This is a genomic window from Streptomyces sp. NPDC088707 (genome assembly GCF_044752725.1).
Taxonomy (GTDB): domain Bacteria; phylum Actinomycetota; class Actinomycetes; order Streptomycetales; family Streptomycetaceae; genus Streptomyces.
The window spans coordinates 224622-282292 of the sequence record NZ_JBIVLV010000010.1 but is presented as its reverse complement, the minus strand read 5'-3'; the positions used below and the strand labels follow the sequence as shown (position 1 = coordinate 282292).

Annotated in this window: 42 protein-coding genes and 1 tRNA gene (2 of these 43 cut by a window edge); 19 read left to right on the top strand and 24 right to left on the bottom strand. The window is 71.7% G+C overall.

The window, feature by feature from the left end; all coding sequences use genetic code 11:
- The 5 genes from ACIP84_RS28700 to ACIP84_RS28680 form a co-directional block, all read right to left on the bottom strand.
- Nucleotides 1-8392 carry the 5' portion of a LamG-like jellyroll fold domain-containing protein gene (locus ACIP84_RS28700; protein ID WP_401801556.1) on the bottom strand. 2237 nt of this gene lie to the left of the window's left edge, so only the first 8392 of its 10629 coding nucleotides appear in the window; the start codon lies at nucleotides 8390-8392; its stop codon lies beyond the left edge, outside the window.
- A 271-nt stretch (nucleotides 8393-8663) separates the two neighbouring features.
- On the bottom strand, nucleotides 8664-9287 hold the full coding sequence (locus tag ACIP84_RS28695) for a BMP family ABC transporter substrate-binding protein (RefSeq protein WP_401801553.1): 624 nt from the start codon (nucleotides 9285-9287) through the stop codon (nucleotides 8664-8666).
- On the bottom strand, nucleotides 9284-9622 hold the full coding sequence (locus tag ACIP84_RS28690) for a hypothetical protein (protein ID WP_401801552.1): 339 nt from the start codon (nucleotides 9620-9622) through the stop codon (nucleotides 9284-9286). Before ACIP84_RS28690 ends, ACIP84_RS28695 begins: the two co-directional genes overlap by 4 nt.
- 135 nt (nucleotides 9623-9757) lie before the next feature.
- Nucleotides 9758-10504 (bottom strand): N-acetyltransferase, encoded by a 747-nt coding sequence (locus ACIP84_RS28685; RefSeq protein ID WP_355967241.1) that lies wholly within the window; start codon nucleotides 10502-10504, stop codon nucleotides 9758-9760.
- A 60-nt stretch (nucleotides 10505-10564) separates the two neighbouring features.
- Complete coding sequence (locus ACIP84_RS28680) at nucleotides 10565-11281, bottom strand: HNH endonuclease family protein (RefSeq protein ID WP_401801548.1); 717 nt, start codon at nucleotides 11279-11281, stop codon at nucleotides 10565-10567.
- A 118-nt stretch (nucleotides 11282-11399) separates the two neighbouring features.
- Between ACIP84_RS28680 and ACIP84_RS28675 the strand changes: the two genes are divergently transcribed.
- Nucleotides 11400-13268, top strand: a complete 1869-nt coding sequence (locus tag ACIP84_RS28675; protein ID WP_401801546.1) for an endonuclease/exonuclease/phosphatase family protein — start codon at nucleotides 11400-11402, stop codon at nucleotides 13266-13268.
- 70 nt (nucleotides 13269-13338) lie between these two features.
- Here the strand turns inward: ACIP84_RS28675 and ACIP84_RS28670 are convergent, their stop codons facing one another.
- Nucleotides 13339-14193 carry a hypothetical protein gene (locus ACIP84_RS28670; protein WP_401801705.1) on the bottom strand — a complete coding sequence of 285 codons (855 nt, stop codon included), beginning with the start codon at nucleotides 14191-14193 and terminating at the stop codon, nucleotides 13339-13341.
- A gap of 123 nt (nucleotides 14194-14316) precedes the next feature.
- On the opposite strand from ACIP84_RS28670, the gene ACIP84_RS28665 reads away from it, so the two are divergent.
- Nucleotides 14317-14910 carry a TetR/AcrR family transcriptional regulator gene (locus tag ACIP84_RS28665; protein WP_355967248.1) on the top strand — a complete coding sequence of 198 codons (594 nt, stop codon included), beginning with the start codon at nucleotides 14317-14319 and terminating at the stop codon, nucleotides 14908-14910.
- A gap of 29 nt (nucleotides 14911-14939) precedes the next feature.
- Nucleotides 14940-16205, top strand: coding sequence for an SGNH/GDSL hydrolase family protein (locus ACIP84_RS28660; protein WP_401801543.1), 1266 nt, complete (start codon nucleotides 14940-14942; stop codon nucleotides 16203-16205).
- A 53-nt stretch (nucleotides 16206-16258) separates the two neighbouring features.
- Here the strand turns inward: ACIP84_RS28660 and mfd are convergent, their stop codons facing one another.
- The 3 genes from mfd to ACIP84_RS28645 form a co-directional block, all read right to left on the bottom strand.
- Nucleotides 16259-19798 (bottom strand): transcription-repair coupling factor, encoded by a 3540-nt coding sequence (gene mfd, locus ACIP84_RS28655; RefSeq protein WP_401801541.1) that lies wholly within the window; start codon nucleotides 19796-19798, stop codon nucleotides 16259-16261.
- Nucleotides 19799-20100: 302 nt separating this feature from the next.
- Complete coding sequence (locus ACIP84_RS28650) at nucleotides 20101-22671, bottom strand: ABC transporter permease (RefSeq protein ID WP_401801538.1); 2571 nt, start codon at nucleotides 22669-22671, stop codon at nucleotides 20101-20103.
- Nucleotides 22668-23456, bottom strand: coding sequence for an ABC transporter ATP-binding protein (locus tag ACIP84_RS28645; protein ID WP_401801535.1), 789 nt, complete (start codon nucleotides 23454-23456; stop codon nucleotides 22668-22670). The genes ACIP84_RS28650 and ACIP84_RS28645 overlap by 4 nt, the downstream gene beginning before the upstream one ends.
- A gap of 191 nt (nucleotides 23457-23647) precedes the next feature.
- Here ACIP84_RS28645 and ACIP84_RS28640 point away from each other — a divergent pair, with 191 nt between their 5' ends.
- Nucleotides 23648-25183, top strand: a complete 1536-nt coding sequence (locus ACIP84_RS28640; protein ID WP_401801532.1) for an MFS transporter — start codon at nucleotides 23648-23650, stop codon at nucleotides 25181-25183.
- Nucleotides 25184-25204: 21 nt separating this feature from the next.
- Here ACIP84_RS28640 and ACIP84_RS28635 read toward each other — a convergent pair whose 3' ends face one another.
- Nucleotides 25205-25393: a DUF397 domain-containing protein gene (locus ACIP84_RS28635; protein WP_401801529.1), complete on the bottom strand. Its 189-nt coding sequence runs from the start codon at nucleotides 25391-25393 to the stop codon at nucleotides 25205-25207.
- On the bottom strand, nucleotides 25390-26250 hold the full coding sequence (locus tag ACIP84_RS28630; RefSeq protein WP_401801527.1) for a helix-turn-helix domain-containing protein: 861 nt from the start codon (nucleotides 26248-26250) through the stop codon (nucleotides 25390-25392). Before ACIP84_RS28630 ends, ACIP84_RS28635 begins: the two co-directional genes overlap by 4 nt.
- A gap of 103 nt (nucleotides 26251-26353) precedes the next feature.
- On the opposite strand from ACIP84_RS28630, the gene ACIP84_RS28625 reads away from it, so the two are divergent.
- On the top strand, nucleotides 26354-26842 hold the full coding sequence (locus tag ACIP84_RS28625) for an ATP-binding protein (protein WP_401801524.1): 489 nt from the start codon (nucleotides 26354-26356) through the stop codon (nucleotides 26840-26842).
- A gap of 52 nt (nucleotides 26843-26894) precedes the next feature.
- On the opposite strand, the gene ACIP84_RS28620 is transcribed toward ACIP84_RS28625, so the two are convergent.
- The 5 genes from ACIP84_RS28620 to ACIP84_RS28600 all read right to left on the bottom strand — a co-directional run bounded on the left by ACIP84_RS28620 (nucleotide 26895) and on the right by ACIP84_RS28600 (nucleotide 34510).
- Complete coding sequence (locus ACIP84_RS28620) at nucleotides 26895-29195, bottom strand: FG-GAP repeat domain-containing protein (RefSeq protein WP_401801521.1); 2301 nt, start codon at nucleotides 29193-29195, stop codon at nucleotides 26895-26897.
- 71 nt (nucleotides 29196-29266) lie between these two features.
- Nucleotides 29267-29647 carry a VOC family protein gene (locus ACIP84_RS28615; RefSeq protein WP_355967275.1) on the bottom strand — a complete coding sequence of 127 codons (381 nt, stop codon included), beginning with the start codon at nucleotides 29645-29647 and terminating at the stop codon, nucleotides 29267-29269.
- 99 nt (nucleotides 29648-29746) lie between these two features.
- Nucleotides 29747-30625, bottom strand: coding sequence for a cellulose-binding protein (locus ACIP84_RS28610; RefSeq protein WP_401801519.1), 879 nt, complete (start codon nucleotides 30623-30625; stop codon nucleotides 29747-29749).
- 170 nt (nucleotides 30626-30795) lie between these two features.
- Complete coding sequence (locus tag ACIP84_RS28605; RefSeq protein ID WP_401801516.1) at nucleotides 30796-33504, bottom strand: SUKH-4 family immunity protein; 2709 nt, start codon at nucleotides 33502-33504, stop codon at nucleotides 30796-30798.
- A gap of 7 nt (nucleotides 33505-33511) precedes the next feature.
- The gene (locus ACIP84_RS28600) at nucleotides 33512-34510 is read right to left on the bottom strand and encodes an SMI1/KNR4 family protein (RefSeq protein WP_355967286.1); all 999 of its coding nucleotides are present in this window, start codon (nucleotides 34508-34510) and stop codon (nucleotides 33512-33514) included.
- Between the two features lie 267 nt (nucleotides 34511-34777).
- On the opposite strand from ACIP84_RS28600, the gene ACIP84_RS28595 reads away from it, so the two are divergent.
- The gene (locus tag ACIP84_RS28595; protein ID WP_355967289.1) at nucleotides 34778-35293 is read left to right on the top strand and encodes a YwqJ-related putative deaminase; all 516 of its coding nucleotides are present in this window, start codon (nucleotides 34778-34780) and stop codon (nucleotides 35291-35293) included.
- Nucleotides 35294-35303: 10 nt separating this feature from the next.
- The gene (locus ACIP84_RS28590) at nucleotides 35304-35795 is read left to right on the top strand and encodes an SUKH-3 domain-containing protein (RefSeq protein WP_355967292.1); all 492 of its coding nucleotides are present in this window, start codon (nucleotides 35304-35306) and stop codon (nucleotides 35793-35795) included.
- Here ACIP84_RS28590 and ACIP84_RS28585 read toward each other — a convergent pair.
- Nucleotides 35758-37104 carry a sensor histidine kinase gene (locus ACIP84_RS28585; RefSeq protein ID WP_401801512.1) on the bottom strand — a complete coding sequence of 449 codons (1347 nt, stop codon included), beginning with the start codon at nucleotides 37102-37104 and terminating at the stop codon, nucleotides 35758-35760. The two genes, ACIP84_RS28590 and ACIP84_RS28585, sit on opposite strands and share 38 nt — an antisense overlap.
- A gap of 115 nt (nucleotides 37105-37219) precedes the next feature.
- Here ACIP84_RS28585 and ACIP84_RS28580 point away from each other — a divergent pair, with 115 nt between their 5' ends.
- From ACIP84_RS28580 to ACIP84_RS28550, 7 genes are all read left to right on the top strand, one after another.
- Nucleotides 37220-38092, top strand: a complete 873-nt coding sequence (locus ACIP84_RS28580; RefSeq protein ID WP_401801509.1) for a hypothetical protein — start codon at nucleotides 37220-37222, stop codon at nucleotides 38090-38092.
- A gap of 11 nt (nucleotides 38093-38103) precedes the next feature.
- Nucleotides 38104-38174 (top strand) — tRNA-Gln (locus ACIP84_RS28575).
- A gap of 162 nt (nucleotides 38175-38336) precedes the next feature.
- On the top strand, nucleotides 38337-39770 hold the full coding sequence (gene glmU / locus ACIP84_RS28570; protein ID WP_355967301.1) for a bifunctional UDP-N-acetylglucosamine diphosphorylase/glucosamine-1-phosphate N-acetyltransferase GlmU: 1434 nt from the start codon (nucleotides 38337-38339) through the stop codon (nucleotides 39768-39770).
- Nucleotides 39771-39891: 121 nt separating this feature from the next.
- Nucleotides 39892-40866, top strand: coding sequence for a ribose-phosphate diphosphokinase (locus ACIP84_RS28565; protein ID WP_030315367.1), 975 nt, complete (start codon nucleotides 39892-39894; stop codon nucleotides 40864-40866).
- A 266-nt stretch (nucleotides 40867-41132) separates the two neighbouring features.
- Nucleotides 41133-41720: a 50S ribosomal protein L25/general stress protein Ctc gene (locus tag ACIP84_RS28560; RefSeq protein WP_355967304.1), complete on the top strand. Its 588-nt coding sequence runs from the start codon at nucleotides 41133-41135 to the stop codon at nucleotides 41718-41720.
- Between the two features lie 99 nt (nucleotides 41721-41819).
- Nucleotides 41820-42416 (top strand): aminoacyl-tRNA hydrolase, encoded by a 597-nt coding sequence (gene pth, locus ACIP84_RS28555; RefSeq protein WP_355967306.1) that lies wholly within the window; start codon nucleotides 41820-41822, stop codon nucleotides 42414-42416.
- A 42-nt stretch (nucleotides 42417-42458) separates the two neighbouring features.
- Nucleotides 42459-42902, top strand: a complete 444-nt coding sequence (locus tag ACIP84_RS28550; RefSeq protein ID WP_401801504.1) for a hypothetical protein — start codon at nucleotides 42459-42461, stop codon at nucleotides 42900-42902.
- Between the two features lie 154 nt (nucleotides 42903-43056).
- On the opposite strand, the gene ppc is transcribed toward ACIP84_RS28550, so the two are convergent.
- On the bottom strand, nucleotides 43057-45786 hold the full coding sequence (ppc, locus tag ACIP84_RS28545) for a phosphoenolpyruvate carboxylase (RefSeq protein ID WP_401801501.1): 2730 nt from the start codon (nucleotides 45784-45786) through the stop codon (nucleotides 43057-43059).
- 249 nt (nucleotides 45787-46035) lie between these two features.
- Between ppc and ACIP84_RS28540 the strand changes: the two genes are divergently transcribed.
- The 4 genes from ACIP84_RS28540 to ACIP84_RS28525 all read left to right on the top strand — a co-directional run bounded on the left by ACIP84_RS28540 (nucleotide 46036) and on the right by ACIP84_RS28525 (nucleotide 51581).
- Nucleotides 46036-47007, top strand: a complete 972-nt coding sequence (locus tag ACIP84_RS28540) for a fatty acid desaturase (protein WP_355967314.1) — start codon at nucleotides 46036-46038, stop codon at nucleotides 47005-47007.
- Nucleotides 47007-47690 carry a TetR/AcrR family transcriptional regulator gene (locus ACIP84_RS28535; RefSeq protein ID WP_030315379.1) on the top strand — a complete coding sequence of 228 codons (684 nt, stop codon included), beginning with the start codon at nucleotides 47007-47009 and terminating at the stop codon, nucleotides 47688-47690. The genes ACIP84_RS28540 and ACIP84_RS28535 overlap by 1 nt, the downstream gene beginning before the upstream one ends.
- 222 nt (nucleotides 47691-47912) lie before the next feature.
- Nucleotides 47913-49640, top strand: coding sequence for an FG-GAP repeat domain-containing protein (locus tag ACIP84_RS28530; protein ID WP_401801498.1), 1728 nt, complete (start codon nucleotides 47913-47915; stop codon nucleotides 49638-49640).
- A gap of 213 nt (nucleotides 49641-49853) precedes the next feature.
- Nucleotides 49854-51581: an FG-GAP repeat domain-containing protein gene (locus ACIP84_RS28525; RefSeq protein WP_401801702.1), complete on the top strand. Its 1728-nt coding sequence runs from the start codon at nucleotides 49854-49856 to the stop codon at nucleotides 51579-51581.
- Nucleotides 51582-51656: 75 nt separating this feature from the next.
- Here the strand turns inward: ACIP84_RS28525 and ACIP84_RS28520 are convergent, their stop codons facing one another.
- Nucleotides 51657-52499: a trans-aconitate 2-methyltransferase gene (locus ACIP84_RS28520; RefSeq protein ID WP_355970229.1), complete on the bottom strand. Its 843-nt coding sequence runs from the start codon at nucleotides 52497-52499 to the stop codon at nucleotides 51657-51659.
- A 163-nt stretch (nucleotides 52500-52662) separates the two neighbouring features.
- Between ACIP84_RS28520 and ACIP84_RS28515 the strand changes: the two genes are divergently transcribed.
- A complete protein-coding gene (locus ACIP84_RS28515) occupies nucleotides 52663-53160 on the top strand; it encodes a MarR family winged helix-turn-helix transcriptional regulator (RefSeq protein WP_030315385.1) in 498 nt (165 codons plus the stop codon).
- Here ACIP84_RS28515 and ACIP84_RS28510 read toward each other — a convergent pair.
- The 5 genes from ACIP84_RS28510 to ACIP84_RS28490 form a co-directional block, all read right to left on the bottom strand.
- On the bottom strand, nucleotides 53119-53904 hold the full coding sequence (locus tag ACIP84_RS28510; protein WP_355970233.1) for a response regulator transcription factor: 786 nt from the start codon (nucleotides 53902-53904) through the stop codon (nucleotides 53119-53121). The two genes, ACIP84_RS28515 and ACIP84_RS28510, sit on opposite strands and share 42 nt — an antisense overlap.
- 301 nt (nucleotides 53905-54205) lie before the next feature.
- Complete coding sequence (gene galK, locus ACIP84_RS28505) at nucleotides 54206-55345, bottom strand: galactokinase (RefSeq protein WP_401801494.1); 1140 nt, start codon at nucleotides 55343-55345, stop codon at nucleotides 54206-54208.
- Nucleotides 55342-56313, bottom strand: coding sequence for a UDP-glucose 4-epimerase GalE (gene galE / locus ACIP84_RS28500; protein ID WP_401801699.1), 972 nt, complete (start codon nucleotides 56311-56313; stop codon nucleotides 55342-55344). The genes galK and galE overlap by 4 nt, the downstream gene beginning before the upstream one ends.
- An 8-nt stretch (nucleotides 56314-56321) precedes the next feature.
- Nucleotides 56322-57365, bottom strand: coding sequence for a galactose-1-phosphate uridylyltransferase (gene galT / locus ACIP84_RS28495; RefSeq protein WP_401801492.1), 1044 nt, complete (start codon nucleotides 57363-57365; stop codon nucleotides 56322-56324).
- A 117-nt stretch (nucleotides 57366-57482) separates the two neighbouring features.
- A protein-coding gene (locus ACIP84_RS28490) for a response regulator transcription factor (RefSeq protein WP_355970244.1) crosses the window boundary here: on the bottom strand, nucleotides 57483-57671 show its final stretch. 498 nt of this gene lie beyond the right edge of the window; only the last 189 of its 687 coding nucleotides appear in the window; its start codon lies beyond the right edge, outside the window; it ends in the stop codon at nucleotides 57483-57485.

Below are 57671 nucleotides of genomic sequence, written 5' to 3'. Positions count from 1 at the left end.
CGTACGTGTAGGTGCGGTTTCCTTCCTGGATGACGCGGTTGAAGGCGTCCACCTTCATGGTCGTCACCCGGCTGGCCTCGTCCGTCACCGAGCTGAGCGTGCCGCGCGCGGTGTAGGTGTAGGCGGTGTGACCGTCCGACGTGAGCCGGTTCCGGGCGTCGTAGGTGTAGGTGTCGCCACCCACCCGGGTCCGGTTGCCGGACGCGTCGTAGCCGTAGACCTCGTTCGTCGTCCCGTTGTTCCAGGACATGACGCGGTCGGCCCAGTCGTACGTGTACGTGTTGGCCGACGAACCGGCGAGCCCCGTCGTCGTCTTCGACGTCAGGTTGTCGTTCGCGTCCCACCCGTAGGTGAAGGACGCGAGCGTCTTGCCGGTGGGCGAGGTCAGCGAGTCGCTGGTCAGACGCTCCAGCTTGTCGTAGCCGAAGCTGCGCTTCGCCTTGCCCGTGCCGTAGTCGACCGACGTCACGTTGCTGTTGACGTCGTAGCCGTACGTCGCCGTCGAGCCCGTCAGACCGTCGTTCGCGGTCTTCACGCGGCCGGCGGTGTCGTAGCCGAAGGTCGACGTGCCCGAGGCGTCCGTGCGGGAGGTCATCCCGCCGTCGCCGTCGTACGCGAAGGACGAGGAGCCCGAGGGCCCGTTCGCGGTCAGGAGCAGACCCCGGTCGTCGTACGAGAAGGTGTTCTTCTCCGTACCGAGGCCGGCGACGGCCGTGATCCGGTCGTCGGCGTCGTAGTCGTACGTGTGGTCGGCCGTGACGGCCTCCGCACCCGTACCCGACTGGCGGATCAGTCGGCTCTTCACGTCGTACTCGAAGGAGATGTTCACCCCACCGGGAGAACGGGACTCCTTGATCCGGCCGCCGCCGTCGTAGACCGCCGTGAACGTCCGGTCCGCGAGGTTCGGATGGGTCGGCGTGGACGGCTCGATCTGCGACTCCGGCAGACCCCACGTGTTGTACGTCGTCAGGAACGGGTTGCCCCGCCCGTCGGTGAAGCGGGTCTGGTTGCCGGCCGCGTCGTACCCGTAGGTCGTGGTGATCGACTCGGTCGCGGAGACGGGCTCCACGACCTTCGTGATCAGACCCGAGGAGTCGTACGTGAAGGTCTTCGTGTGACCGCGGTGATCGGTCGCCGAGACCATGTTGCCGGCCCGGTCGTAACCGGTGCTCGCCGTACGCAGCACGGCACCCGTCTCGTCCAGGTCGTCCGTCCTCACCAGCTGGCCGAAGCCGTCGTACGTGTTGCGGGTGCTGGTGCCGTCGGGCTCGGTGGCCGTGAGCGGCTGACCGTCCATGTCGTACGTGAAGCGCGAGACCTTGCCCGCGCCGTCGGTCACCTCGGTGACCTCACCCTCGGCGTTGTACTTGTACGACTCCGTGACGCCCTGCGGCGACACGATCCGGGACAGCTCGCCGCCCGGTGCGTTGTACTCGTTGATCGCCGTGTACGCCCGCTGCGTCGGCTGGCGCACGATGTCCGTGCTGGTCAGCTCGCGGCCCAGGTAGTCGTACGTCATCTCCTGGCGGGCGCCGTTCGGCCGGGTGGCCGACAGCTGGTCGCCGTTGGTGGAGTAGGTGTACTTCGTCGTACCGCCGCCCGGTTCGGTGACCGAGGCCAGGTCGCCCAGCTGCGTGTAGGTGTACGTGGTGCGGCCGCCGAGCGGGTCGACCTCCGCCGTCACCTGGCCGAGCTTGTTGTACTCGTTGTACGAGGTCGCGCGGATCGGGGCGGACGCACCCGGCGCGAGGTAGTCGGGAGACGTCGTCGACAGCTCCTGGCCCTCCGCGTCGTACGCCGTCGTCACCACGTTGCCGAGCGGGTCCGAGGACTCCGTCGCCTCGCCGAACGTGTTGTACCCGGTCATCGTGACGGGCCGGACGGAGACCGGGGTCCCGCCGTTCTGCTCCGCCATGACGGCCGGCTCGGTGACCGAGGTCTGCTGGCCGAGCTCGTCGTAGCCGTAGTCCGTGACGTTGCCCGCGGTGTCCGTCTGGGACACCGGCAGACCGCGCTGGTCCAGCTTCCACGTGGTGGTGCGGACCGTGGAGCCCGCGGCCGGCAGGGTGCCGCCCTTGAGCGCCGTGATCTGCGTGGAGGTCAGCGCCTCGGAGTAGACCTGGACGTCGTCGATGCCGCCCTTGAACTCGTAGTCGTAGTTCCCGGCGCCCATCTTGTGGCGGCCGATCTGGAACGGGCCGGTCGCCTCCCAGTTGCCGGCGACCGGGACTTCCTGCGCGAGCGTGCCGTTGACGTACAGGCGCAGCTTGGACGCCTGGGCGTCGTACTGGCCGACCAGGTGGGTCCAGGCTCCGGCGACCGCCGCGGACGGGGCGGAGACCGCCCGGTCGTAGGCGAGGGGCAGCGCGTCCGCCCGGGGGCGGGCGAACGCCCAGCCGGTGTTGGCCGCGTAGTACAGCACGAAGCCGTACACCGTGCCCGCGTCCTGCGAGAGGACCGTGCGACCCGTCGTCAGGTCGGACAGCTTGGCCCACGCGGAGACCGTGAAGCTGCCGGCCGTGTTCACGGCCGGGCCCGAGGCCTGCGCCCACGAGTTGACGTCACCGTCGAAGGCGGCGCTGCCGCCCCGGTCGGTGTTCCAGTGCATGCCGGTGCCGTGGGTACCGGTGTTGTTGGCGCCGGAGGAGTCGGCCAGGCCGAAGCCCGTCGTCTCGTCCAGCTTGTAGCGGGCCACCGGAGCCGTGGTGCCGTCGTGGCTGGTGGTTCCGGTGATGTTGCCCAGCGAGTCGTACCGGGTGTCCGTGGTGGACACGTCGCCCGTCGCCGGGTCCCGGTCCGTCTCCGACACCACGTTGTCGTCCGGGTCGTAGCTGGTCTGCGTGGTCCTGGCGAGCCCGTTGGGGTCGAGGATCTCGGAGACCGTACGGTCGGCCGCGTCCACCGTGAAGGTGGTGCGGGTCTGCCCGTCGTTGGTGACCTGCTCGATCAGGTTGCCGGCGGCGTCGTAGGTGTTCGCCTGCTCCGTGAAGGACTTGCCGGTCTGCGGGTCCCTGCGGACCACGGAGGCCGACAGGCCGTCGTCGGTGTAGGTGTACGCCGTCTGCCAGCCCAGCGAGTCGGTGATCGACGCGAGGCGGCCGGCCGGGTCGTACGCCCGGGACTCCTGGACGAGCGTCGTCGGAGCCGTCGGGTTGTACGGGTCGCCCGTGTAGCCGAGCAGGCTGGTGGTGAGCGGACGCTGCTCGCCGTCGAAGGTGTAGGTGTTGACGGTCCCCGCGGGGTCCGTCTCCTTCACCTTGTTGCCGTAGACGTCGTACTCGAACGACGTGGTGTCGCCGCCCGGGTCCGTCCTGGTCGCCAGCTGGTTGGTGGCGTCGTACGTCATCGACGTGACGCGCGCCGTGTCACCGCCGGTGAGGTCCTGGACCGTCTGGGACAGGATGTTGCCGTCGGGGTCGTAGCCCGTGGTCGTCTTCGCCTGGTGCTTGGCGCCGGTGACCCGGTTGGTGACGGACGGGGTCGTCTCGGTGACGACCTGGTCGTTCTTGTCGTACGTCTGCGACGTGACCAGGCCGCCCGGGTTCGCGTCCGAGACCTCCTTCTTGGAGATCTCGCGGCCCAGCTTGTCGTACGTGTACTCCACCGTGGCGCCGTTGGCGTCGGTGATCTTCGCCAGGTCGCCGTTGGCGAAGTAGGTGTACGTCGTCTTCCGGCCACCCGGTGTGGTGACCTGCGACACGAGACCCGCCGGGGTGACCGCCGTGCCGCCCTCCGCCGCCGGGGTGGTGGCGGTGGTGTACGTGGTCGAGGCGGTCCGGCCGTTCGGATGACCGGCCACGGGGGGCGTGGTCACCGACAGCAGGTTGCCGCCCGCGTCGTAGGAGTAGCTCGTGAGGTAGGCGTTGTCCGTCGGACCGGACGAGCGCCCGTCCCGCTCCGTGAGGATCAGGTCGTTGCGCAGGTCCATCGGCGGGAAGGCCGTGGTCGAGTCCGGGTAGAAGGTGTAGTACTCCGTCGAGCACTTGTTCGCGGCCGTGTTCTGGCAGGTGGTCTGGGAGACCGTGTTGCCGCGCACGTCGTGACCGGTGATCGAGCGGTTGCCGTTGGCGTCCGTGATGGTGTGCAGGAAGCCGCCGGTGTCGTACCCGTAGGTGGTGCGGTCGCCCTCGGTGTCGATCGCGGCGAGCAGGCGGTTGCCCATCTCGGCGTCGTACACGTAGGTGAGGGTCTTGTCCTTCGGGTCGGTCAGCTTGACCGTCTTGACGGGGGCGATGCCGGAGGACGCCTTGTAGGCCGACCAGTGCGTCGCCACGTCCGCGTCGGTCAGGCCCTTGGCGTGGACCGCGACCTCGGCGATGGAACCGGTGAAGTAGCTGACGTCACCCGGCGAGCTGATCCAGCCCTTGCCGAAACCGGCGCCGATGAAGGTGCGGGTCGTCGACTGGTCGTTGGCCGCGCCGGTGTAGTCCTTCTGCTTCACACCGTCCAGGTAGAGCGTCTGCGTCGTGCCCTTCGCCGACAGCACCGCGTGGTGCCACTTGTCGTCGGTGACCGTACCGGTGGTGCCGAAGTCGGTCGTCCCGCTGCCGGTGGCGCTCCACCAGTGACCGCGCAGCTTGCCGTCCGCGCCGACGTACAGCAACGGCGAGTAGGCGGCGCCCGCACCGAGCGGATCGTTCGGGGCACGGGCCTGGTCGCTCATGAGGACGCCGGGTTCGGCCGTCTTGAACCAGAGCTCGACCGAGCGGTCGGCCTTGGCGTGCAGCGGGCCGTACGGGATCTCCACGAAGGAGGTCGAGCCGTCGAACGTCGCCGCGCTCGCGTCACCCGGACCGAAGGGGCCTTCGGCGCCCTGGATGACGTTGTTGTACGTGCCGAAGCCGGTGTTCACCTGGTTCGCGGCCTGCGCCGCGCCCTGGGTGTCGTCCATGCGCCAGTAGCCGGCCGGGGCTGAGCCCATGACGGCGGAGCGGTAGACCTGGGACGAGCCGGTGATGGTCGGCGGGTTGAGCTTCCAGGTGCCGCCGTTGCCGTCGGTGGCCTGGAGGACGCGGTCGTCGGTGGTGTCGTAGACGACGGACGCCTGGGTCTTGCCGCCCGGAGTGGTGATCTTCTGGAGGAGACCGGCCGACCGGGTGGCGGAGTCGTACTGGGTCTTGATCACGTCGGCCGACAGCGGCTCGGAGAAGATCGCGACCTCGGCCAGCTGGCCGTTGAAGTGACCGAGCTTGTCGCCCGCGTTCATCGCCGGCCAGCCCATGGTGTTCACACCGGCGCCGAGGGAGATGTACGGCTGCACCCAGTCGTTGATGGTGCCGCTGAGCGAGCCGACCGCCGCACCGTCGAGGTACAGGGTCTGGCTGTTGGCGACACCGGTCAGGACGGCGCTGTGCCACTTGCCGTCGGTGACGACGGGGGTGGACGTGATCGTCGTCATGCAGCCGGGCGACATCGCCAGGCAGCCGCGCAGCTTGCCGTCGGTGCCCACGTACACCGCGGGGGTGTTCTTCGTGGTGTTGGCCACCGGGTCGGGGTCGCTGAGGGGCTTGTCGCCGTAGTAGAAGAGCACGCCTCCGGCGGTGCTCGTCTTGAACCACAGCGAGACGGACGTGTACGAGGGCGTGGCGCCCGGCGCGGCCGGCATCTCGACGTACGAGGTGGTGCCGTTGAAGGTGGCCGCCTTCTGGGTGGAGCCCGCGAGGGGGCCCGTCCCGCCCAGCGTCACGTTCTTGTACGTGCCGTTGTACTGGCCCTGGTTCGCGTCGAGGGCGTCCTTGGCGACCGTGCCCGAGGTCTCGCCGAGCCGCCAGTAGGCGAACGGGTCGGCGTCGAGGACCGTGGTGCGGTAGTGGTTGCCGGTGGCGTAGGTGTACGTCGTGCACTTGGACCAGTCGGCCGGCGGGCACACCTTGGTGAGCTGGTCACCGGTGTAGGTGTACTGCCAGGTCTGGACCGAGTTCGCGTCGCCGGCCGTGGCCTGGTCGGTGTAGACGGTCTGGACGTGCCAGGCGGTGGCCGAGGCCGGCTGGTACCAGGTCAGGCCCAGGTTCCGCTTGGAGACCTCGTTCGTGATCTTCGTGAGGCGCTTATTGGCGTCGTACGCGAAGGTCTCGGTGCGGCCCGCGTAGTCCTTGATGGTCTTCAGCGCGTAGGTGCCGGCCTTCGCGGTCGCCTGGGTGAAGGCGTACTCCGTGAAGTCCTTGTCCGTGAGCGCGTAGCCGCCGCCGGTGACGGCCGCGAGGCGCGCGTAGCGGCCCAGCGGGGGCACGAAGGTGCCGTCCGAGTTCCTGCCGAAGGCGACCTGCTCACCACCCGGGTAGGTGATGATCACGCTGGTGAGCGCGCCGGCGCCGTCCTTGACCTCGACGGCCTTCATGTCGACGATCGTCGACCAGCCGGCGCCGAAGGCGGAGTCCACCCGGGGGTCGAGGCTGTTGTAGGAGCGCTCGATCTCCAGCGACGGGCCGATCACCGACACCTGGGCGTCGGTGTCCTCGGTCGTGTAGTTGCCGTCCGAGGGGTCGAAGTCGTGGCCGTCGGTGTTCATCGACAGGCCCGAGGTGACCGGCGGCTGCGGCACGGCCGTGGTGAAACGGCTGCCCTCCACGACGGCCGAGGTGCCGTCGCTGGCCTCCACGTACCAGTCGTAGTTCTCCGACCACTTCAGCTTGCCCGCGGGAACCTTCCAGCTGCCCTTGGTGACAGCGCCGGAGGTGGCGATCAGCGTGGGGGTGCCGGTGGCGTCGCCCTCGTAGACCTCGAAGGTGTACGTCAGCGGGTTCGGACCCTTGTCGGCGTCGCTCGCGTAGACGAGCAGCTCCGGCTGGAGGGTGTTGGCCTGGAAGTTGGCCGGCGGGTACTGGGCGTTGATCTGCGGCGCGGTGTTCGCCGTGTACGTCAGATCAAGGGCCGGGCGGAAGCCGGCGGTGGCCGAGTTGTCCGAGTGGAACTTCTTCCAGTGGAGCATGTCGTTGGTCGGCGCGGTGAGCGCCAGACCGTAGTTCGCGGCTCCGCCGGCGACGTTGTTGAACCACGTCGTGTTGAGGGAGACCGGCATCTTCACGCCGACCGAGGCCGAGTTCCCGCTGTTGGAGCAGGAGGCGCCGGGAGCGGGCGTGGCCGATCCCATGGCCGCGCCGAAGCTCGGGCCCGGGTAGCTGGTCACTCCGGACGGGGTCCAGGACTGGGTGATCGGGTGCACCGAGAACGACTGGGCGGCGCAGGTGGAGGACCAGAGCGCGTAGACGTTCAGGGTGGCGGCGGTGACCCGCTTCCCCGCGAGCGTGGTGCCCAGCGAGGAGAACTGCAGGAACGAGTTCGTCTTGTTCGTGCCCGAGTCGTAGGAGCCGACCTTGATCTGCGTCTCGGTGGAGTGGTCACCACCGATGGTGTTCTGCGCGTACGTGGAGTTCGACGCGGTCACCGTCGGGTCGACGGTGACCGGGTAGACCCGGGCGGGGTCGTCCAGCCAGGCGCGGTCCGCGGTCATCCGCAGCGCCGGCTCGCCGTCCACCGTCACCAGCTCGTAGGTCACGGCCCGCGACTGGGCGGGGTCGCCCGAGCGCGGGTCGATCTTGGAGTCCTCCATGAACGCGTGCGGGATGGTCGCGGTGACCTTTCCGTTCGCGTCGGTGAACTCCACGTCGCCGTCGGCGGCGACGCGGGGGGTGAGGCCCTTCACGTCGAGCGGGAAGGTCCAGGAGTTCGCGGCCTGCGGGGAGCGCAGGACGACGTTCTCCTTGAAGCCCTCCGCCAGCGGCACGAGCTGTACGTCGGTCTCGGGCAGCACGTCCGCGTACGTCACGGTGCCGTTCGCGGCGACGGTGGGCTCCGTCTTCGCGGCGCCCTTCAGCGCGTACGCGAGCGAGCGGCCCGCGCCGAAGTCGACCGAGGCCAGGGCCTGGTCGGCGGCGGTCGGCGCGAACTCGACGTCGAGGGAGTTGGCCGTCTGCTGGAGGCGGCCGTCCTTGTCCTCGGTCAGGCTCGTGTCGATGGCCTTCCACGTGCCGTCCGCGGCCTTGAAGTTGGTGCGGCCGGCGAAGTGGCGGACCGTGGTGGAGCCGTCGGCGTTGACGTAGTAGTCCGAGGTGGCCGTGGACTTCTTCGCGTCGCGCTTGCTGGTGCGCGCGTCGAAGCTCTTGGCGTTGCCCGGCGCCTTGCCGGTGCGGGTCTCGGCGGGGTCGTCGGTCTCCCGCTCGAACAGCGGGAGTTCGCCCTTGCCCTTGCCGGGCTTGCGCCCGGCCTTGCCTTCGAGGCTCGTGGCGTCCGATGAGGCCTGATGGCTCTTGCCCCGCGCCGTGCCGCCCTGCTGGTCGGGGGTGTCGAGAGGGCTCTCGCTCACCCACTTCCACAGACCGGAGAGGGAGAGCTTGGGCATCTTCACCGGTTCGAGCGTGACGCCCGCGGCGAGCGCCGACTCGGTGGTGAGCATGAGGAACAGGGAGATGAGTACGGAAAGAGCCGTAGCCCTCAGCCTGCGTCTTCCGGTGCGACCCGGTGGGAACAGGCGAGGGCTACGGACCCGGCGTATACGCATGGGCCAGCCTTTACTAACGCGATTCTTACAAAGCCTCGCGAGCCTGCCCGATGACGGATCACCAGTTCACACCAGGGTGCCGAACTTTACCCGGGCTTTACTTTTGGGAGGGAACCCTTCCGGACAACTCCTGACGGGGTACCCCGGCAGGACGCCTGTCGGCCCGTCAGTCCTCGTGGGCCAGCCGCTTCACCGTCGCCGCGATGTCGTCCTTGAGGGACGCGCCGGGTGCCACCCGGACCAGGTTGTCGTGGGCCGCGCCGCCCGCCTCACCGACCGTCACGAACCGGACCTTCGGGTTCTTCTCCACCGCCGCCTCGGCGGCCGCCACCTGCGGGGCGCCCGAGGCGACGACGATCTCGCAGTCCCGCTGGACCAGACCGTTGAGGAACGGGCGGGCGTTCTCCACCGACTTCTCGCCCATCACCGGCACGAACGTCACACGGATGCGCTTGTCCAGCGACGCCGCCTGCATCCCCTCCCAGACGGGGGCCGCCGGAGCACCGGTCACGATGCCCCGCTCGTCGGTCAGCAGACAGGCGTCGTAGTCCTGGTAGGCACGGGCCCGGGTGTCGGGCGGGGTGCCCGGTCGGTCCGCCCCGGCGAACAGCGAGACGCCGACGAAACCGAGGGCGAGGACCACGACGGAACCCACCGCCCAGCCCAGCCGGCCGCGCAGGGCACCCGCGCCGGCGGCCAGCAGCCCCGGAATCCGGGCACCCCCGGACTCCGCCGCCTCCCTCTTGGACGCCTCCCGCTCGGTGACGCGCCAGGCGCGACGGGTCTTCACCGGCCGGCCCTCCCGGCGGTGAGGAGGTGCGCCGACGCACCCAGGGTGGTGGCCGCGAGCAGCACCACGTCGAGGAGGTACGCGGAGCCGTGGGTCTCCTCGGGCGTCAGCGCGATCTGGAAGCACCAGCCGACCGAGGCGGCCGTGAACAGCAGCGCGGCGAGCCAGTCGTTCCGCGTCCCGCGCCGCAGGGCGAGTGTGAGCGAGGGGACGAACCCGAGGACGCCCAGGCTCAGCAGCGGCACCAGCGCGAGCCCGACCCGGGCCGGCCGGCCCGGCAGCTCCTTGGGGCGCGGGGACTCCGCGCCCTTCTCCAAGCGGACGGCCTGGTTCACGATTCGCGGGACCTCTCACGGAGGCGCACGCCGGGGGCGGGGCGCACGGGTGTACGACAGGGGACGCCGTACGGTACATCCCCCGCCGCGAAGATCGCCCCCGGGGTCCCGCTCCCCGGGGGCGTCCCGTACGTCTCAGATGCGGTGTCGCACCCACACATTGGGCTCGACATAGACCGCGTAGCCGCGCGAGGCGTCGCAGTGGACGGGCACGAGCGCGCCCGCGACCTCGACCGGCCCGTCGGCGTCGAAGGGCAGGCCGGTCCACGAGCGCCACTGCTCGACCGAGCCGGAGACGGTCATCGATGCCGGGGCCACCGCCTCGACGACACCGCCCGCGCGCACATGGACGCGCAGCCAGGCGTCGTGCGGCAGTCCGTCGGACTCCCGGGTACGGAAGGCGTACTCGTGGATGGAGGACGCGGCCTCCAGGTGCTTGCCGTTGGGGCGGACCGGGGCGACCAGCTCGGAGAAGCCGAGGCGCCCGGCGTTGCCCCGCATGGCGGCCAGCATGCGGTGGGAGATGCCCCGACCCAGGGCGCTCGTGTCGACCGTGATCTCGATGGCGCTGACGGTGTCGGCCTCACGGCCGTGCTTCAGGTCGGAGAACGCCCAGAGCAGCACCTCGTCCCAGCCGCGCGCGGGCAGCTCGCGGCGCCCGTCGACGTCGAGGCGGAAGGGAACGCTGAAGCCACGGGCGACGACCTTGCCCTCGGCGTCGGTGGCCACGAGGACGTACTCCGGCAGCTCGCGCACGATCCGCCCGATGTTCGCCCAGCCCACCGGGTCGTACATCATGAACTCGGGCCAGAGGTCGCGCATGCCCCACATCGGCCCTTCCAGTTCGGGGCGCTCGGCAAGGGTCGATATGTTCAGGTCCATGCAGGCAGGGTAAAGATCATTTCGCCTCGCACCAACAGGTTTTCCCCCGGCCGGTGAGGGCTACGGAAGTTTCTGCTGCGGACAGCCGGCGAGGACCCGCTTCATCGCGTCCCGCTCGCCGGCCGTCACCCACACCCCGTACTTCTTCTTCACGGCGATCTGCCGGGCCACGTACGTGCAGCGGTACGCCTTGTTCGGCGGCAGCCAGGTCGCCGCGTCGCCGTCGGACTTGCGGCGGTTGGTGGAGGCGTCGACGGCGAGCAGGTTGAGCGGGTCGTTGGCGAACCGGCGCCGGGTCTCCCCGTCCCACTTCCCCGCGCCCTTCTGCCAGGCGTCGGAGAGCGCGACGACATGGTCGATGTCGACCTTGCTGCGCCCGCGGACGAAGCGGACGGTGGTCCCGGTGTACGGGTCGTCGGTGAGCGTGCCGGAGGCGACCTTGCAGCGGCCGTCGGTGAACCGGACGCCGGTGAGGTCGCGCTTGAGTATGTCGTCCCGGGTCCCGCAGCCGTTGCCGTCGACGTCCGCCCAGGCGCGGCCGAACTTCTCCCGCTCGTAACCGGTCTTCGGCGCACGTCCCTTGACGGTGAGCGTCTCGACGGCGGCGAGGGCGGTCCCCCGCGCGGCGGGCCTGTCGCCCGCGCCACCGCCGGATCCCGCACCGCCGCCGGATCCCGGGCCGCCGTCGGCTCCGGGTGAGCAGGCGGTGGCGAGGAGCGTGGTGACGGCGAGCGCCGAGGCGGCCAGGGCTGATCGGAACGTCCGTTCTGTGAACACCTGTACATCCTAGGCCGGTTGCGGACATCCGGACCGGGCCGTTCACCCGCCCATCGAGTGGAACACGCATTCGACTAGCGTTCATCCCTTCCATGACGCTCCCTCAGGAGGGGTTGCTTTGCACATACCCAGACCGGCTCGCGCCCTGTTGGCCACTCTGGCCCTCATCTGCGCGGCCACGATGGTGTCGGCGCCTCAGGCGCTGGCCGACACGGTGAACTACGCGTCCGCGCCGCCCATCAGGACGTTCACGTACAACATCTGCGGCAGCAGCGGGACCGAGGGCTGCAACGCCACGCGAGAGGAGGACGACGCCCGTCACAAGACGATCGTCGACGAGACGGCGGGCGGCGTCTGGAACGCCGACTACATCTTCCTCGTCGAGGTCTGCAGCTACCAGTTCAACCGCATGGACGCGAGCCTCAAGCCCCGGGGCTACACCGGCCGGTACGTCGAGACCGTCCCCGCCGGCAGCCTCCACGACTCGACCGGCAGGCCGCTCTGCGTCGACTCATCCGGGAGCGGCACGGCCCGCAGCTACGGAATGGCCGTGTTCGTCCGGGGCTCCTTCGTCGAGTCCACGGTCCTCACCCTGGACACGAAGACCGCGATCCAGCAGACCGTCCCGGGCGCCACGGGCGAGGACATCAAGTCCCCCTGCATCAAGTCGTGGGTGCAGAACCGCGCGACCTGGGCCTGCTCCGTACACCTGTGGTGGGGAGCCCCGAACGTCCCCGCCGACCCCGGTGCGGGCGCCACCCCCGCGGAGATCGCCGCGTACAAGGACAGGCTGGCGCGGCACGAGGTGATGACCAGGGAGGCCGACGCCCTGGTCCGCAAGGCCAAGGAGTGGGAGCAGGCGGGCATCCCCGTCATCCTCAGCGGCGACTTCAACTCCAGCCCGTGGGGGGACGTGCTCAACCGTTTCTACGAGCCGGCCACCGGCGACGGCGCGTACGGCACGTTCGTCGAGGCCGACGAGACCGACTTCGACGACGTCGGCCCGTACGGCAACTGCCGGACCCCTGGGCTGACGCGGTGCCGGGTGGGTGAGTTGACGATGTACGACAAGACGCACCAGAACCGTGTGCAGAAGCTCGACTACACCTTCTTCAGCGGCCAGTTCTTCCGCGGCGTCGTCGGTGACGTCCCCGACGAGCCGAAGACGACCACCGGCAAGTGGATCTCCGACCACCTGCCGCTCCGCGGCGCGGCCTACTGGAAGGACTGCGGCACCTACGGCACCACTCCCGGCGCCGTGTACCGGCGGGACGCGGCCGGCGGCCTCTACCGCTACGAGGGCCGCGCCACCGGCGACACCGCCGCGCTCGCCAAGCCGTGCAAGGTCGGCTTCGGCTGGGGCGCGATGAAGCAGGTCGCCCGCCAGGGCACGACCCTCGCCGCCGTCGACACGGCCGGCGTCCTGTGGCACTACCCGCTCAGCCCGGTGGACGGTACGTACTCCGGTGGCACCCGCCGCCAGGCCGGCACCGGCTTCCTGACCGACGACGTGCTCCTCGCCCCCGGCGACTTCGACGGGGACGGCACCGCCGACCTGATCACCCGCGCCGGGAGCAAGCTCTGGCTCCACAAGGGGACCGGCGCGGACAGCTACGCCCCGCGGACGCAGATCGCCGACACCGGCGGCGCCTGGGCCGACTACACGTCCGTGGTCGCGACGGACTTCGCCGACACGGTTGACGCGCCCGGTACGGCCGATCTCGTCGCCATCGACAAGGCAGGTGATCTCTGGCTCCAGGAGGGGAAGGGCGACGGAACCCTCGCGGAGCGCAGGAAGATCGGCAACGGCTGGCAGGTCTACGACGCCCTCGCCGCCGTCGGCGATCTCAACGGCGACGGGAAGCCCGATCTGAGCGGGCGCGAGAAGGCGGGAGACCTCTTCTACTACAAGGGCGACGGGGCCGGCGGCTACGCCCCGCGCGTGAAGATCGGTTCGAGCTTCCCCGCAGGGGAACTGCTCTTCTGATCGGTCGCACGACCGGGCCCGGGTGTCGCACGAGCGACGCCCGGGCCCTTCGCGTCCGGCCCCGTGCCGGTCACACCTTGCCGATGCCCAGGGTGTTCTCGGAGGGCAGCAGGCCGGAGCCGATCGCCGCCAGCCAGGGGCCGCCGAGCAACTCCGCGAGGCGGGCGGTGCCGTCCGGGCCGAGGGCGTCCCAGGGGGCGGCGGCGAGTTCGTCGGTACGCCGCTCGACCTCGGCGCGCAGGGCGCGGCCCGCCTCGGTGGCTCCCCCGTCGGCGGTCAGGAGGCCGCGGGCGGCGAGACGGGCGCGCGCCGCCTCCCATTCCTCGCCGCTCCAGCCCCGGCTCTCGAAGACGGGCTCGGGCGCGGCACCGATCGCCGCGAAGGAGACGAGCGACTCGACCGGGTCGAGCCCGGCGTCGACGAGGGCTTCGAGGTGGCCGTCGCCCCTGTGCTCGCGCAGGACCGTCGCGGACTGCCAGAGGACCAGGTGCGGGGCCTCGGGCCGGGGCAGGGCGGCGTTGGCGACGGCGAGCGGGCGGGACACGAGGGCCCCGGAGGCCGCCGCCGCCCCGTCGGCGGCGGTGCGGGCGAGGGTGGCCGCCTCGGCGAGTTCGGGGCTCGCGAGGAGTTCCTCGCCCAGGACGGCCCGGTAGGTGCGGTCGACGGCCCGGAGCCGGGCGGCGAGGACGTCGGCCGGAGCCGCGGTCTCCCAGGCGGCGGGGACGTGTCGGGCGATCATCGCGGGACTGAAGCTGTAGAAGGTGTCCGCCACCCGGTCCGGGCCCACGGGGCCGAGGGGTGCGGCGCGCCAGGCGAAGTAGGAGGGCCAGCGCTCGGAGGTGTCGTAGCCGAGGGCGGCGGCCTCGTCGAAGGCCTCCGGGGCGTAGTAGAGCAGGGCGTGCAGGGGTTCGAGCAGGTGCCACATCTGACGTACGCGTCCGGATTCCACGGCGGACTCCTCTTCACTCGCTCACCATCTAGTCAGTGACTAGATGGTGCTCCGCGTCCCGCAACTTGTCAATGCCTAGATCGGGGCTAGGCTCCTCCCATGACGCGCACGAGCCGGAGCTCCTACCACCACGGCGGCCTGCGGCAGGCCGTCCTCGACGCCGCCCTCGACGTCATCGCCGCCGAGGGCCCCGGGGCGCTCAGCCTCCGCGACCTCGCGCGCCGCGCGGGCGTCTCGCACGCCGCGCCCGCCCACCACTTCAAGGACCGCACCGGGCTCCTCACCGCCCTCGCGACCGAGGGGTACGGCCTCCTCGCCGAAGCCCTCGCCGCCGCGCCCGAGCTGCGCGAACGCGGGGTGCGGTACGTGCGGTTCGCGATCGAGCACCCCGCCCACTTCCAGGTCATGTTCCAGCCGGACCTGCTGCGCGCCGACGACCCGGACCTGCTCACCGCCAAGGAGCGTGCCTCCGCCGAACTCCGCGCCGGCGTCGCCGCCCTGACCGACGTCCCCGACGCCCGCACGGCGGGCATCGCCGCCTGGTCGCTCGCCCACGGCTTCGCGACGCTGCTCCTCACCCACAACGTGACGGGAGCCCTGGGCGACCGCGACCCCGAGGAGTACTTCCGTTCCCTCACCGGCCTGCTCTTCACCGGCCAACTCCCGCCGGAGGAACCGGAGCCGCGGGAATAGCCCGCGACGGTCAGCAATTGACGGAGAACATGAGAACCACGAACACCCTCCGTCGCACCGCCACAGCCCTGCTCACCACGGCGACCCTCGCCTTAGCCCCCACCGCCCTCGCCGCCCCCGACCACGCGGGATCCGGATCGCCCTGGCGCGGCGCCTGGGCCGCCTCCCCGCAGGCACCCGCCGCGCCACTCGGCCCCAACTGGTCGGAGCAGGGCTTCGACAACCACACCGTGCGGCAGGTCGTCCGCGTCACCGCCTCCGGCACCCGGGCCCGGATCGAGCTGAGCAACCGCTACGGCACCGGCCCGCTGCGCGTCACCGGCGCGACCGTCGCCCGCACGGCCGAGGGCGGTGCGGTGCGCGCCGGTTCGGTCCGCACCCTGCGCTTCGACGGGCGGGCGTCCACCACGGTCCCGGCCGGCGGCACGCTCCTCAGCGACGGCGCCCCCTTCCCGGTCAAGGCGTTCGAGTCCCTGACCGTCACCCTGTACCTGGCGGGCGAGACAGGCCCGGCCACCTTCCACCAGTTCGCCGGCGCCACCGCCTACCGGGCCGCAGGCGACCACCGCGGAGACCTGTCCGGCTCGGCCTTCACGGAGACGAGCACGTCCTCGTACTACCTGTCGGGCGTCGAGGTCACCGGCGGCCGGGACACCGCCCGTCGCGACGGCATCGTCGCCTTCGGCGACTCGATCACCGACGGCGTGGGCTCCGCGACGGACGCGGACAACCGCTACCCGGACGAGCTCGCCGAGCGACTGGCCGCGGCGGGCAGCCCGCGCGCGGTCCTCAACCACGGGATCGCGGGCAACCAGGTCGTCAACGACACGACCTGGGCCGGCGAGAAGGCCCTGACCCGCTTCCGCCAGGACGTCCTGAACGAGCGCGGCGTCCGCACGGTCATCCTCCTCGAAGGCATCAACGACATCGGCGGCAGCACGGTCGACTTCCCCGCCGCGCCCACCCCCGACGTCTCCGTGACCGAACTGATCAAGGGCCACCGCACCCTGATACGCCAGGCCCACGCCAAGGGCCTGAAGGTGATCGGCGCGACCCTGACCCCGGTCAAGGGCTCCTTCTACGACACCCCGGCCAACGAGGCCAAGCGCGACGCCTTCAACACCTGGGTCCGCACGTCGGGCGCGTACGACGCGATCGTCGACCTCGACCACGCGGTCGCCGACCCGACGGACCCGGACCGCATCCTCCCGGCGTACGACTCGGGCGACGCCCTCCACCCGAACGACGCGGGCTACCGCGCCATGGCCGGGGCGCTGGACCTCGACGAGCTGTAGGGCCGAAGGCCCGGTCGGGGGCGCGCCCTCGGCGCACCCCCGGCCCGCTCTCCCTACGACCCCAGGATCGTCGTCAGGAACTCCCCGGTCCACGCCAGCAGTTCACGGCCCACCACCGGCTTCCCGCCGATCTTGCCCGACGTCGGACGCGGCACCAGGATCTGGTGGACGGCCGGCTTGATGACGGTCCGCGGATAGAGCCGCTTCAGCCTGAGCTCCTGCGACTCGCGCAGCTCCACCGGCGCGAAGCGGATGTTCGGGCCCTGCAGGACGATCTCGCCGACGCCGCAGGCCCGCGCCAGCATGCGCAGGCCCGCCACCAGGAGGAGGTTCTCGACCGGTTCCGGCAACTTGCCGTAGCGGTCGGTGAGTTCCTCGCGGACCGCCCTGATGTCCTCCTCCGAGTTCGCCGAGGCGATCGAGCGGTAGGCCTGGAGGCGGAGCCGCTCGCCCGGGGCGTAGTCGTGCGGCATGTGGGCGTCGACCGGGAGCTCGATCTTGACCTCCAGCGGGGCCTCCTCCTCCACCCCGCCGTCCATCTGCGCCCGGTAGTCCGCGACGGCCTCGCCGACCATCCGGACGTACAGGTCGAAGCCGACGCCCGCGATGTGGCCGGACTGCTCGCCGCCGAGCAGATTGCCCGCGCCGCGGATCTCCAGGTCCTTCATCGCCACGTACATGCCGGCGCCCATCTCGGTGTGCTGGGCGATCGTCGCGAGCCGCTCGTGCGCGGTCTCGGTGAGCGGCTTCTCCGGCGGGTACAGGAAGTACGCGTAGCCGCGCTCCCGGCCACGGCCGACGCGGCCCCGCAGCTGGTGGAGCTGCGAGAGGCCGAAGTTGTCGCCGCGCTCGACGATCAGGGTGTTGGCGTTGGAGATGTCGATGCCCGACTCGACGATGGTCGTCGAGACGAGGACGTCGAACTTCTTCTCCCAGAAGTCGACGACGACCTGCTCGAGGGCCGACTCCGACATCTGGCCGTGGGCGGTCGCGATCCGTGCCTCGGGGACGATCTCGCGCAGCCGCGCCGCCGCCCGGTCGATCGAGTCGACCCGGTTGTGGATGTAGAAGACCTGGCCCTCGCGCAGGAGTTCACGCCGGATCGCGGCGCCGATCTGCTTCTCCTCGTACGGCCCCACGAAGGTGAGGACGGGGTGGCGCTCCTCCGGCGGGGTGGTGATGGTCGACATCTCGCGGATGCCGGTGACCGCCATCTCGAGCGTACGGGGGATGGGGGTGGCCGACATGGTGAGGACGTCGACGTTGGCGCGGAGCTTCTTCAGCTGCTCCTTGTGCTCGACGCCGAAGCGCTGCTCCTCGTCGACGATGACCAGGCCCAGGTCCTTGAACTTCGTCTCGGAGGCGAACAGGCGGTGGGTGCCGATGACGACGTCGACCGAACCCTCCCGCATGCCCTCCAGGGTCGCCTTCGCCTCCGTGTCGGTCTGGAAGCGGGACAACGCCCGTACCTTCACGGGGAACTGGGAGTACCGCTCGGAGAAGGTTCCGAAGTGCTGCTGCACGAGCAGCGTCGTCGGGACGAGGACCGCGACCTGCTTGCCGTCCTGCACCGCCTTGAAGGCCGCGCGGACCGCGATCTCCGTCTTGCCGTAACCCACGTCGCCGCAGATCAGACGGTCCATGGGGACGGTCTTCTCCATGTCCTCCTTCACCTCGGCGATGGTGGACAGCTGGTCGGGCGTCTCCGCGTACGGGAAGGCGTCCTCCAGCTCGCGCTGCCACGGGGTGTCCGGGGCGAAGGCGTGCCCGGGGGCCGCCATCCGCGCCGAGTACAGCTTGATGAGGTCGGCCGCGATCTCCTTGACGGCCTTCTTCGCGCGCGCCTTCGTCTTCGTCCAGTCCGCGCCGCCGAGCCGGTGCAGGGTCGGCGCCTCGCCGCCCACGTACTTGGTGACCTGCTCCAGCTGGTCCGTCGGGATGTACAGCCGGTCGCCGGGCTGGCCGCGCTTGGCGGGGGCGTACTCCACGAGGAGGTACTCACGGGTCGCGCCCTGCACGGTCCGCTGGACCATCTCCACGTACCGGCCGACACCGTGCTGCTCGTGCACGATGTAGTCGCCGACCTCCAGGGTCAGCGGGTCGATGGTCTTGCGGCGCTTGGCCGGCATCCGCTGGCCGTCCTTGCCGGCCGCCTTCTGGCCGGACAGGTCGGTCTCGGTGAGGACGGCGAGCTTGAGGGCCGCGTCGACGAAGCCGTAGTCGATGGAGCCGGTCGACACGTGGACGACGGACGGGGAGATCTCCGTCAGGTCCGCGTCGAGACGGGCCGCGATGCCCTCGCCGCCGAGGACCTCGACCGTACGGGTCGCGGGGCCGTGGGCCTCCGTGACGTAGACCGTGCGCCAGCCGTCGGCCAGCCAGCCCTTGGTGTCGGCGAGCGCGCGTGCGGTGTCGCCGCGGTACGACTCGGGGGCGTGCATCCCGAGCGTGAGGGTGTCCCCGTCGGCGCCTTCGGCCGTGGCGTCCGCCGCGAACGGCGACACCGACCACCAGGACATCCCCAGCTCGCGCGCCCGGTCCCGGACGTCCGCGATCCCCCACAGGGAGGCCGCGCCGACGTCGATCGGGGCCTCGCCGCCGCCGGCCGTGGCCGCCCACGAGGCCTGGAGGAACTCCTGGCTCGTGGCGACGAGGTCCGAGGCCCGGGTCCGCACCCGCTCCGGGTCGCACACCACGGCCATGGCGCCCTTCGGCAGGACGTCGAGCAGCAGCTCCATGTCGTCGACGAGGACCGGCGCGAGGGACTCCATGCCCTCGACCGCGATCCCCTCCGCGATCTTGTTGAGGAGCTCGCCCAGCTCGGGGTGCTCCTCGGCGAGCGCCGCCGCCCGCCCCCGTACGTCCGCGGTGAGCAGCAGCTCGCGGCAGGGCGGCGCCCAGAGCCCGTGCTCGGCCACTTCGAGGGACCGCTGGTCGGCGACCTTGAAGTACCGGATCTCCTCGACGTCGTCGCCCCAGAACTCGATCCGGAGCGGGTGCTCCTCGGTCGGCGGGAAGACGTCCAGGATGCCGCCGCGCACGGCGAACTCGCCGCGCTTCTCGACCAGCTCGACCCGGGAGTAGGCGGCGGCCGCCAGGCCCTCCACGATCTCGTTCAGGTCGGCCGTCTGGCCGCTCCGCAGCGCCACCGGCTCCAGGTCGCCGAGGCCCTTGACCTGCGGTTGGAGCACGGAGCGGATGGGCGCGACGACGACGCTCACCGGGCCGGCCGCCGGGTCGTCGTCCCGCGGGTGCGCGAGCCGGCGCAGTACGGCGAGACGGCGGCCGACGGTGTCGGAGCGGGGCGAGAGCCGCTCGTGCGGCAGGGTCTCCCAGGAGGGGTACTCGACGACCGTGTCCGGGTCGAGCAGGGACCGCAGCGCGGCGGCGAGGTCCTCGGCCTCCCGCCCGGTCGCGGTCACCGCGAGCACCGGCCGCCCCGAGTCCCGGGCGAGCGCGGCGACGGCGAAGGGCCGGGCGGCGGCGGGACCGACCAGGTCCACGTGCGGGCGGTTCCCGTCGGCGGCGGCCTGCACCGCCTCGGCGAGGGCCGCGTCCTTGACGACGACATCGAGCAGACCGTGCAGGCTCATGAAGCTTTCCATCCCGAGGGGTGACGGGGGCGGGCAACGCGAACAGCCCGACACGTCGCACGGGCCGGGGTGTCCAGCCTACGACGCGCCACGGACACCCGCCTCCGAAGCCCGCCGGTCCGCCCCCGTGCGGCCCTCCGCCCCACCCCCGTGTGGGCGGAGAGCCGCACCTCGGCCCGTACGGGCCGCCGCCCCGCCCACCGCCGTGTGGGCAATCGTCCCGCTGGGGCGTGGGGGCGGCAGCGCGCCCCGGGGCGTGGGCAGGGGCCCCGGGGCGTTCCGCTCCGAGGCTTCCGCCCTCGCTATTCGCTCGCGATCGCGTTCAGGACGTTCATCCGGCCCGCCCGGAAGGCGGGGACCAGCGCCGCGAACAGTCCCACGAAGGCCGAGCCGACGAAGACCGTCAGGATCGTCGGCCAGGGGATCTCCAGGACCCCGAGGCCCTCAAGCGCGAGGAGCTTCTGGGCCGCCGTGCCCCAGCCCATGCCCAGGCCGAGCCCGAGCAGCGCGCCGAACAGGGCGATCACCACCGACTCCAGGCGGATCATGCGGCGCAGCTGGCGGCGGGAGAGGCCGATGGCCCGCATGAGGCCGATCTCCCGGGTCCGCTCGACGACCGAGAGGGCCAGGGTGTTCACGACACCCAGGATCGCGACGACGATCGCCAGGGCGAGGAGCCCGTACACGATGTTGAGCAGCTGTCCGACCTGGTCCTGCAGTTGTTCCTTGTAGTCGGCCTGGTTGCTCACCTTGTACTGCGGGTACGGCACGAGCGCGTCCTTGAGGGCCTGGTAGGCCTCGGTCTCCTGGCCGTCCTCGGCGCTGGCGAGCAGGAGCAGGCTCTGCGGCATGCGGTCGGCGGGGACGTACTCGGCGAGGGTGGTGACGTTGGTGTACATCGCCCCCTTGTCGACCTGCCCCGTGTCCGCGGTGATCGCCGCGACCTTCAGCTTCGCCTTCTCGCCGCCCTTGAACGCGACGGTCAGCACGTCGCCGACCTTCACCCCGTGCTCGGTGGCGTAGTCGCTGCCGACCGACATCGCGCCCTTGCCGTACGCGTCGGTGAGGGTGCCCGCGGTGGTCTCCCGGCGCAGGTCCTTCACGTACGACGGTTCGGTGGCGGCCAGGTCGGCCGTCGTGGTCCTGCCGCGCGGGTCGGTGACGGTGGCGTCGACCCACCGGTACTCGGTGACGTGGTCCAGGCCCGGTGCCTTCTCCAGGGCCGCCTGGGCCTGCGGGACGATCGGCTGTCCGGTGCCGGACTGGACGATGAAGTCGGCGCCGACGGACCGGTCCAGCTCGTCGGTGGCCGAGGCGACCATCGAGGAGCCGACGACGGACAGGGCGGCGACGAGCGCGAGGCCGATCATCAGGGCCGCGGCGGTGGCGCCGGTGCGGCGCGGGTTGCGGAGCGCGTTCCGCTCGGCCATCCGGCCGACCGGGCCGAAGATCCGCAGGACGACGACGCCCAGGGCGCGGACGACCGCGCCCGCGAGGAGCGGGCCGACGACGACGAAGCCGAGGAGGGAGAGGAGGACGCCGAGGCCGAGCCAGAGGGAGCCGGGGCCGGCCTCCTCGGCGCGGGCCGCCGCCACGAGCGAGGCCGCTCCGGCGGCGCTGAGGGCGAGGCCGATGCCGCCGCGGATCCGGCCGGCCCTGCCGTCGGCGGGGGTGCCCGCGTCGCGGAGGGCTGCCATCGGGGAGATCTTCCCGGCGCGGCGGGCCGGGATGTAGGCGGCGAGGACGGTGACGACGATGCCGAGGACGAGGCCGACGGCCGGGGTCGTCCACGTGACGGTGAGGTCGTCGGTGGAGAGCTCCATGCCGATCGAGGACATGAGCTTCATCAGTCCGACGGCGAGTCCGACGCCGGCGGCGACTCCGGCGACGGAGCCGAAGAGGCCGAGGAGCAGCGCCTCGATGAGGACGGAGCGGTTCACCTGCTTGCGGCTGGAGCCGATGGCCCGCATGAGGCCGATCTCGCGGGTGCGCTGGGCGACGAGCATCGAGAAGGTGTTGACGATGAGGAAGATGCCGACGAGGAAGGCGATCCCGGCGAAGCCGAGCATCGCGTACTTCATGACGTCGAGGAAGCCGGCGACGTCCTCGCGGCCCGCGTCGGCGGCCTCGGCGGCGGTCTGCAGCGTGTAGCCGTCGCCGATCGAGGCGGCGATGCTCGCCTTGAGGGCGTCGTCGCCGACCCCGGTCTTGGCGTCGGCCGTGATCTGGGTGAACAGGCCTTCCTTGCCGAGGAGTTCGCGCTGTGCGACGGGCGTCTCGAAGTAGACGACGGTGGCGCCCGGGTTGGTGACCTTGAACTCGACGATGCCGGAGATCTTCGCCGTGAAGTCACCCACGACGGAGATCGTCCGCAGTTCGTCGCCGAGCTTCAGGCCGTGCTTCTCGGCGGTGTCGCCGTCGACGACCACCTCGGTGGGGCCGCGCGGCTCGTGGCCGGAGGCCATCTCCACCGAACGGAGCTCGTTGGGGCTCCAGTTGACGGCGATGGTCGGGGCACCGCTGGTGGGCCCGACGTTCTTGTTCTTCGCGTCGACGACGGTGACGCCGGTGGAGACGACCGCGCCCTGCGCGGCCTGGACGCCTTCGGTCTTGCGGACCTGCTCGACCAGCGACGCGGGGAAGGACTCGGGGCGGCCGCCCTGGGGCACGTCGCCGGGGTCGGTGTTCCTGGGGCTGACGGTGACGTCGGAGGCGGTCGACGCGAAGAGCTTGTCGAACGTCGTGTTCATGGTGTCGGTGAACACGAGGGTGCCGCTGACGAACGCGACGGACAGCAGGACGGCGATGGCGGAGAGCGCCATGCGTCCCTTGTGCGCGAAGAAGTTGCGCAGCGAGGTCTTCAGGACGCTCATGACGTCCGCCCGCGCGCGTCGAAGTCCTTCATACGGTCGAGGACGGCGTCGGCGGTCGGCCGGAGCATCTCGTCCACGATCCGTCCGTCGGCGAGGTAGAGGACCCGGTCCGCGTAGGAGGCGGCGACCGGGTCGTGGGTGACCATGACGATCGTCTGGCCCAGCTCGTCGACCGAGGTGCGGAGGAACCCGAGGACCTCGGCGCCGGCCCGCGAGTCCAGGTTTCCGGTCGGCTCGTCCCCGAAGATGATCTCGGGCCGGGCGGCGAGGGCGCGGGCCACGGCCACGCGCTGCTGCTGGCCGCCGGAGAGCTCGTTGGGGCGGTGCTTGAGGCGCTCGGAGAGACCGACGGTGTCGACGACCCGGCGCAGCCACTCGGCGTCGGGCTTGCGGCCCGCGATGTCCATCGGCAGCGTGATGTTCTCGATGGCGCTCAGGGTCGGCAGCAGGTTGAACGCCTGGAAGATGAAGCCGATCCGGTCCCGGCGCAGCTGCGTGAGCTTCTTGTCCTTGAGCCGGGTGATCTCGGTCTCGTCGAGGAAGATCTCGCCGCTGGTGACGGTGTCGAGGCCGGCGAGGCAGTGCATCAGGGTCGACTTGCCGGAACCCGAGGGTCCCATGATCGCGGTGAACTGTCCGCGGGCGATGTCGACGTCGACGGAGTCCAGCGCGACGACCCGGGTCTCCCCGGAGCCGTACGCCTTGACGACCTGACACGCCCGCGCGGCGACGGCCGTAGCCCCTCCAGTACCCCCGTGCCTGGGGATGGTCACAGCCGTGGTCACGGTTTTCTCCTAGGAGCAGTGGGTGGGTTTGTAAGTTCAAGTTAAGGAGCCGGAACGGTTGTTCTCCTCCTCCGCCGGGACGAAGCGCCCCTGGCCCGTATGGGGGAGATGCCCCTAGGGGTTCCTCCACCCGTGGTCGTGGTGGGACCCTGACCCGGATCATTTAGGTGTATGAAGAAAGGAATGCTGCGGTGACGGAGCCGAACGTGAAGGGGGTCGCGACCGCGTCACCCACCACCCCAGCCACCCGCCGCGGCCCCGTCGTGGCCGCCCTCATGCTTGGCATGGGGCTCGCCGCCATCGACGGCACGATCGTGTCCACGGCCGTCCCCCAGATCGTCGGCGACCTCGGCGGACTCACCGTCTTCTCCTGGCTGTTCTCCGGCTATCTCCTCGCCGTCACGGTCACCCTGCCGGTGTACGGGAAGCTCAGCGACACCTTCGGCCGCAAGCCGGTCCTGATCGCCGGGGTCGTCCTCTTCCTCATCGGCTCCCTGCTGTGCGCGGCCGCCTGGAACATGGCCTCCCTCATCGCCTTCCGCGTCGTCCAGGGCCTCGGCGGCGGCGCGCTCCAGGGCACGATCCAGACGATCGCCGCCGACCTGTACCCGCTGAAGGAACGCCCCAAGATCCAGGCGAAGCTCTCCTCCGTGTGGGCCGCTTCCTCGGTCGCCGGCCCGGCGGCCGGCGGGCTCCTCGCGGGGTACGCGGACTGGCGCTGGATCTTCCTGATCAACCTGCCGGTGGGGGCGGTGGCGCTGTGGCTGATCGTCCGCCACCTGAAGGAACCGGCCCGCACCACGCCACGCGCGCGCGTACGCATCGACTGGGCGGGCGCGCTCGCCGTGTTCGCCACCGGGGCCCTGCTCCTGACCGCGCTGGTCCAGGGCGGTGTCGCCTGGCCCTGGCTGTCGGCCCCGTCCCTGGGACTCCTGGCCGGGTCGGCCGTCCTCGGCGCGGTCACGGTCTTCGTGGAGCGGCGCGCGGCGGAACCGATCATCCCCGGCTGGGTCTGGCGCCGCCGCACGATATCCGCCGTCAACCTCGCGCTCGGCGCGCTGGGCCTGCTCATGGTCGCGCCGACGGTCTTCCTGCCGACGTACGCGCAGTCCGTCCTCGGACTCGGGCCGATCGCGGCCGGGTTCGTCCTCTCGGTGATGACCCTGAGCTGGCCCATCAGCGCGGCGTTCTCGAACCGCGTCTACGGCCGGATCGGCTTCCGCCAGACGGCCGTCATCGGCATCTCACTGGCGCTGCTGCTGCTCCTGGCCTTCCCGTTCCTCCCGTTCCCCGGGGAACCCTGGCAGCCCGCACTGATCATGCTGCTCCTGGGTGCGGCGCTCGGCCTCTTCCAACTGCCGCTGATCGTGGGCGTGCAGTCGACCGTCCCGTACGAGGAGAGGGGCACGACCACCGCGTCGGTCCTCTTCTGCCGCCAGGTCGGCCAGAGCGTGGGCGCGGCCCTGTTCGGCGCCGTGGCGAACGCCGTCCTGGCCGCCCGCCTGGGCGGCGGCGACCTGGACACGCTGTCGCGCGCGCTGGACGCACCCGACTCGCTGACGGCCGGGGCCATGGACGGTCTGCGGCGCGCGGTCGACGCGGCGGTCGACTACGTCTTCGTGGGCGCGGCGGGGGCGGCGGCCCTGGCGCTCCTGGTCCTGCTGACCCTGGCGCCCCGCCGCTTCCCGGTCCTGGAGGAGGGGGAACGGCGGAGCGCGGAGGGCTGACACGTACAAGCGGCGGTTGTACTACTCCGCCGAGGCGAGCCCGACGAAGCCGGCCCAGGCGTCGCGCGACAGGGTGAGGGCGGGCCGGGCCACGTCCTTGGAGTCACGCACGTGGACGGCTCCCGCGCGGGTCGCGACCTCGATGCACTGGCCGCCTTCAGTTCCGCTGTAGCTGCTCTTGAACCAGGCGAGGGGCTCAGCGTTGTTCATAGCTCTCCCAGCAACTTCTCGATGAACTCCAGCGACTCTCGCGGGGTGAGAGCCTGTGACCGGATGATCCCATAGCGCGCGGCAGCAAGAACGGTCTGCTCCGGGTCGGTTGCCAACGAGCTGGTGTTCTGCGCCTCGACATACAGGAACTTCCTGCCGTCCTTGCGCGTGACGACCGTGAACGGGCCATTCACCCCGGCGTTGTCCTCGCAGTCGGTAGGCATGATCTGCAGCTCGACGTTCCGTCGCTCGCCGATCAGGAGCAGGTGTTCCAACTGCCCACGCACCACCCTCTTGCCTCCGTACCGGTGCCGTAGCACCGACTCGTCCATGACGAAGCCGAGTAAAGGGGCTGGGCGTCGGTCGAAGATGTCCTGCCGGGCCAGTCGGGCCGTCACCCGCTGCTCGATCGTCTCCTGATCCAGCGGTGGGCGCCGCATATCCAGGAGCGCCCTCATGTACTCCTCGGTCTGGAGCAGGCCGTTGACCATCATCGTGTCGTACACCAGCAGCTCTATCGCCTGCTTCTCCAGCTGCGCCATCCCCTGGAAGAACGCCGGATACTGCGCCCTCTCCAGCTGGTCCTTCCACACCCGCAACAGTCCACCGGCATCCAGCACTTCATCGGCCCGGTCGATCGCACGCGGCGGTGGGATCCGGCGGCCCTGTTCGAACGAGGCGATGGTCGAGGCCGAGTAGCCCAGCCGCTTGCCGAACTCCTCCCGCTCCATCCCCGCCCGCACCCGCAGCGTCTTCAGGCTCTGCCCGAACGCCGCCACGACGCCCTGTCCGGACCTGTCCGCCGTCTGGCCGCCCTCCGCCCCATCCGCCTCGGGCTCCGCCTGCTCGTCCGCCATCGCACCCCACCTCTCGTACCGGCACCGACACCCCACGTACAAGACAACCGCGTCAGTGCGTCACCACTGGTCACGCTACGCCACCAAGAGGAGCGTGGGAGGCATGACGAGCAACAACCTCAGCCCCACCGGCATCACAGAACTCCCCTGCTTCTCGCCCTACTTGGAGAGCAGGTTCTTCGCCCTTCGGTTCACGTCCACCGCCCGGGGCGCCCGGCTCGCGCGGCGCCTCGTCGCGGTCCGGCTGGACGAGTGGGGTGTCGCGTACGGGACCGGCGCGCACGAGACCGTCGTCCTCGTCGCCGCCGAGCTGGCGACGAACGCCGTACGGCACGGGCACGTGCCGGGGCGGGACTTCCACCTGGACCTGCGCGTCACCGACGGGCCGCCGCCCGTCGCGCGGGTCGAGGTGACCGACACCCGCGCGGAACGCGTACCGCCCCGGCCCGGACAGCTCGCCGGCCCCCGTCCGGAACTGTCGGACGGGGGCCGGGGGTTGCTGCTCGTCGACGCGCTGGCCGACCGGTGGGGCTGGTGCCCGAGGCTCGGGGCGCCGGGCAAGACGGTGTGGGCGGAGTGCGCCCTCACCTGAGAGGGGCCGGTCCGTGGATCCGGCTCGGCCCCCGTCGTACGGCCGGATGCGCCTAGAAGACGACGTCGTACCGGGCCCAGCTGGTGGCGTTGCTCTTCACCCCGGCCTTGAGGGGTGCCTTCCAGTCCCCGGTCCCGGGGTAGAAGGTCGTGCCCCAGTCGGACGCGGTCGGCGTTCTGGCGGCCATGAGGTCGGCGTGTCCGTCGCCGTTGGCGTCGCCGACGCCGACGAGGTCCAGGAATCCGTCCCAGCCTCCCCCGACCTGGTTGCGAGCGGCGAAGGTGCCGTCGCCCTTCCCCAGGTACAGCCAGAGGACGCCGTCCTTGTCCCGGGCGAGGAGGTCGCCGGCGGGGCCGCCGGCGAAGTTCCCGACGGCCGACAGCTCGTTGTAGACGCCCCAGCCGCCTCCCACCCGCTTGGCGGAGGAGAAGGGCGCCCCGGCGTTCCCGGTGCCCGCGTAGAGCCACAGGACGCCGGACTTGTCGGTGGCGAGGAGGTCGGGCCGCCCGTCGCCGGTGACATCGCTGCCGGCCGCGATCCGGTCGTACGCCTGCCAGCCGCCGCCGATGCGGGTGCGGCCGGAGAGGGGCTGCGCCCGGTCGCCGTTGCCCTGGTACAGCCAGAGGACTCCGGCCGTGTCGCGGGCGAGGACGTCCGGCCATGACGTGCCCGCGATGTTCCCGGCCGCCTCGATCCGGTCGTAGGTCTGCCAGCCTCCGCCGATGGAACCCCAGGTGGTGCTCTTGACCGAACCGCCGACCGCGATCGGCTGGGTCTGGAAGCCGCGCAGCAGACCGCCCGGCTCCCGGGCGAACAGGTCCATGCCGCCGTCCCCGTCGAAGTCGTGCGGCATCGGGGGCCGCTCGACGGTGAACCGGCCGGAGGTGACCAGGTCGGGCCCGATCCCCTCCTCCGGCTCCACCGTGATCTCCCACTCGTACTCGCCGGAACGGGCCGGGGTCAGCAGGCCGTCCGGGCGGTCCAGGTCCTTGCCGTCCCAGTGCCAGGTGACCCGGCGCGGTGTCCCGTCGACGCCGTCGGCGGGGGCGGGCCACGACGTGAAGATCGACCGCCCGGAGCGGAGGTGCTTCAGGCTGACCTGTACCGTCGCGTCCCCCCGGGACAGGTCCCAGCTGAAGTCGATCCCTCCCGCGAGGTCCTCGCCGGTGAGGGCCCCGGGCAGGCTGGAGCCGGTGAGGGTGATGACGGTCGACTGCGCCGTCGACGCGACCAGCTCGACATCGGGCCGCCCGCCGTCGGCGCGCGGCGAGATCCGGTAGAGGCCCTCCCCGTGCTCGGGGGTGCCGCCGCGGACGAGGAGGCTGCCGCCGGGACCGGCGACGGCGGAGGAGAACGCGGTGAGGGCGACGGACGTCTCGCCGGTCTCGATCGACTGAAGGGTGAACGGCCGCGCCGTCGGGTGGGACCGGCCGCCGCTGTCCGCGTCGATGTGGGCCTTCTGCCCGGTCGCCAGCCAGCCCCCGACGAGGTACAGCGGGTCGCTCACGTCGGGCGTCGGGATCCACCGCTCGCCGGACTTCCCCCGCAGGTGGGCGACGATGCCGTGGCCTGAGAGACGCGACTCGCGCCAGGCCACGTGCGTGGCGGAGACGGCGCCCTGCCCGGCGTACTCGTTCTCCATCTGCAGGTACGTCGGCCGGTCGGTCGAGGCGAGGTCGACGAGGACCTTGGCGGAGGTCCGTTCGGAGATCCAGCAGTCGTAGAGCGCCGCTCCGGTGTCGGTCCAGCCCTCGTCGCCCGGGTAGCAGGCGATCCCCGGCCCGCCTTCGAGCCGGCGGACCTTCGCGGTGCCGTTCTCGATGGTGGCGCCGTACTGGTTCCACTGCTCGCCCTCCTCCAGCGAGAGCAGGAGGGTGCCGCCGGCCATGCCCGCGAGGCGGTGGCCGCCGAGGGCTTCGAGGTCGACCGCCACCGGCTTCGCGGCGGCCGTGGCGGGAGTCGACAGGTCGTGGACCGCCAGCCGGGTGTTGGCGTAGCCGTCGGGCAGCTCGCCGGTGACGACGAGGTCCGTGCCGCCGCCGATCGCGTACGCCCCGGGCAGCACGATCGAGGAGCCGTCCGCGTACCAGGTCCAGCGGAACTCCGGCGAGGCGCCGCGGGTCTTCGACAGGAAGCCGCTCGGGCCCGCGCCGACGACGTCGGCGTTGCGCGGGAACGCCACGGGGGCCTGCTGGTCCTCCTGCGCCGCCGCGGGCGCGGGCGCGGCCGTGGCCGGGAGCGCGGTGAGCGTGCCGCCCGTGGCGGCGAGGACGATGGTGACGGCGGCGGCCGCGAGACGGCGGCCGCGCGTGCGTGTGACGTGCGTGCGGGTGTGCATGCGAGTGATGTGCATGATCTTGAGATCCCTCCCCTGGGAAGAGGGAGGCTAGCCGACACACCGCCCCCGGTCGCCACCGGCCTCCGTCACGCCCCCGGCCGCCTCCGGGGCGAGACGCAGAACGGGTGCCCCGCCGGGTCCAGGACCACCCGCCACAGGTCGGGGCGCGGTTGCGCCTCCGGCACGGTGGCGCCCCACTCCACGAGCCGGGCCACCGCCTCGTCCAGGTCGTCGACGTCGAAGTCGAGGTGCAGCTGCTGCGGCACGTCCTGGCCGGGCCAGGTCGGCGGGCGGTGGCCGTCGACCCGCTGGAAGCCGAGGAGCAGTCCGTGCTCACCGCCGCCCACCCCCGCGAACTCCCCGTCCGAGCGCTCGTGGAGCGGCAGCCCGGTGGCCCGGTGGTAGAAGTCGGCGAGGGCCAGGGGGTCGGCGCAGTCGAGATTCACCGCCGTCGGTCGCATCAACATGTCGGGCAGTTTAGGCAGTTGGGGTGGGGTGGGGTGGGGTGGCGTGGGGTGGGGTGGGGTGGGGACGGGCCGGGCCCGGCTCCCCGAAGGCCGGGGCCGCTACTCCTCGTCCTCGCCCGTCGCCCCCGCGCGGCCCGTCAGTGCCGCCAGCGAGTCGCGGATGTGGTCCATGTGGCCGTGGATCTCGTCCCGGGCCTCCTCGTGCTCCCGCAGCACCCGCTCCGTCTCGCGCTCGACCCGCTCCGCCTTCATCCGGGCCTCCGCGAGCAGCCCGGCGGCCCTCGCCTCCGCGTCCTCCTGGCCGTGCCGGGCCTGCTCCTCGGTCTCCGCCAGGGACCGCTGCGCCTCCGCGAGCCTCGACTCCGCCGCGGCGGTCAGCTCCCCGTGGTGGGCGTCCAGGGCCGTCGCCCGGCCCTCCGCCGTGCGGTCCGCCTCCTCCCGTACGGCCTTCTGCTCCGCGTCCTGCTCCGCGAGGAGGTCCGCCGCGCGGCGCTCGGTCTCCTCGAAGGCCTCCCGCGCCCCGGTCAGCAGCTCCTCCGCCTCGCGCCGCGCCTCCGTCGTGAGCTCCTCGGCCCGCGCCCGCGCCGTCGCCAGGGTCGCGCCCGCCGCCGCGTCGGCCGCCGACCGGACACCCTCCGCGTACGCCCGCGCGGCCTCCGCCGCCTCCCGGCCCGCCGCCTCCGCCGCTTCCGCGAGGGACTGCGCCTCCGCCTCGGCGGCCCGTACGAGCGTCTCGTCCTCCAGCTCCGCCAGCTCCAGGATCTTCCCCGCCCGGTCGCCGAGCGCCTCGTACCGGTGCGGCACCAACGCCTCGACGGCCGCGCGCAGCCGGGCCGCCTCGGCCTCCATCTCCTTCGCGAGGACGGTGAGCCGCGCGGCCCGCTCCCAGGCGGCGTCACGGTCCCGGGCGAGCGCGGCGAGATGGCGGTCGACCTGCTCGGGCCGATACCCGCGCCCCCGTCCGACAGCGAAACTCATCCCTGGCGCCCCTTCCCTGTGCCCGACCCGAACGTCCAGGATGCTGCATCAGAACGGACAAAAGACGCCCAACGTGCATACACGTCGAGCGCCTTTCATCACATTCTGTCCAGCAGAGTCTGTCCAGCGGCACCTGCGGGAAACCCCGGCCCCACCTTCCGCAGAACCTTCTACAGAAGCCCGTCCCACATCTGCTCGAGCAGCACCGACCACCAGTTCTCCGGCGACGACAGCGCCGCCGGGTCCAGCATCGCCAGCTGCGCCTGGAAGTCGACCGTCCAGCGGCCCGCCTGCTCCGGGTTCAGCCCGAACCTCAGCCGCCACATCCGGCCGAGCAGCGCCATCGCGCGCGTGAACTCCGGCAGCCCGGTGTTCACGAACTGCGGCGGCACCGGCTGCCCGCCGGGACCGGCCTCCACCGGCACCGCCACGATGTGCGCGGTCCCGTACTGGACGCAGATCGCCCGGCCGAAGTCCGAACCGAGCACCAGGTACGAACTCGCGTCCGGCGCGGCCTGGACCTGCCGCTGCGCCGCGAGCTCCGCCAGCGTCGGCACCACCGGCACCGCGGGCTGCGCCCAGAAGAACGGCCCGAAGTCCGCCGGCAGACCCGCCCACACCAGCGTGCGCGCCACCAGCTCCGGCACACCCTGCCGCGACACGGCGCGCTGGTCGAAGCGGAGGATGCCGGGACCGAACGCCCCGGCCAGCTCCTGCGCGATCGCCTCCGGCGGAACCGGCGGCGCCGGCTGCACCTGCGGCAGCGGGGCCCGTACCGGCGCCGGCCGCGCGGGACCGTCCGCGACCTGGTGCAACTCGCCCTGATGGGTGAGGAGTTGCCGCATCCCCTGCTGACGGCCCGCGTGATCACGGCCGTACGGGGCGATGCTGGTGATCCGCGCCTGCGGCCAGGTCTCCCGGATCATCCGCGCGCAGTAACCACCGGGCAGCTCACAGGACTCCAGCTCCGTGTGCAGCTCGAGCACCTGCTGCGGCGGCACGTTCATCGCGCGCAGCTCGTGCAGGATCTGCCACTCCGGATGCGGGGTGCCCGGCGCCGAACGCCGGATGATCTGCGCCTCCGAACCGTCGGGCGCGCGATAACGCAGCACCGCCTGGTAGCCGGGACCGACCGTCGGCGCACCCGCCGGCTGCGGATACCCGTACGCGGGGGGTACGGCCCCGGGCACGGGACCCGGAACCGGACCGGGTACGGGACCCGGCGCGGGCGGCGGCGCGTGACCGCCGTGCAGCGGCGGCGGCGGAGCCGGCGGCCCCGGGGGCTGCGGCGCCGTCGGACCGGCCGGACCCGGGTGGGCCAGCATCGTCGCGGCGTGCTCGATGCCGCCCGCGGTCCCACCGGGCACACCCGGCGGCGGCGGGGGCGGCGGCGGGGCGCCAGGACCGCCCTGGTTCGGGTGCGCCAGCATCGTCGCCGCGTGGTGCACGGGCTGCGGCGGCGTCGGCGGACCGGGCGGCGCCGGGGCCGGCGGCGGACCGGGCGGACCCGGCTGCGCGGGCGGCCTGAGCCCCTCGGGGCCGAGCTGCGACACCAGCTGGGTCGGGATGTACGCACCGGCACCCGACGAACCACCGGGGACACCCGGGGCTCCCGGCGGCGGCGGGGGCGCCGCCGGACCGCGTCCGCTCTTCGGCGGCAGCGCGGCCTTGCTGGTCGCCGCGTCCGCGATGTCCCGGGCGCCCGGCGCCGAGGGCGCGGGCGCGGGAGGCGGCGGCGCGCCGGGGCCGGCGGCCTGCGGAGGCGCGGGAGCGTGAGGCGCGGACGGCACGGACGGTGCGGGCGGCCCCGCCGGAGCACCGCCCGGCGGCGGCGCGGACGGGTCGAGCCGCGGCGCCACGGCGGTCGGCGGCAGCGCGCTGCCACCCTTCATCAGGGCGGTCGGCGCGTCGGCCCCCACCTGCGGCGGCGGAGTGTCCTCGTCGTCCGTCCCCGACAGCGCCGGCGCGAACACCGTCGCGGGCAGCGGCACCGCGCCGTCGGCACCACCGGAACTCGCGTTGGCATCGGCCCACGGACTCGGCGCGGGCGGCGGAGTCGGCGCGGGTACGGGACCGGGCGCCGGCACGGGCACGGGCGGAGCCGGCGGCGCGACCGGAGGCCCGGCCGGGGCGACGGGGGCCGCAACGGCGGAAGCAGAGGCCGCCGGAGCCGGGATCACCGGCGCCGGGGCGACCGGCGCCGGCGCGACCGGAGCCAGCGCGACCGGAGCCGGCGCGACCGGCGCCGCCGGGGCCGAGGCCGGACCCACCGGCGCCGCGAGAGCCGAAGCCGCACCCGGCGTCCCCGCCGGAACCCCGTCCATCGCGGTCGGCTCGTACGCGACGCCACCCGCCACCGCGGACACCCCCGCACCATCCGACGCGGAGGACGACGAGGCGACCGAGGCCGACGGCCCCGTCTCCGACGCCGCCACCGGCTCCGACGCGTCGTCCGCCGACGCCGTCGAACCCCCGCTCTCCTGCGACGCGTGCGGCTCCTTCGGCAGCCCGATCCGGTCCGCCGCGTCCTGCAGCCACTCCGGCGGACTCAACAGGAACGACGTCTGGTTCAGATCGATCCGCGCCGCCGGCACCGCCGCCTGCGCCGGAACCTCCTCCGACGTCCCGTACTCCTCCTCGTACCGGCGGATCACCTCACCCACCGGCAGCCCCGGCCACAGCGTCGCCTCACCGCTGTCCCGGGCGATCACCAGCCGCTGACGCCCGCCGTCCGACGTCGGACCGCCCTCACGGTCCTCCGCCCACACCACGAACCCCAGCTCGAACTCCCGCACCCGCACCTCACGATGCTGATACGACGGCAGGTCGCCGTTGATCCATTCCTCGGCGCGCTCCTGCGCCTGCGCGAACGTCACCACAGCCCACTCACTCCCCCACCGGGACGACCGGCACCGCACGCGCGAAACCGCCGTCCACCATCAGGTTCGCCACCGTCTCCAGCTCCGGCGGATTGCCCGCGAGCCGCTGCAGAAAAGCGTCGAAGTCCGCACCACAGGGCAGCAGCAGCCGCTCCACCCGCTCACCCACCGACCAGCCCGCCGCCACCTCGCCGGAGTCCCGGGCGTCGTCGTACGCGCAGAACCACACCGAACCGACCCCCCCACCCCGCACCTTGAGCGCGATCAGACCGCCCTGGACGAACGCCACACCCAGGTAGTCCTTGGTCAGATGGTCACGGAGACACTTGTTGACGTAGACGAGGTCGTTGACCCCCGCCTCCTCCCGCACCGTGAAGAACGGCTGGTCGACCAGCAGCCCCAGCTCCGCGTCGAGCGCCGCACCCACCGGGGCGCACCCGCCGGCCGCCCGCAGGAACGAGCGGTACGCGCCCGGAAGCCGGTAGCCGAGATCCTCCTCGACCCCCTGAAGCTGCTGCTCCGACACCGACACCAGACCCTTCGGCAGTCCGAAGTGCACCGGCCGGGTCTCCTGCAACGGGCGCGTGCCCCGCTTCATGTGGTCGACGGCGGCCGTCGCCACCCCGCCGTGATGGCGCAGCAACGCCTTCACCTCGACCGGGACCAGCTCCATCCGACGACTGCGGGCCACGTGATGCCAGGTCCACCCGTGCGGCGTCGCCACCGACGGAATCGTGTCCCACAACTCATGACCGGTCGCCGCCATCGCCGCGTTCGCCGACACATAGTCCGTGAGCCGCAGCTCGTCGACACCGAAACCCTCCGGCGGGTCGGCGATCTCCGCCGCCGCGCGCGCGTACGGCGAGAAGTCCGGATGACCGAACTCGTCCACCCGCACCCCCCGCGGATGCCGGGAGGCCCGGACCGGATCCGGGAAGTGCACGACCTGCCCGGCATAGGCCGCGTTCGGTGGCGCGGTGTCCTGCCCGAGCCGACCTGTCGTCATGGCGGTTGCCCCCTGCACTGGCGTCGCTGACTGCTACTACCCGCAGCCACTGGCTGCTCCTGACTGATGCCGCACAGCCTATGCGCTGGCACAAGAGCCCGAACCGGCCCGATCCGACGGTGACCAACTGTCACGACGCCATGACAGGTGCACCATGATTCCGACACACCGAAGCCGCGTTTCGGCGCCCCAGCTTCCCCATATGGCTCCCTATTTGGCAGGCTGTCCACGCAACTCGGGGGATTGCAGGAGGGGAAGACCAGCACCATGCACGCAGCACCGACACCCACACAGGGTGACCCACGCCTCAACTGGAGCAGCAGCGCCGACACCACACGCGCGCCCTTACTGCGTCAGCGCCGCGACGGCATCCTCCCCACCGTCGGGGCCGCCCTCTCCGTCCGCGGCGAGACGACCCTCACCTGCACCGCCGGCCGCGGCGACCGGCCGCCCGCCCTGCACGCCCTCGTCCAGGACTTCCTGGACACCCTCACCAGCGGCCAGCGCGAACGCTTCACCGGACGCTGCCCCGAGGCGATCCTGCTCTCCCGGCACCTCACCGCCACCGAGAACGCCCGCTCCAAACGCGCCCAGCGCAAACCGCTCACACCCGGCGAAGCCCGCCGCTCCCTCAAACACGCCAAGCTCACCGCGCGGCACATCCGCGAGGACGGCGACCCCCTGCACGGCGGCTACGCCGCACCCTGCCGCTCCTGTACGGCGATGCTCGCCCACTTCGGCGTCCGCACCGTCGACCCCACCACGCCTGACGAGAACGGCTGACCGCACGCTCATGCCCGACCACCTCAGCACCACCCGGTTCCCGGTCAACGTCGACGCCGCCCTCCGCGAAGCCGGCTGGCAGCCCGGCCGCTGGGACATCAAGCTCGCCGAAGAATGGGCCGACACCCTGCGCGCCCACCTCTCCCCCGCGGGGCACCGGCACAGCGTCTTCCCCGCCGTCGTCGAGGCCTGGGCCGAGTTCGGCGGCCTGCGGATCACCGCACCCGGCCACGGACGACAGATAGCGCCCGCGGCCGTCCGCTTCGACCCACTCGCCGGACTCCACCTCTCCCGCACCCTCGGAGACCTCGGCCGCGCCCTGGACACGGAACTCGCGCCACTCGGCGAAGAGGGCGACCACCAGGCGATCCTCGCCATGGACATGGAGGGACGGGTCTACAGCCTCGACCACGCCGGCGACTGGTACCTCGGCAAGGACATCGACACGGCGCTCTCGACCCTCGTCACAGGCGCACAGCCGACCCGCCTGACGGCGGGGTGACCGCCGGCAGCACCGCCGACACCTTGAACCCGCCCGCGTCGGTCGCCCCGGAGACGAACACCCCGCCCAGCCGCAGCACGCGCTCCCGCATACCGACGAGCCCGTTCCCGCCACTCGGCAGCCGCACGTCGGCGACGCCCGCGTCCGAAGGACACGGACCGTTCTCCACCTGCATCGCGACCTCGGCCCCCCGATGCGCGAGCCGCACCACGACCTCCGCGCCCGCCGCGTGCTTGTGGACGTTCGTCAACGCCTCCTGCACCACCCGGTACGCCGTGCGCTCCACCTCCGGCGGATAGGCCCGCGCGTCACCGATGACGACCAGCTCCACCACCGCCCCGGCCAGCCGGGACTGCTCACACAGCCCCTCCAGCGCCTCCAGCGACGGCCCGTCCTCCGCGGCGGCCTCGGCGGCCGCGGCGGCAGCCCGCCCCACGGCCGCCAACGGCACGGGAACGGGGGCCACCGGAACGGTCCCCTCCCGCAACACCCCCAGCATCTCCCGCAGCTCGGTCAACGCCTGCCGCCCCATGTCACCCACCAGGGCGGCGTTCCGCACGGCCTTCTGCGGATCCTTCAACGCCACCGCCTGCAGCGCCGCCGCGTGCACCACCATCAGCGACACCCGGTGCGCCACCACGTCGTGCATCTCACGGGCGATCCGCGTCCGCTCCTCCTGCCGCGCCCACTGCGCCCGCTGCTCCGCCCGGTCCGCGAGGAGCGACAGCTCCTGCTCCAGGCTGTCCGCCCGCTCCCGCAGACTCTCCATGAGCCGGCGGCGCGCCCCTATGTAGAGGCCGAAGAGCAGCGGCGGCGCGTTGAGCCCGAGGGTCATGAAGACCGCGACGACCGGCACGTACCAGCCACTGGGGTCGATCTCGGGCTGCCCGACGTCGGCCTGGGCGAGGTCCTGGCGCATCCGCACCGCGGTCACGACGAACACGGCGACCGTCGACATGCCGGCGAGCAGGGCGGTGATCCGCCGGGGCACCTCGGAGGCGGCGAGCGTGTACAGCGCGACGATCCCCATGAGGAAGCCCATCTCGGCGGGCGTCACCGCGATCGACACGAGCACGACCACGAGGGGCCACCGGCGCCGCACGAGCAGCACGGACCCGACGATCAGCCCGAACAGCGCCCCGACGGGCACGGGCAGCGAGGCCTGCTCGGCGAACCGCACCCCTTCGAACGCGCACTCGACGGCGGACACGAGGGCGAGCCCTCCATCGAGCACGGCACTCCGCCGTCTCCCCCACCACCACCAAGTCCCGACGCCCACGGCGTCCCGGTCTGCCCCCGTTGCGGTCATACCCACCACCCTACGGGCGAGCCCCGACGTCAACGCCTGGGACACCAGTCCCCCGAACTGCTGAATCGCTCGGACTTTCGACCCGGACGTCCGCATTCCGGACGAGGGTTCTCACATGACAGCCGACACCAGCAAGTACGCGGACTTCGAGAACCTGCGAGAGCAGGCGGTCGCGCTCCGCCGCGAAGGACTCAGCCGCCGCCGGATCCGGGACCGCCTCCACGTCGACAACAACGACATCCTCAACCGCCTCCTCGAAGGCGAGCCGCCACCGGACTGGACGAAGCGCCCCAACGCCAAGGACGACCTGCGCGACAGGGCGAGGGAGCTACGCCTGCAAGGCATGACCTACGACCAGATCCAGGTGGAACTGGGCTGCTCGAAGAGCTCGATCTCGCTGTGGGTACGAGACCTGCCGAAACCCGAGCGGAAACGATCTCGCGAGGAGGCGTCCGTGATCGCCCGCCGAGGGTGGGAACCGACCATGCGCCGCCGCGAGGAGGAGCGGCGAGCCGCCAAGGGCACCGCCGCCGAAGCGATCGGCGCGATGTCGGAGCGCGAGCTCTTCCTGCTGGGGGTGGGGCTCTACTGGGCGGAAGGCACCAAGGACAAGCCGCACGCCCGCCGGGAGCGCGTGACGTTCGTGAACAGCGACCCTGGGATGATCCAGGTCTTCACCGCCTGGCTGGACCTCCTCGGCGTCGAACCGGCACGCCGGAGGTACTACGTGATGATCCACGAGACCGCCGACGTGGCGGCCGCCGAGCAGTACTGGAGCGGTCTCGTGGGTGTCGACTCCGCGGCGTTCAACAAGACGACCCTCAAGCGCCATAACCCCCGGACCAACCGCAAGAACGTGGGCGGCGGGTATCACGGCTGCCTCACGATCCAAATCCTCGGCAGCGCCGATCTGTACCGTCGCATCGAGGGGGCCTGGTGCGGCATAGTAGGGGCGGTCCGAACTCCCCACACAGGAAGTCGGACATAGAGGGCGAACCATCCCGGATCGTCTAAGGGCAGGACAAATGGTTTTGGTCCATTGAATGAGGGTTCGAATCCTTCTCCGGGAGCCTCTGCAGCGGGTCCTGACCGTCATGGTCAGGACCCGCACTCATGTCCGCCACCCTGCCCCCCGGTATCCTTCGTGCGTCCACCACCCAAAGCCGAAGGGCATTCCCGTGAGCGCCACCCGCCCCCAAGTTCTCGGCTCCGCTCGAACAGGGGAGGCCCCCTTGGCAGCCGTCGTCGTCCTCGCAGCGGGTGAGGGCACCCGCATGAAGTCGAAGACCCCCAAGGTCCTCCACGAGATCGCCGGGCGCTCGCTCGTCGGGCATGTCGTCTCCGCCGCCCGGGAGTTGGAGCCCGAGCACCTCGTCGTGGTCGTCGGGCACGCCCGCGAGCTGGTGAAGGGGCACCTGGAGGAGCACTACGCCGGGACCCGCACCGCCGTCCAGGAGGAGCAGAACGGCACCGGGCACGCGGTGCGGATGGCCCTGGAGGAGCTCGGGCAGGCGCCCGAGGGGACCGTGGTCGTCGTCTGCGGCGACACCCCGCTGCTGTCCGGCGAGACGCTGCGCGCCCTCGCCGACGCCCACGCCGCCGACGGCAACGCCGTCACCGTGCTGAGCGCCGAGGTCCCGGACTCCACCGGGTACGGGCGGATCGTGCGGGACCCGGCGACCGGGGCCGTGACCGAGATCGTCGAGCACAAGGACGCCTCCGACGAGCAGCGGGCGATCCGGGAGATCAACTCCGGCGTGTTCGCCTTCGACGGGCAGCTGCTCGCCGACGCCCTCGGCAAGGTCCGGACGGACAACAGTCAGGGCGAGGAGTACCTCACCGACGTGCTGAGCATCCTGCGCGAGGCCGGGCACCGCGTCGGCGCCTGCGTCGCCGGGGACCACCGCGAGATCCTCGGGATCAACAACCGGGTACAGCTCGCCGAGGCCCGCGCGCTGTTGAACCGGCGGCTGATCGAGCGGGCCATGCTCGCCGGCGTGACCGTGCTCGACCCCGCGTCCGTCTTCGTGGACGTCACCGTGACGTTCGAGCCCGACGCCGTCCTCCTGCCCGGTACGCAGCTCCTCGGGGCGACGCACATCGGCGAGGACGCCGTGGTCGGCCCGAACACGCGCCTGAAGGACACCCGTGTCGACAAGGGTGCCCGGGTGGACAACACCGTCGCCGACTCCGCCGTCATCGGCGAGGGCGCCTCCGTGGGGCCGTTCGCGTACCTCCGTCCGGGCACGAACCTCGGCCGGAAGTCCAAGGCCGGCACGTACGTCGAGATGAAGAACGCGACGATCGGCGAGGGCACGAAGGTCCCCCATCTGTCGTACGTGGGCGATGCCACGATCGGCGAGTACACGAACATCGGCGCGGCGAGCGTCTTCGTGAACTACGACGGTGAGGCGAAGCACCACACGACGATCGGGTCGCACTGCCGGACCGGGTCGGACAACATGTTTGTGGCTCCCATCACGATCGGGGACGGCGCGTACACCGCGGCGGGGTCCGTGATCACGAAGGACGTGCCGGCCGGCTCGCTCGCCGTCGCCCGGGGCCAGCAGCGGAATATCGAGGGTTGGGTGGCCCGGAAGCGTCCCGGCAGCGCTGCCGCGCAGGCCGCTCAGGCCGCCTCGGAGGACTCCGCCGGCGAAAGCTGACCGGAAACGGGTACGTCGAACTCGGCGTACCGTGATACGTGCACACAAATTCGGCTGGCTCGCACACGCGCACGACAGCTCGTGGAACGCGGCCAGACAACACGTCTGAGGAGACAGTGCTGTGACCGGGATCAAGACGACCGGCGAGAAGAAGCTGATGCTCTTCTCCGGCCGCGCCCACCCCGAGCTGGCCGAGGAGGTCGCGCACCAGCTGGGCGTCGGCCTCGTTCCGACCAAGGCGTTCGACTTCGCCAACGGTGAGATCTACGTCCGCTTCCAGGAGTCGGCCCGTGGCGCGGACTGCTTCCTGATCCAGAGCCACACGGCTCCGATCAACAAGTGGATCATGGAGCAGTTGATCATGATCGATGCTCTGAAGCGGGCCTCGGCCCGGAGCATCACCGTGATCATCCCGTCGTACGGCTACGCCCGTCAGGACAAGAAGCACCGCGGCCGCGAGCCGATCTCGGCGCGTCTGGTCGCGGACATGCTGAAGACGGCCGGCGCGGACCGCATCCTGACGGTGGACCTGCACACGGACCAGATCCAGGGGTTCTTCGACGGCCCGGTGGACCACCTGTCGGCGCTGCCGGTGCTCGCGGACTACGTGGGTGCGAAGGTCGACCGCTCCAAGCTGACGATCGTCTCCCCGGACGCGGGCCGCGTGCGGGTCGCCGACCGCTGGTGCGACCGGCTGGACGCGCCGCTGGCGATCGTGCACAAGCGTCGTGACAAGGACGTCGCCAACCAGGTCACCGTGCACGAGGTCGTCGGTGACGTGAAGGGCCGCGTCTGTGTCCTGGTGGACGACATGGTCGACACCGGTGGCACGATCTGCGCCGCGGCGGACGCCCTGTTCGCGCACGGCGCGGAGGACGTCATCGTGACGGCCACGCACGGCATCCTGTCGGGTCCGGCGGCGGACCGCCTGAAGAACTCCAAGGTGAGCGAGTTCGTGTTCACGGACACGCTGCCGGTGCCGGGCGCGCTGGAGCTGGACAAGATCACGGTGCTGTCGATCGCGCCGACGATCGCGCGTGCCGTGCGTGAGGTGTTCGAGGACGGTTCGGTGACGAGCCTCTTCGAGGAGCACTGAGCCTCGGCCGCGCCGAGTGGCAGGCAGTAGGCATGAGGGCCGTTTCCCCGTTCGGGGGAGCGGCCCTCCGCCGTGTTTGAGTGATCGAATTGGGTGGTAGGGCGGTGGGCCGGTAGACTGCCGTAGTTGCTCGGCGAGGGAGGCCGTACCCGTACGGATGTACAGGGTCACGGCGGTCCGTTATCGACGCGCTCTTCGTAGCAGGCCATCGCCAGTCGTGGCCGGGTGACCCAGATCTTTCGTCACCTTTCTACGAGGAGTGCACCATGTCCGAGGTCAAGCTCGCCGCTGCCGTCCGTACCGAGTTCGGCAAGGGCGCCGCCCGCGCGATCCGCCGCAACAACCAGGTTCCCGCCGTCGTCTACGGCCACGGTTCCGAGCCGGCGCACGTCACCCTCCCGGCCCACGACCTGGCCCTCGCGCTGCGTACGCCGAACGTCCTGCTCTCCCTCGACGTGGACGGCAAGAACGAGCTGGCGATCCCGAAGGCCGTCCAGCGTGACGCCATCAAGGGCTTCCTCGTCCACGTCGACCTGCTGCTCGTCAAGCGCGGCGAGAAGGTCACGGTCGAGATCCCGGTCCACGCCGAGGGCGAGCTCGCCGCCGGTGGCAACCTGCTCGAGCACGTGCTGAGCACCCTCTCCATCGAGGCCGAGGCCACCCACCTCCCCGAGGCCGTCACGGTCTCCGTGGAGGGCCTGGAGGCCGGTGCCTCCGTCCTCGCCGGTGACATCACCCTGCCGAAGGGCTCGACCCTGGTGACCGACGCCGAGGCCGTCGTCCTCCAGGTCCTGGCCGCGCAGGCCGAGGAGCCGGCCGCCGAGGCCGAGGCCACCGAGGGCGACGAGGCCTGAGCCGTAGGCTCTGCTTGACGTGACGGGGTGACGGGCCGCACGGCCCGTCACCCCGTCTTTTCGTATCTGGACGTCACTGGACGAGGAGACCCGACGCACATGACCGATGACGCGAACGCGCCCTGGCTGATCGTCGGCCTCGGCAATCCCGGGCCGGAGTACGCGGCCAACCGGCACAACATCGGGTTCATGGTGGTGGACCTGCTCGCCGACCGGATGCGGGGGTCCTTCAAGCGGGCGGGGAAGGCGCAGGCGCAGGTCGTCGAGGGCCGGATGGGGCCGCCGGGACCGGCGAGCCGCCGGGTGGTGCTCGCGAAGCCGATGTCGTACATGAACCTGTCGGGTGGCCCGGTGACGGCGCTGCGCGACTTCTACAAGGTGCCCACGGCGCACATCGTGGCGATCCATGACGAGTTGGACATCGACTTCGGGGTGCTGCGGCTGAAGATGGGCGGCGGCGACAACGGGCACAACGGTCTGAAGTCGATGACGAAGGCGATGGGTGCGGAGTACCACCGGGTGCGGTGCGGGATCGGGCGTCCGCCGGGCCGGATGCAGGTGGCGGACTTCGTCCTGAAGGACTTCTCGTCGGCGGAGCGCAAGGACCTGGACTGGTTCGTGGACCGGGCTGCGGACTCGGTGGAGTGCCTGGTGGCGGAGGGTCTGGAGCGGGCGCAGTCCGCGTACAACTCCTGAGGCCTGCGGGACTCGCGCGGTACGACTGTACGATCGCGGGTCATGACGCACGTCCGTAACGCCGCCATGGCCCTGGTCGCCCTCCTCCTCGTGGTCGCGGGTGCCTGGACCTCCTGGGCCTCGGCCCAGCACGTCCTGCTCGCCAAGGGGCGGGAGCACGGCACGCTGACCGTCACCGGCTGCACCGATGACACGTGCAGCGGCCGGTACGCCCCGGAGGACGCCTCCTCGACCCGCCGGACGCTGACGATCGCGCGTTCGGTGGCGGCGGAGCAGGGGGTGACGATCCCGGTGGTGGTGAAGCCGGGCACGGACGAGGGTGTACGGACGGGCTGGGGCGGCGGTCTGCACGCGTGGCTGCCGCTGGGCGGGGCGCTGCTGCTGGCGGCGCCGCTGATCGGCGGCGGTCTGCGGCTGCCGAGGACGGCGTGGTCGATGGCGGGGGCGGGCGCGGCGCTGCTCGTGGCGGCGTTCTTCGCGCTCTGAGGGTCTGGGGGTTGAGGCTCGGGGGGGGGGCTGAGGCTCCGGGGGTCCGGGGGGTCTGAGGCTCCGGGGGCCGGCGGGTACCGGCGTACCCCGTCATGGAGGTGCCCCCGTGGAGGAATCTCCACGGGGGCACCTTTCTGTGTGCGGCCGGGCGTCAGCCGGTGTTGCGCAGGCCCGCCGCGACGCCGTTCACGGTGAGGAGCAGGGCCCGTGCGAGCAGCGGGTCCGGCTCCTCGCCGCGCTCGGCGGCGCCGCGCTGGCGGGCGAGGAGGGCGACCTGGAGGTAGGAGATCGGGTCCAGGTAGGCGTCGCGGATGGCGAAGGTCTGCTGGAGCACCGGGTTGGAGTCCAGGAGCTTCTCGCCGCCGGTGACCTTGAGGACCTCGGCGACGGTCAGCGCGTGCTCGGCCTCGATGGTGTCGAAGACGTGCTTGAGGTCGTCGGGGACCAGGGTGTCGACGTAGTGGCGGGCGATCCGCAGGTCGGTCTTCGCCAGCGTCATCTCGACGTTGGAGAGGAAGTTGCGGAAGAAGTGCCAGTGCTCGTACATCTCGCCGAGGACCGGGTCGAGGCCGGCCTCGCGCAGGGCCTTGAGGCCGGAGCCGACGCCGAACCAGCCGGGGACGATCTGGCGGGACTGGGTCCAGCCGAACACCCAGGGGATGGCGCGGAGTCCGTCGAGGGAGACGCCGGAGCCGGGGCGGCGGGAGGGCCGTGAGCCCAGGTGCAGGTCGGCGAGCTGGTCGACGGGGGTGGAGGCGAGGAAGTACGCCGGCAGGCCGGGGTCCTCGACGAGCTTGCGGTACGCGGTGTGGGCGGCGTCCGAGACGGTGTCCATGGCCGCGTCCCAGCGGGCCAGGGCCTCGTCGGACTGGCGCGGCGCGGTGTGGAGGGCGGAGGCCTGGAGGGTGGCGGCGACCGTCAGTTCCAGGTTCTCGCGGGCCAGGGACGGGATCAGGTACTTGTCGGAGATGACCTCGCCCTGCTCGGTCACCTTGATCTCGCCCTCCAGGGTGCCCCAGGGCTGGGCGAGGATGGCGTCGTGCGAGGGGCCGCCGCCTCGGCCGACGGTGCCGCCGCGGCCGTGGAACAGCCTCAGCCGGACGCCGTAGCGGTGGGCGACGTCCCTCAGTCTCCGCTGGGCCCGGTGGATCTCCCACTGGCTGGTGGTGATGCCGCCGAACTTGGAGGAGTCCGAGTAGCCGAGCATGACCTCCTGGACGTCGCCGCGGAGCGAGACGAGGCGCCGGTAGGAGGGGTCGGCGAGCATGCCGTCGAGGATGACGTCGGCGGCCTTGAGCTCGTCGGTGGTCTCCAGGAGCGGCACGATGCCGATCTTGGCCCAGCCGCCGTGCAGGTCGATCAGACCGGCCTCACGGGCGAGGACGGCGGCGGCGAAGACGTCGTCGGCGCCCTGGCACATCGAGATGATGTAGGACTCGATGACCTCGGGGCCGAAGCGCTCGAAGGCTTCCTTGATGGTGTGGAAGACACCGAGGGTCTTCTGTCCCGCGGCGTCCAGCGGGGCCGGGGTCGGGGCCAGCGGGCGGCGCGAGCGGAGCTCCTTGGCGAGGAGCTTCTGCCGGTAGTCGCGCGGCATGTCGGCGTACCGCCAGGACTCCTCGCCGAGGCGGTCGAAGAGCTGCCCGAGGGCGTGGTGGTGGGCGTCGGCGTGCTCGCGGACGTCCATGGTGGCGAGCTGGAGGCCGAAGGCGGAGAGCGTGCGGATGGTGCGGTCCATCCGGCCGTCGGCGAAGAGCCCGCCGCGGTGCTCGCGCAGCGAGGTCTGGATCAGGGTGAGGTCGTGGACGAGCTCGGCGGTGCCGAGGTAGTCGCGGCCGTCCTGGTGGGGGGTGCCGGAGGCCAGGCGCTCGCGGGTGTTGACGAGCTTCTGCCGGATGCAGGTGGCCTTGAGGCGGTAGGGCTCCTCGGCGTTGAGGCGCTTGTAGCGGGGGCTGATCTCCGGGAGGAGTTCCAGGTCGCGCTGGAGGGAGTCCAGGAGTTCCTGGGTGGCTCCCGCGTAGCGGATGGAGTTGGAGAGCAGTCCGCGCAGGTAGTCGACGAGTTCGAGGGCGTCGGTGATGCCGTGCTCGTGCTGGAGGATCAGGACGTCCCTGGTCACCTGGGGGGTGACGTTGGGGTTGCCGTCGCGGTCGCCGCCGATCCAGGTGCCGAAGGTGAGCGGGCGGGTGCCTGCGGGGAGTTCGACGCCGACGCGCTCCAGCTCGGCGGCGAGGTCCTCCAGGACGTCGCCGACGGCGCCGGCGTGCAGCTCGTCGAGGTAGTAGATGGCGTTGCGGGCCTCGTCGGCGGGCTCGGGCCGGACGACCCGGAGTTCGTCGGTCTGCCAGATGAGGTCGATGTTCTCGGCGAGCCGCAGGTCGTGGCGGCGCCGGTCGGCCTCGATGACCGGGGTCTCCAGGAGGGCGGCGATGCGGCGGAGCTTGTTCAGGACGGAGCGCCGGGCGGCTTCGGTGGGGTGCGCGGTGAAGACGGGCCGGACGTTGAGGTTCTTGACCGTCTCGCGGACGTGCTCGGGGTCGCCGTCCTTGAGCATGTCGGCGGTGCGGGCGAGGAGGCCGCCCTCGGCGGCGCGCTTCTCGCGCATCTCGCGGCCGCGGTGGACCTGCTCGGTGACGTTCGCGAGGTGGAAGTAGGTGGAGAAGGCGCGTACCAGCTTGGCGGCGGTCTCGAGTTCGACGCCGCGGAGCAGTTCGGCGGCGGCTTCGCCGTCCTCGCGGGTGAGGCTGCGGACCCGCTCGACGAGGTCGAGGAGCTCGTGGCCCTCCTGGCGGACGAGGGTCTCGCCGAGGAGATCGCCCAGTCGGCGGATGTCGGCGCGCAGCTCGGCGCTGGCGGTGGGGGTCTGGTCGGCACTGCTCACAGGTGCGGCTCCTTGCAGTGTTTGAGCACGTCTGGAGGGGTTCTGGAGGCTTGCGGACCGCGCTGTCCGACGCACCCAGGATAGGTGTCCACATTGTGGTCGGCGGCCAGGGTCGTCTTGTGCCCCCTTGCCGCGCGCCCCGGCGCTGCCATACTTACGACGCCGTAGGTTACGGAGGCGTAGCCTCGCGCTCTTTTCATGCCGTTCCGCTCTCTTTCATCCTCATCCCTTCATCCCCAGGGGACGCCCATGACCACCAGCCCTGAGTTGCTCGAAACCGAACAGGACCCCCTGCCCTCCGGCACGCTCGGCGGGGACAAGAAGCGATCGATCGAGCAGATCACGCTGCTGCTGTTCATCACGGTGCCCTTCGTCGCCGTGATCGCGGCGGTTCCGCTGGCCTGGAGCCTGGGCGGCGTGTCGTGGCTCGACCTGGGTCTGCTGGTGGCGATGTACTACATCGGCTGCCACGGCATCACGATCGGCTTCCACCGTTACTTCACCCATGGTTCGTTCAAGGCCAAGCGGCCGCTGCGGATCGCGCTCGCGATCATGGGCTCGCTCGCGGTGGAGGGGCCGCTGGTGCGCTGGGTGGCGGACCACCGCAAGCACCACAAGTTCTCGGACGCGGAGGGCGACCCGCACTCGCCGTGGCGGTTCGGTGAGACGGTGCCGGCCCTGATGAAGGGCCTGTGGTGGGCGCACATCGGCTGGATGTTCGACGAGGAGCGGACTCCGCAGGCGAAGTACGCGCCCGATCTGATCAAGGACCCGGCGATCCGGCGGATCTCCCGTGACTTCATCTTCTGGACGATGCTGTCGCTCGCGATCCCGCCGCTGGTGGGCGGTCTGGTGACGATGTCCTGGTGGGGCGCGTTCACCGCGTTCTTCTGGGGTTCGCTGGTGCGGGTCGCGCTGCTGCACCACGTGACCTGGTCGATCAACTCGATCTGCCACGCGGTGGGCAAGCGTCCGTTCAAGTCGCGGGACCGTTCGGGCAACGTGTGGTGGCTGGCGGTGCTGTCCTGCGGCGAGTCCTGGCACAACCTGCACCACGCGGACCCGACGTCGGCGCGGCACGGGGTGCTGCGCGGTCAGGTCGACTCCAGCGCGCGGCTGATCCGCTGGTTCGAGCTGGCGGGCTGGGCGTACGACGTGCGCTGGCCGGCGAAGGAGCGCATCGAAGCCCGCCGCCAGAGCGCGCCCGCAGACGCGGCATGATGGAAGACGTGGCGATCGACGGCAGGACCAGTGGCACCGGCAGCGGCGAGCAGAAGCCCCGGCGGGGCCGCCGGGTGCGGATGACGGGCGCGGAGCGCCGGGAGCAGCTGCTGGACATCGGCCGGACGCTGTTCGCCGAGAAGGGCTTCGAGGGCACGTCGGTGGAGGAGATCGCGGCGAAGGCCGGGGTGTCCAAGCCGGTGGTGTACGAGCACTTCGGGGGCAAGGAGGGGCTGTACGCGGTCGTGGTCGACCGGGAGATGCGCCAGCTCCTCGACGGGGTGACGGGCGCGCTGACGGCGGGGCATCCGCGGGAGCTCCTGGAGCAGGCGGCGTTCGCGCTGCTCGACTACATCGAGAACTACACGGACGGTTTCCGGATTCTCGTACGGGACTCCCCGGTGGCGCAGTCGACGGGCACGTTCGCGTCGCTGATCAGTGACATCGCCACGCAGGTGGAGGACATCCTGGGCCTGGAGTTCAAGGCCCGGGGCTTCGACCCGAAGCTGGCGCCGCTGTACGCGCAGGCGCTGGTGGGCAGTGTGGCCCTGACGGGTCAGTGGTGGCTGGACGTCCGCAAGCCGAAGAAGGCGGAGGTCGCGGCGCATCTGGTGAACCTGGCGTGGCACGGGCTGGACGGTCTGGAGCCGAAGCCGCGGTTGATAGGGCATCGGAAGAACTGACCGTGGGCCGCGGTCCGGCCCCGCAGGACGCGGCCGGATTCGGAGAGTAAAGCTCTGGCGCAAGCCTCCCCGGTAGGTAGACTCGGTTTCAACATCCGGGGGGGGTGTCCGACCGTCGGACGAGGCCGTCCCCGCATGCCCTTGTGCCTGCGCTGATGCCGCCCGACGCTGTGCGAGCCCCCCTGTGTGGTTCTGTCGAACCTCTGATCCCTGGGGGGGATCTTGCTTTTCCCGAACTCCACTCGTTCCCGTCGTGTCGCCACCTGCACCGCGCTCGCCCTCTCGGCCGGCATGCTCCTCGCGGGCCCGGCGTCCGCCGACACCCCTGCGCCGGTCCCGTCGGTCGAGAAGGTGAAGCCCTCCTTCACGCCGCCGAAGCTGACGCTCCCGAAGAAGGACGGCGCCCGAGCCGGGAAGGACACCGCCCGCGCGGGCGCGGCCGCGGTCGCGGCGGCGTCTCCGCTGCTGTCCGACCTGGACCTCGACGGCGCCGAGGACATCGTCTTCCGCACCGTGGACGGCGAGCTCTTCTCGAACACGTCCTCCGGCAACGGTGACCTCTTCGACCTCTTCCGCTACGAGGACGTCGCGAAGGACGTCATCCCGATCGGCAACCAGGGCGGCAGCACGGCCGAGCCCGAGGTGCTCGTCCTCTCCGAGAACGGCACGCTCACCCTGTACACCGACGCCGATCCGTCCGGCACCCCGTACTCCTCAGTGGTGGGCGGCGGCTGGCAGATCTACAACAAGGTCACCTCGCCCGGCGACGTGAACGGCGACGGCCGCGCCGACGTGATCGCCCGCACCCAGGACGGTGCGCTGTACCTGTACCTGGGCACCGGCAGCGCCTCCGCGCCGCTCGGCGCCCGCACCCTGGTCGGCAACGGCTGGGGCGCCTACGACCAGCTCGTGGGCCTGGGCGACGGCACCGGCGACGGCAAGGCCGACCTGTACGCCCGCGACACCGCCGGCACGCTGTGGTTCTACGCCGGTACGGGCGACAAGAACAAGCCGTTCGGCACCCGGAAGTCCATCGGCGGCGGCTGGGGAATCTACAACCAGATCCTGCGCGCCGGGAACGGCGGCCTGCTGGCCCGGGACAACGCGGGCACGCTCTTCGCCTACTCCGGGAACGGCAACGGCACCCTGGGCGGGCGCGTGCAGCTGGGCGGCACGGGCGACCTCACGGGCGTCGCGCAGCTCGCCGCCGCCGGCAACATCCCGTACACGGGCAAGGAGGGCGTCGTCGCGACGACGGCCGCCGGGTCGCTGTACTGGTACACCAACTCCACCACCGGCAAGCTGTTCCCCCGCCAGCAGGTCCTCCCCGACGGCGAGGTGAACGGACTGACGTTCACGAACCTGTCCTCGCTGAACCCGGACGGCCTCTCGGACTACGCCGTGCAGCTCGACGGCGACCCGGTCGGCGAGCTGTACGTCGACGGCAACCGGATCGGCAGCGGCTGGAACATCTACAACGCCCTCGTCGGCCCCGGCGACCTGAGCGGCGACGGCAAGGGCGACCTGCTGGCCCGCGACCGCGTCGGCGACCTGTACCTCTACAAGGGCAACGGCAAGGGCACGGCGCTCTCGTCGCGCGTCAGGGTCGGCAGCGGCTGGAACGGCTTCAACAAGATCGTCGGCGCCGGCGACTTCACCGGCGACGGCCGTACGGACATCGCGGCCCGCACCCCGGGCGGCGACCTGTACGTGTACCCGGGCACGGGCAACGCGACGTCCGCGTTCAAGACGCGCGTGAAGGTCGGCAGCGGCTGGAACGCGTACACCAAGGTGATCGCCCCCGGCGACCTGAACGCCGACGGCAAGGCCGACCTGCTGGGCGTGACCTCGGGCGGCGACCTCTACCGCTACCTGAACACGGCGCCGGGCAAGTTCGCCCCGCGCGTCAAGCTCGGCGGCGGCTTCCAGGTCTACAACAGCATGTCCTGACCCGTTCCAGGCCTGCTCCGACGCCCCGCACCGGATCTCCGGTGCGGGGCGTCCCCCGTTCCCGGAACCCGCCGTCACCCCCGGGCGGTATGCTCCCGAGGACCCGGGGGCGTTCGCCCTTCGTATGCGCTTTCTCCGCCGTACGGAGGTGCCGCGGACGCCTGTACCCGGTCCGACGACATTCTGATCCCTGGGGGGGATCTCTTGCGTTCTGTGCACTTCACGCGTGCCCGCCTCGCGGCCTGCACCGCTCTCGTCCTCTCCGCGGGCATGCTGCTCGCGACCCCGGCGTCGGCCGATCGGCCCGCGCCTCCGCACGCCGCCGTCGAGACGCCGGCGACCGACTTCACCGCTCCGCCGCTGACACGACCCGTGCCCGGCACGGGCCGTGCGGGCGCCCCCGCCGGGAGCGCCGGTGCCGCCGCCGCCAACGGGTCCCGGGTCCCCGACCCGCTGTCGGACTTCGACGACGACGGCGTGAGCGACCTGATCTACCGCGGCTGGGACGGCAACGTCTACACCTCGCTGGCCGCGGAGGGCGGCGGCGCCTTCAACGGGGTCCACTCCGAGCCCCCGAAGGACATCATCCCGATCGGCAACCAGGACGCGGTCGGCGGCGGCCCCGAGGTCCTGATGCTCTCCCCGCAGGGCACGCTCACCATGTACGCGGACGCCACGCCCACCTCGGCGGCGCTCGCGTGGCAGGGCCAGGGCTGGGAGATCTACAACAAGCTCTTCTCGCCCGGTGACGTCAACGACGACAACCTGGCCGACCTGCTCGCCCGCGACACCGCCGGCAACCTGTACCTGTACTACGCGACCGGCAAGCGCAGCGCGCCGTTCTCGGCGCGGGTGAACCTCGGCCCCGGCTGGAACACCTACGACCAGCTCATCGGCTTCGGCGACAACAACGGCGACGGCTGGGCCGACCTGTACGCCCGGGACACCCTCGGCACCCTGTACTTCTACGCCGGTACGGGCGACAAGAACAGGCGGTTCGCGCCCCGGTTCGCCATCGGTTCCGGCTGGAACACCTACAACACGATCGTCCCCGTGGGCGACGACAACGACGACGGCAGCGGCGAGATCCTCGCCCGCGACGCCAAGGGCACCTTCTGGTACTACACCGGCAGGGGCGACGGCACCCTGGCGCCCCGGACGCAGGCCAGCACGGCGGGCGGCTGGGAAGGCGTCCCGCAGTTCGGCGGGGCGAGCAACAGCCCGGTGAGCGCCACCAAGGAGGGCGTCCTGGCGCGGGACTCGGCCGGCACCATGTTCTGGTACCGCAGCCGGACCGACGGCCTGCTGAGCAAGCGCAGCCAGTACGGCCCCGCGGGCGGCTGGCGGGGGGCCGACTACACGCACCTGGCCTCCCTGGCCCCGGACAACTGGTCCGACATCGCGCAGCTCTTCGACAACGGCCTCTACGTCGACGGCGGCTACATCGGCTCGGGCTGGGGCGTCTACAACGCCCTCGCCGGCCCGGGCGACCTGACCGGCGACGGCAGGGCCGACCTGCTGGCCCGCGACCGCTCCGGCGACCTGTACCTGTACCGGGGCACCGGCCGGAGCACGGCGCTCGGATCGCGCGTCAAGGTCGGCGGCGGCTGGGGCTCCTTCAACAAGATCATCGGCGCGGGCGACTACACCCTCGACGGGCGCGCGGACGTCGTGGCCCGCACCTCGGGCGGCGACCTGTACGTGTACCCGGGCACGGGCAACGCGGCCACGCCGTTCGGTACGCGGGTGAAGGTCGGCAGCGGCTGGAACACGTACACCAAGCTGGTCGCGCCGGGCGATCTGAACGGCGACGGCAAGGGCGACCTGCTGGGCGTCACCTCGGCGGGCGACCTCTACAGCTACCTGAACACCACGCCGGGCAGGTTCGGCAACCGGAGCAAGGTGGGCACCGGCTTCCAGATCTACAACGCCATGTCCTAGGGATCACCCACGCACGCGCGGACGCCCCGCACCGGAGTTCCGGTGCGGGGCGTCCGCGCGTGCCGGACCGGCACGTCAGTCGGGCTTGCGGGCGACGGCGAAGATCCGGCGGAACGGGAACACCGTGCCGTGCGGGCCCTGCGGGTAGGCCTCGCGGAGGAGGTCGCGGTACTGGCCGAGGAAGGCGTCGATCGCGTCCTGGTCGTCGCCCAGGGTGGTGAGGACGGGCCGCAGGGCCGTGCCCTTGACCCAGTCGAGGACGGGGTCCTCGCCCTGGAGCAGCTGGCAGTACGTCGTCTCCCAGACATCCGTCTCGCAGCCGAGGTCGGTGAGGCGGGTGAGGTAGTCGGAGGTGTCGAGGACATGGACGAAACGCCGGCCCTGGTCGCCCAGGCGGCCGCGCCACTCGGGGGTCTCGCAGAGTTCGCCGAGCAGGGCGTGGCTGGGCGAGGTGAAGTTGCCGGGGACCTGGAAGGCGAGGGTGCCGCCGGGCCGGAGTCCGTCGATCCAGCCCGCGAAGGACTCGGGGTGGTTGGGCACCCACTGGAGGGCCGCGTTGGAGACGATCAGGTCGTAGGGCTCGGTGGGGGTCCAGTGCGCGGCGTCGGCGGGCCGGAAGTCGATCCAGCCGCCGCCGCGGGTGGTGCCGGACCAGTCCTTCTCGGCCTGCTCCAGCATGACGGGCGAGAGGTCGAAGCCGGTGATGTGGGCGTCGGCCCAGCGGTCGGCGAGGAGGACGGTCACGTTTCCGGGGCCGCACCCGATGTCGGCGATTCGGGCGGGCCGGTCCTGTGCGGGCAGGTGCGGTATTCGGGTGAGCAGGTCGAGGAAGGGCCGTGTGCGGTGGCCCGAGTGACGGAGGTACTGCTGTGGATCCCATGTCGGCGCGGATGGTGCGGCGGATTCCACGGAATGCATGTTCGAAGCCCCCTTGCTGGCACGAGTTGCCGAAGCGGAACGGAGTTCCGGCCGGGTCCCTTCCCCACAGTCCAGGGAAATATATCTTGATTCCAAGATACTCGACATGGAGAAACTTGACCCCAAGAGACTTTATGTCAACAGACCCTCTACACTGATCGTCATGGAGGACGAGGTCGACCGACTGGTCGCAGCATGGCGCCGCGAGCGCCCCGACCTCGACGTGGAACCGCTCGAGGTGCTCAGCCGCGTCTCGCGGCTCGCCCGGCACCTCGACCGCGCCCGTCGGCTCGCCTTCTCCGAGCACCAGCTGGAGCCCTGGGAATTCGACGTCCTCACCTCCCTGCGCCGCGCCGGGGCCCCGTACCAGCTCTCCCCCGGCCAGCTCCTGACCCAGACCCTGGTCACCTCCGGCACCATGACCAACCGCATCGACCGGCTCACCAAGAAGGGCCTCGTCGAGCGGCTCCCCGACCCCAGCGACCGGCGCGGCGTCCTGGTCCGGCTCACCCCCGAGGGCCGCGACCGCGCCGACGAGGCGCTCGCCGGGCTGCTCGCCCAGGAGCGGGCCATCCTGGCCCAGCTCTCCCGGGGCCAGCGCGGCGAACTCGCCGCCCTGCTACGCCAGCTGACCGCCCCGTTCGACAACGTCCCCGGATAGTCCGGACAGCGGCACCCCGCCCAGCTGGGCCGGCCCCACCCCCGCTCGCCTGGCCAGGGCGACCGCCGCCAGGGTCGAGTGCACGCCCAGCTTCCCCAGCACGTTCTGCATATGCGTACGCACGGTGTGCGGGGACAGGAAGAGGCGCTCGGCGACCGCCTTGCGCCCCAGGCCCGCCACCATGCAGCGCAGCACCTCCCGCTCGCGCGGGGTCAGCGACTCCACGAGCCGCTCGCTGTCCGTCCGGTGCTTGCGGGCGGCCGTCAGCTCCCGCAGGACACCCGTGAGCAGCGCGGGCGGCAGATGCGTCTCGTCCCGCAGCACCCCGCGGACCACCGCGAGGAGCCGCTGGAGCGAGCAGTCCTTCGCCACCCAGCCGGAGGCCCCGGCCTGGAGCGCGAGGGCGGCCCGGTGCGGGTCGTCCTTCTCCGCGAGGACGACGGTACGGACCGCGGGCTGGACCCTGCGCACCCCCGCGACCAGGGAGATCCCGTCGACGGCACCCTCGGCGTCGTCCGGCACCGCGCGGGCCACGGACCCCGCGGGACCGGCGCCCAGCTCGGCGTCGACGAGCAGCACGTCGAACCTGCGGCCCTCCGCGGCACCGCGCTCCAGGCAGCGCAGGGCGGCCGGGCCGCTTCCCGCGGCGGCGACGTCGACATCGGGCTCGGCCGCGAGTGCGGCGGCCAGCGATTCGGCGAAGACGCGGTGGTCGTCCACCACGAGGACACGGATACGTGCCACGGACACCCCCAAGTGTCGAGGAACGGGAAGGCCGACGCGGGTACGGCGTCGCAGGCGGGTCCGTCATCCGCGCGGCCGCCGCCGTGCGTTGACTGTTACCCCCGCTTCCGGCGCCGTACCCGACCGGGTCTCGCCCCCTGAACAGCACCGGCCCCCACCGGCGCTGCCCCTCAGAGTAGGGGCGGGGCGTCACGGCGGGGGCCGATTCACGGAACTGTCCGAAGTCGTACGGGCGTACGGAGGGTGTCCACGGCCCCGTACGGGGCGAGCGGCGCGCCGTACGGGAGGGTCCGAGGGAGGGTCAGAGGCGTCTCGCACCCGCCGCGGGGACGGCCGGGAAGATGCCGGGGGCCGCGTGGCCGGCCTCGGCGAAGGCCTTCTCGACGGCGGCGGCGACCGCGTCCGCCCGGTCGGCGTCGACGAGGACGACGGCGGAGCCGCCGAAGCCGCCGCCGGTCATCCGGGCCCCGAGCGCCCCGGCGGCGTTCGCCGCCTCGACGACCAGGTCGAGCTCCGGGCAGGAGACCCGCAGGTCGTCCCGGAGGGAGGCGTGCCCCTCGGTGAGGACGGGGCCGACGGCCCGGGTGTCCCCGGCGTCGAGCAGCGCGATCGTCCGCTCCACGCGGGCGTTGTCGGAGACGACGTGCCGCACGTAGCGCAGAACCGTCTCGTCGCTCAGCAGTGCGAGGGCTTCGGGCAGTTGCACGACGCTCACGTCGCGCAGGGCCCGGACTCCGAGCGCCCGCGCACCGGCTTCGCAGCCGGCGCGCCGCTCGGCGTACGCGCCGTCGCCGAGCGCGTGCTTCACCCGGGTGTCGACGACGAGCAGCCGCAGCCCCTCCCGCGCGAGGTCGAAGGGGACCTGCCGGTACGAGAGGTCCCGGGTGTCCAGGTACAGGGCGTGGCCCTCCTTCGCGCAGGCAGAGGCCATCTGGTCCATCACCCCGCAGGGGACGCCGGCGAAGGCGTTCTCGGCGCGCTGGGCGAGCCGGGCGAGCTCGGGGCGGGAGAGCCCGAGCCCGAACAGGTCGTTCAGGGCGAGCGCGGTGACGACCTCCAGGGCGGCCGACGAGGAGAGTCCGGCGCCGGTCGGCACGGTCGAGGTGAGGTGGACGTCCGCGCCGGTGACCTGGTGCCCGGCCTCCCGCAGCGCCCAGACGACGCCGGCCGGGTAGGCGGCCCAGCCGCCGCCGGAGAGCGGTTCGAGGGAGTCGACCGCGAGCTGGACGATGCCGGCGTCGATGTCGGCGGAGTGCAGGCGCAGCACCCCGTCGTCGCGGCGGGCGACGGCGGCGACGGTGGTGTGCGGCAGTGCGAGCGGCAGCACGAACCCGTCGTTGAAGTCGGTGTACTCGCCGATGAGGTTGACCCGGCCGGGGGCGGCCCAGACACCGTCGGGGGCGGCGCCGTAGAGCGCCTCGAAGTCGGCGGCGACGCTCATGCGCGGTCTCCCTGGTGCCGGGCCCGTGCGAAGTCCCAGGCGTCGGCGACGACGTCCGCGAGGCCCGGGCGGGACGGAGTCCAGCCGAGCCGCTCGCGGGCGGCCTCGGCGGAGGCGACGAGGACGGCGGGGTCGCCGGCCCGGCGCGGGGCGGTGATCTCCGGGATCGGGTGCCCGGTGACCTTCCGTACGGTCTCGACGACCTCGCGGACGGAGAAGCCGTTGCCGTTGCCGAGGTTGCAGATCAGGTGCTCGCCCGCGGTCATCGCGTCGAGCGCCAGGAGGTGGGCCTCGGCGAGGTCGGCGACGTGGATGTAGTCGCGGACGCAGGTGCCGTCGGGGGTCGGGTAGTCGTCGCCGTACACGGAGATCGCCTCGCGGTCGCCGAGGGCGACCTGCAGGACGAGCGGGACGAGGTGCGACTCGGGTGCGTGGCGCTCGCCGAGGGAGCCGTACGCGCCGGCGACGTTGAAGTAGCGCAGCGAGACGGCGGCGAGGCCGTGGGCGGTGCACTCCCCGCCGATCATGTGGTCGACGGCGAGCTTGCTGGCCCCGTAGGGGCTGGTGGGGGCGGTCGGGGCGGTCTCGGTGATCGGGACGGTCTCCGGCTCGCCGTAGGTCGCGGCGGTGGAGGAGAAGACCAGCCTGCGGACGCCGGCGGAGCGCATCGCGGCGAGCAGGGCCATGGTGCCGCCGACGTTGTTCTCCCAGTACTTCCCGGGCTTGGCGACGGACTCGCCGACCTGGGAGAAGGCGGCGAAGTGCAGGACGCCGTCGTAGGAGTCGTCCAGCCATCGCGCCGCGTCCTGGATGCGGCCCTCGACGAACTCGGCGCCGGCCGGGACGGCTTCGGCGAAGCCGGTGGAGAGGTCGTCGAGGACGGTGACCCGGTGGCCCCGTTCCAGGAGGTGGGCGGCGACGACGCTGCCCACGTATCCGGCGCCGCCGGTCACCAGGTACTTCCGCACTGCCTCGGTCACTTGCCTGCCACCTCTCGGAGTCGCCGGGCCGCCGTCTCCGGCGGCACGTCGTTGCTGAACGCGCTCATGCCGGACTCGGTGCCCGCGAGGTACTTGAGCCTGCCGGACGTCCGGCGGACGGTGAAGAGTTCCAGGTGCAGGGCGAACTCCTCGCGGTCCGCACCGGTGAACGGCGCCTGGTGCCAGGCGGAGATGTACGGCGTCGGCGGCTCCTCCGGCCCGAAGATCCGGTCGAAGCGCCTCAAGAGTTCCAGATAGATCTGTGGGAACTCTGTGCGGGCCCCCTCGTCGAGCGCGCGCAGGTCGGGCACCCGGCGGGTCGGGTAGAGGTGGACCTCGTACGGCCAGTGGGCGGCGTAGGGCACGAAGGCGATCCAGTGCCCGGTCTCCAGGACGATCCTCTGGGCGTCGGCGCGTTCCCGGGCGACGACGTCGTCGAAGAGGTTTCCTCCGGTGCGGGCCTTGTGCTCGGCCGCGTGCCGCTGCATGAGGGCGGTGCGGGGGGTGGCGGTCGGGTAGGCGTAGATCTGCCCGTGGGGGTGGGCGAGGGTGACGCCGATCTCGGCGCCGCGGTTCTCGAAGCAGTAGACCTGCTCGACACCGGGGCGGGTGGCGAGTTCGGTGGTGCGGTCGGTCCAGGCGTCGAGTACGAGGGCGGCCCGCTCGGGGGTGAGGTCGGCGAAGGAGGCCTCGTGGTCGGCGGTGAAGCAGACGACCTCGCAGCGGCCCGACTCCCCGGCGAGGGTGGGGAAGCGGTTCTCGAAGACGACGACCTCGTAGTCGGGGGCGGGGATCTCGCTCTGCCGTCCGTCGCCGGAGGGGCAGAGCGGGCATTCGCCTACCGGCGGGTGGTACGTGCGGCCCTGCCGGTGCGAGGCGACGGCGACGGAGTCCCCGAGGAGCGCGTCGTGCCGGAGCTCGGTGGTGGAGGCGACGGGGTCGAGCGGCCGGGTGTCGACGGCGGTGCGGACGGCGTCGTCCCGGGTGTCGTAGTAGATCAGCTCGCGCCCGTCGGCGAGCGTGGTGACGGTCTTCTTCACGGGGTGCCCTCCGGCGGTTCAAACATAACCACGCACAAGGAACCACATTCCAACATCGCCGTCAACGGCGAAGCCCGGCCCCTCCCACGAACGAAGGGACCGGGCTTCACCCGAACGTCAGAGGGACGGACCCCGCTGCACCGGCACCGCGCGGTCGAGCAGCCCCGTACGGGCCGCGAGGGCCGCCGCCTCCAGACGCGACCCCACCCCCAGCTTCATCAGGACCCGCTGCACATGCGTCCGGGCCGTGCTCGGCGCGATCCCCATCCCCTCCGCGATCAGCCGGGTGTCCTCCCCCTCCGCCAC

Bases quoted from the DNA above. Each gene is read 5' to 3' on its own strand.
- ACIP84_RS28610 (WP_401801519.1), bottom strand. From the start codon at position 30,625: ATGAGTTTCGCTGTCGGACGGGGGCGCGGGTATCGGCCCGAGCAGGTC.
- ACIP84_RS28550 (WP_401801504.1), top strand. From the start codon at position 42,459: ATGACGCACGTCCGTAACGCCGCCATGGCCCTGGTCGCCCTCCTCCTC.
- ACIP84_RS28585 (WP_401801512.1), bottom strand. From the start codon at position 37,104: ATGACCGCAACGGGGGCAGACCGGGACGCCGTGGGCGTCGGGACTTGG.
- ACIP84_RS28670 (WP_401801705.1), bottom strand. From the start codon at position 14,193: ATGTGGCACCTGCTCGAACCCCTGCACGCCCTGCTCTACTACGCCCCG.
- ACIP84_RS28540 (WP_355967314.1), top strand. From the start codon at position 46,036: ATGACCACCAGCCCTGAGTTGCTCGAAACCGAACAGGACCCCCTGCCC.
- galK (WP_401801494.1), bottom strand. From the start codon at position 55,345: ATGAGCGTCGCCGCCGACTTCGAGGCGCTCTACGGCGCCGCCCCCGAC.
- ACIP84_RS28580 (WP_401801509.1), top strand. From the start codon at position 37,220: ATGACAGCCGACACCAGCAAGTACGCGGACTTCGAGAACCTGCGAGAG.
- ACIP84_RS28620 (WP_401801521.1), bottom strand. From the start codon at position 29,195: ATGCACATCACTCGCATGCACACCCGCACGCACGTCACACGCACGCGC.
- ACIP84_RS28625 (WP_401801524.1), top strand. From the start codon at position 26,354: ATGACGAGCAACAACCTCAGCCCCACCGGCATCACAGAACTCCCCTGC.
- ACIP84_RS28650 (WP_401801538.1), bottom strand. From the start codon at position 22,671: ATGAGCGTCCTGAAGACCTCGCTGCGCAACTTCTTCGCGCACAAGGGA.
- ACIP84_RS28560 (WP_355967304.1), top strand. From the start codon at position 41,133: ATGTCCGAGGTCAAGCTCGCCGCTGCCGTCCGTACCGAGTTCGGCAAG.
- ACIP84_RS28520 (WP_355970229.1), bottom strand. From the start codon at position 52,499: ATGCATTCCGTGGAATCCGCCGCACCATCCGCGCCGACATGGGATCCA.
- ACIP84_RS28665 (WP_355967248.1), top strand. From the start codon at position 14,317: ATGACGCGCACGAGCCGGAGCTCCTACCACCACGGCGGCCTGCGGCAG.
- ACIP84_RS28595 (WP_355967289.1), top strand. From the start codon at position 34,778: ATGCACGCAGCACCGACACCCACACAGGGTGACCCACGCCTCAACTGG.
- ACIP84_RS28600 (WP_355967286.1), bottom strand. From the start codon at position 34,510: ATGACGACAGGTCGGCTCGGGCAGGACACCGCGCCACCGAACGCGGCC.
- ACIP84_RS28590 (WP_355967292.1), top strand. From the start codon at position 35,304: ATGCCCGACCACCTCAGCACCACCCGGTTCCCGGTCAACGTCGACGCC.
- mfd (WP_401801541.1), bottom strand. From the start codon at position 19,798: ATGAGCCTGCACGGTCTGCTCGATGTCGTCGTCAAGGACGCGGCCCTC.
- ACIP84_RS28685 (WP_355967241.1), bottom strand. From the start codon at position 10,504: ATGGACCTGAACATATCGACCCTTGCCGAGCGCCCCGAACTGGAAGGG.
- pth (WP_355967306.1), top strand. From the start codon at position 41,820: ATGACCGATGACGCGAACGCGCCCTGGCTGATCGTCGGCCTCGGCAAT.
- ACIP84_RS28630 (WP_401801527.1), bottom strand. From the start codon at position 26,250: ATGGCGGACGAGCAGGCGGAGCCCGAGGCGGATGGGGCGGAGGGCGGC.
- ACIP84_RS28635 (WP_401801529.1), bottom strand. From the start codon at position 25,393: ATGAACAACGCTGAGCCCCTCGCCTGGTTCAAGAGCAGCTACAGCGGA.
- ACIP84_RS28515 (WP_030315385.1), top strand. From the start codon at position 52,663: ATGGAGGACGAGGTCGACCGACTGGTCGCAGCATGGCGCCGCGAGCGC.
- ACIP84_RS28615 (WP_355967275.1), bottom strand. From the start codon at position 29,647: ATGTTGATGCGACCGACGGCGGTGAATCTCGACTGCGCCGACCCCCTG.
- ACIP84_RS28535 (WP_030315379.1), top strand. From the start codon at position 47,007: ATGGAAGACGTGGCGATCGACGGCAGGACCAGTGGCACCGGCAGCGGC.
- ACIP84_RS28660 (WP_401801543.1), top strand. From the start codon at position 14,940: ATGAGAACCACGAACACCCTCCGTCGCACCGCCACAGCCCTGCTCACC.